Consider the following 54690-nt stretch of genomic DNA (forward strand, 5'->3'; position numbering starts at 1 on the left):
TCCGCGATGGACGGGTTCGCGATGCTGAGCTCCGCGAAAGGAACCTCGCTTTCGACGACCACCGCCCGGTTCATGGGAACGTTCAGAGTTGATTCAGTATTTGTCCGGATGACACGCAGTGTTTCAGCGAATGCTGAGTGCGCCACCGGAGAAATGGCAAGGACGACGCCCAACAGGGCGGCCTTGAGGGGACTGCTCGTGTACATGTGACCTGCCTTTCCGATCACGCCTCAGATGTGGGTCTTGATGCCCGATATTCCCGTCAGCCTGCGTCAAGTCGCGTTTTATTGCAAGAATCAATGATTTCGGAGGGGGGCTTCATGTGGATAAGGCGCAACAATGTGTTGCGCCTTTCAGTCATTTCATCATGTCCACACGACATGCGGTGTCCGAGGTGTCAATTCGTACAAGGAATGGGGACTTCCACCACCTCTCCGCCGCGGCGGGTCCGAATGGTGCAGATTTCGTTTTGCTGAACTTCCGGTGCCACCTGAAGCTCTCCCAGTCCCAGAAGGGACCGCTGATCGACCTCGATGACCTCAGCGACTGTATCATCGCCGCGCCCCATCAGTGAAAGCGACAAGCGTCCGGTGGATTGCGCCTGTGCGAGGGCGGCGACCTGTTGAGGGTCGGCCGACACTGTAACGGTGCGGGCAATCGTCGTGCCGGAGCTTCGGGTCTGCGCGTCTTGGTCGATCGCGATGAGAAGCACGCCGGTCTCGATAAGGCGCGTCACATCTCCGCTACGGTTCACGCGTCCTGTCCAATAGACATCGACCCGGTCGCCGGGGCGCAGAAAGCCGGACACGCCGCTGGCGACATCGACCTTGATCGCAAAGGCGCGTTGTCCCGGCGCCAACCGAGAGGTCAGACCTGCGTCTGCCCCCGGTTCGCTGACCTTGGCCGGCATGAACGCCTCGTGCTTTTCGATCGGGCGCAGAGCCACGCGGGGCAGGGCGCCGTTTGCGTTCAACGGATTGGCCTGGTCGAAATAGGCTTCGGGAAGCGTCTGGCGGGGCCAGGGCAACAGCGCCATATCTTCGGATTTGATGACTTCGCCATGGTCGATCTTGCGTGTTGCGACATAGACCTCATGCACGGGGACCGCGGCCGCCGAGTTGTTGCGGGCCTGGTCAAGTGCGACCTGGTAGCTGCTGATGTAATTTTGCGCCATGTAGACGGCGAACCCGGCCAACGCCAAGCCTGCCAGAAGTACGAGCCCGAAAACGATACGCATTTTGCCTCCTTCCATGCTTCCTACAAGCACCATTCGTGTGCTGGAACATGATACAATTATCCGGGATATAGGAATATTGTGTCGGCCTGTTGGACGCTTTGTGGCGGAAACGTGGATTTTGATCGGATTTGCGCCTGGCGCGGATTTGTCTTGACGAATGCGGCGTAAACCGTTTCAGACCGCCTTTGGCAGTAGGGTCCGGGATTGGAAGCAGGCGTATCGGCAGCCGAAGTTCCAGCAACGCCATCAAGTTCGGTCTGCTGCGTGGAAGGATTGCTCAATATACCTCGATGAATCAAAAATCCCCGCACGAGGCGAGGACTTTATCATTGGTCTGAGGCGGGGTTTGGTACGCCTTACGACCCGTGAATTCTCTTGGCTGTTGACGCCATGATATTTACAAGCTGCGACGCGCCGAATATGTCGGGTCAATCAGGGAAGACCGTAGATGAAAATGCGTTGACCGCATCCCCCGTGCTTCCGGCCACGCCGGTTACGGAGGCGTCGTATGCTGAGGCCCAAGCTGCCATGGCAAGACCGACGACCGCGGCTGTCAAGACGACCCAGTCAACCGTAACGGCACCGCTATCATTCTGCCAGAAGAACTTGATTTTACGCAACATGTCACAGCCTCATTTCTTGGGGTAAGAAGGCGCGGGTAACGCGCCTTCTCTTGTCAATCAAATCTGACGATTATTAGCTGCCGCCATCGCCACCGCCAGTGCCGCCGGAACCGTTCACCCATGTGGAAGCGGTTCCAACTGCGACACCAGTGTCGGCCAGCACGTTGGAGGTGCTCGTCTGGATTGCGCCATAGGCTGCGATTGCCAGGCCCACAACTGCGGCTGTCAGAACAACCCAGTCAACTGTTACGGCGCCGTCTTCGTCCTTGCGGAAGTTCTTGATGAATTTGATCATTGTGATCTCCATAATCTTAGTTTTGCTCACGTTGGCCAAGCTCAGGACTGTAAGCGGAGCGCTCTCTCTTTCGCTCCATCCCGTCTTGGATGACCTGTTATAGTCGTTGGATTGGGGCAGCAGTTTGACGGCATTGGTCCGATTTTGCAGCCGACGAAAAAAGTAAACGGAAAATGCATAAGTAATTGATTTTAAATAAAAATAAAAACAAAAATTTGTTTAAAACAGTTTTCGATCGTTCACTCCGGATGGTGCGCGACACTGGATTGACACCGTATTCGAAACGAAATGGCCTTGCTGCTGCAATTGTGTAATACTCAACGGCAATAAAAAATGGGCATCGAGCAGGAGCCTGCAAATGAAACGGTACTTGATCACGGCTTTTCTGGCCGCGTCGCTGGGCGTCGGCACGGTGTCGGCAGAACCTGCGCCGTTCCCGGACTTTTCGGCCAAGCGTGTGAAGCCACCGTCAGCGGGGGCGAAAAAGCGCATTACCGTCCAGATCGCGCCTCAGCCTGCGCCGACCGTCCCGGCCCCCGCCACACCTGCGGCACAGCCCCGCGCACCGGGTGGGGAGACATTGGCATGGTTCTGGCAAGACGTCTCTCCGTCGATTGACGCGAAAGGCCCCGGTCGGTTGGAGCCTGCCCTGGTGCGATTGTCCAATCCGCCTCCCGGGCAGGGTATCACTGCTCCACGCTTGCAGGACTTGCAGAACATCGCGCAGCGGCACGGGCGGGATATCCTGCTGCACACCGTTGGCACCCGGGTGTCGCCTGCCTTGGCTCTGGCCGTGATCGCTGTGGAGTCGGCGGGGCGTGTAGACGCGCAAAGCTCGGTGGGGGCGCAGGGGCTGATGCAGCTCATGCCCGCAACCGCCGAACGCTTCGGTGTCAGCGACAGCTTCTCTCCCACCCAGAATATCAAGGGCGGTGTCGCGTTCCTCGACTTCCTGATGGAGAAGTTCGACAACGACGTCATACTGGTTCTGGCCGGGTACAATGCCGGGGAAAACGCGGTCGTCAAAAACAGTGGCGTTCCAGACTACGCCGAAACGCGTGCCTATGTGCCCAAGGTATTGCAAGCCTTTCAGACGGCGAAAGGGCTGTGTCTGACGCCGCCCCAGCTTGTTACCGACGGATGTGTGTTCCGTGTTGCCTCACGTTAGGACGGCGCCGGGGTTCATGATACCCTTGGGGTCGAGAGCGGTCTTGATCGCGCGCATCGCGGCCAGCTTGGTCGGATCGCCGTAGCGGGCCAGATCGGCCTTCTTGGCGCGGCCGACGCCGTGTTCGGCGCTGAAGGTGCCGCCGAGATCCGCTGCGATGTCATGCACAAGCCGCTTGATCTCTTTCGTCTCCGTCAAGAAGTCGTCGCGTGACCGTCCTTCGGCCGGGAACACGTTATAGTGCAGGTTGCCGTCGCCCACATGCCCGAAACAGTTGATGCGGAAGTCGCCCACTTGCGCAATCGCCTGACGGGTCCGCGCAATAAAGCTGGGCAGTTCGCCCAGGGGCACCGACACGTCGTGGCTTGAGACCGCGCCGATGCGACGGTTGGCTTCGGGGATGTGCTCGCGCACCGACCAGAATTCGGTGCGCTGGGCTTCGGACTGCGCGATGACGGCGTCGGAGACGATGCCTTCCGCCTCGGCGGACACGAAAAGCGTCTCGAGCGCCTCTTGCGGGTCCAACCCCTTGGGCAGGCCGATATCCATGAGGATCATCCATTCGGGATGGTGGTCGCCGAAAGGTTTACGGATCTCGGGCATTGTCTGTGACAGGAAGTCCAGACCGTTGCGATGCATCAGCTCGAAGGCACTGATGCTTTCGCCAAGCTGCGACTTGGCCAGAGACAAGAGGTCAAGCGCCGCCTCGGCATCGCGGATCACGAACACCGCCGTGCCGATGCTGGCCGGTCGCGGGAACAGCTTGAGAGAGGCTGCGGTGATCACGCCCAACGTGCCTTCGGAGCCGATCATCAGGTTGCGCAGGTCATACCCCGTATTGTCCTTGCGCAACCGCTTGAGACCATTCCAGACCGACCCGTCGGGCATCACCACCTCGAGCCCCAGGCACAGATCGCGCGTGGTGCCGTATCGCAAGACGTTCACGCCGCCTGCATTCGTTCCCAGCAGCCCACCGATACGGGCCGATCCCTCTGACGCCAGAGAGAGCGGAAATAGGCGGTCCACGTCTTCGGCAGCGGACTGAATGTTGGCAAGAATCACGCCTGCATCGGCGATCAGCACGTTTTCCTGCGGATACACCGCGCGGATTTGCGTCATCCGTTCAAGCGACAGGATCAACGGCACCTCCGCATCACCTTCGGGGGCGATCTGGCCAGCGACCAGGCCAGTACCGCCGCCGTAAGGCACGACGCCCACCCTCGCCTCGTTGCAGGCGCGCACCAAGGACGCGACCTCGGACGTATCGCGCGGCCGAGCAACAAAGCCCTTCGCACCCTGATACCGTCCGCGCGGCTCTTCGAGGTAGGATTGGTCTGCGCGGGCGAACGTGTCCGCAGGGAAATGGTGCGACAGGGTGTCGATAAACCCGCTATCGGCAGAATCGCGTGGCATGGAAGGCTCCGAATGCGTTAGTCTTGGGCGTCCCGCAACCATTGGGGGCGCAGAACCACGACCGTAGGACGGGACGGCAGATCGCGCAACGACAACTCGATAAAGGACGTATCGCGACGGTCGATGACAAAGCTGTCCTGCACCTGTTCAAGGAACGAGTCGAGCGCGTAGCCGGAGAACCAGTGCATCGGAATGACCACGCTTGAGCGCAGACGGTCCACGATCCGCACCATCACCTCGCGCGGGAGGGTGTAGCCGCCATCCACCGGCACCATCACCACATCGAGCCGCCCGATTGCTGCGTATTGCTGATCGTTGGGTTCATGGTGCAGGTGCCCGAGATGGCCGATGCACAAGCCCTCGACTTCGAAGATAAAGATCGAATTGCCATTGTCCTCGGTCCCGCCGAAGGTGGAGCGGATGTCGGTCGATACGTTGCGGATGAGCATCTCTCCCACATCGACGTGATGCTCGATCCCTTCGCCGAATGGCCCCCAGCCCGGCAGGACATGGGGAATGGCCGGATCGGGGTTGGCCGTCCAGTGCGTTTCATGCGCGTGGTTCATCGTGACCACATCGGGGATCAGCGTGGTATTCCCCAGAAACCCGGTGAAATCCGTGGCGACGTTCAGACCGCCGGGTGTTTGCAGAAGAAAGGTGGCGTGGGCGACGTAGTTGATCCGAACGCTGTACTCGGGGACCGGGTTGGTCCAGGCGGCTTTCTGGATATAGGCAGCGCCGGGCGTCGCATCGGCGATGGCGAGACAATGACTCGGGCGACGTGTCTCCTGGGCGACTGCGGCCGATCCCATGATGATGACGACACAGGCCATCCAGAACGATTTGAAACGCATAGCGACACCTCCTGACGCGCAAGATAGCGCAGCCCTAGGGGGGGTCTAATCAAATATGCGCGTTGGGTCTTGGTGCGTTCATCCGACGTCGGTGCGGCCACGGCGGTCCAACCGCAATGAGGCGTAAAGCACATGGGTCCGCCAGCGCCCGTCGATCTGAAGGTAGCTTTGAGCGACGCCTTCGTATTTGAACCCGGCTTTTTCCAGCAATCCGCGCGAGGCCTTGTTCTCGGGAAGGCAGGCCGCTTCGATGCGGCTCAGATCAAGCCGGTCGAAGGCGTAATGCACCACGGCGTCAATCGCCTCGCGCATGTAGCCTTGTCGCGCGAAGGGCTCTCCGATCCAGTACCCCAGCGTGCCCGCCTGCGCCGGGCCGCGCCGGATGTTGTCGAGCGTGATGGCACCCAGCAGCATGTCGTCGCTGCGCCGGAGCAGGAACAAGGGCACGGCGGAGCCGTTGCCGATGGCGCGGTTGGCCCAGTAGACTCGGTTGGTGAAGGCCCGTCGCGAGAGGTGATCCTCGGCCCAGCTGGGTTCCCACTTTGCAAGGAAGGTTTCGCTGTCGCGGCGCAGGGCGCTCCACGGGGTGAAATCGCTGTGCATCGGCGGGCGCAGCACCATCCGCTCGGTATCGAGCCGAAGCTTGCGCCGCAGACTGAGCATCAGGCCACGCGTCGTTGGGACAGGGTCGGCAGGTCCGGCGCCGTGTCGACCGGGCCGTAAAGCGCCATCGCCGCCGGGGCCTGTCGGACGAGGTGTTCACCGAAGGCCCGCACGTCCCCGGTGGTGACGCTATCGATGCGGGACACGGTGTCTTCGAGCGATGGCACCTCGCCCCAGATCTGGATCATCCGCGCCAGGCGTTCGGTGCGGGATGACGGGCTTTCCAGCCCCATCAGCAACCCGGCCTTCATCTGGGCGCGCGCGCGTGCGACCTCGGCGGGCGACATATCCTCGGCGGCGCGCCTCATCTCGTCGATGGTGAGATTCGTGAGATCCTTGATCTCTTCGCCGCTGGTCCCGGCGTAGATCGTGGTCATGCCGGTGTCCGAATAAGCCCCGGTCTGGGCAAAGATCGTGTAGCACAGCCCGCGCTTTTCGCGGATTTCCTGGAACAGGCGGCTCGACATGCCGCCACCCAGAGCGACGGAATAGACCTGTGCTGCGTAAAAGCCCGGATCACGGTAGCCGGGGGATTCGAACGCGAGCGCCAGATGTGCCTGTTCAAGGTCCTTGATGTGACGGCTTTCACCCCCCTGGAAGCGGGCCGCGTCTGCGGTCAGGAAGGGGCGGGACACCATGTCGCCGAACAGCGCCTCGGCCTGTTTGACGATTTCGTCGTGATCCACAGCGCCTGCTGCCGACAGGATCATCTGGTCCGGGCCGTAATGTTCGGACACGAAGGTGGCGAGATCGTCCTTGGAAAACGCCGACACGCGGTCGCTTTCGCCCAGTATCGTGCGCCCGATGGGCTGATCCGGGTAGGCGCGTTCCTGAAGCCAGTCGAAGATGATGTCGTCGGGCGTATCGGCAGCCTGACCGATCTCTTGCAGGATCACGTGGCGTTCGACTTCGATTTCCTTGGGATCGAACACCGGGTTGCGCAGGATGTCGGCCACCACGTCAAGCGCGAGGCTCACGTCGTTGCGCAGCACGCGGGCGTAATAGGCCGTCACCTCGCGCGAGGTGTAGGCATTGATATAGCCGCCCACGTCTTCGATGGCCTCGGCGATCTGCAAAGCTGACCGCGTCTCGGTGCCTTTGAACGCCATGTGTTCAAGGAAATGCGCGATGCCGTTCTGTTCGGGCCGTTCGTGCCGGCCACCTGCGGTCACCCAGATGCCGATGGCGGCACTCTCCAGACCGGGCATATGCTCGGTCACGATACGGAACCCGTTGGGAAGTGTGGCAGTCTGGACGGTCAAGAGGCGATCCTGTCTTTGATGAGGGTTTCAAGCTGGTCGAGGTCGTTCGGAACGCGGGTGACACGTTCGTCGCGATCAAAAAGGTCCGCCATGCGCTCGGGCAGGGGCGGGCGGATGCCGCTGGCTTTTTCCACCGCATCGGGGAATTTCGCCGGGTGCGCGGTGGCCAGCGTGATCATCGGCACGTTAGGGTCGCGCTGCGCCTCGGCCACGGCGACGCCGATGGCGGAATGTGGGCACAGCAATTCGCCCATGTGTTTGTGCGCATGTGTGATCATCGCCAGCGTTTCGTCCTCGGATACACGCCCGCTGTCGTAATGATCGCGCAGCACCTGCATCGCGCCCTGGCTGACATGGAAGCCGCCGGCCTTGAGTTCGTCCATCAGTTGCGACACGGCGTTGCCGTCGCGGTTATAGGCGTCGAACAGCGCGCGCTCAAAATTCGAGGAGACCTGGATGTCCATTGACGGGCTAATAGACGGAGTCACGCTGTCGGTGACATAGCCGCCGGTGCTCAGGCAGCGGTGCAGGATGTCGTTCTGGTTCGTCGCCACAACCAGCCGGTCGATGGGAAGGCCCATGCGCTTCGCGATATAGCCCGCGAAGATGTCGCCAAAATTGCCGGTGGGGACGGTGAAGCTGACTTTGAGATCCGGCGCGCCCAGCGACACGGCGGAGGAGAAGTAATAGACCACCTGCGCCAGCACGCGGCCCCAGTTGATCGAATTGACCCCCGCCAGCCGCACCGCGTCGCGGAATTCGAAATGGTTGAACATATCCTTGAGCCGCGCCTGGCAGTCGTCGAAATCGCCATCTAGCGCGAGCGCATGGACATTGCTCTCGGTCGGTGTGGTCATTTGGCGGCGCTGAACCTCGGACACGCGGCCATGGGGGTAGAGGATGAACACATCCACCGCATCCAAACCCCGGAACGCCTCGATCGCGGCGGAACCCGTGTCGCCGGAGGTCGCGCCCACGATGGTCACGCGGTCGCCGCGGCGGGTCAGAGCTTCCTCGAACATCTGTCCGATGAGCTGCATCGCGAAGTCCTTGAACGCGAGCGTCGGGCCGTGGAACAGTTCCAAAAGGAAGTGACCGGAGCCAAGCTGCACCAGCGGCGCGCGGGCGTCGTGGCCGAATGAGCCATAGGACTTGGCGATCAGGTCAGCGAACACCTCGTCCGTGAAGGCGTCGCCGACGAAGGGCCGCATCACGCGGAACGCCACCTCTTCATAGGGCAGGCCGTGCATCGCGCGGATGTCGTCGGCGCTGAGCGTCGGGATCGTTTCGGGGACATAGAGCCCCCCGTCGCGGGCAAGACCCGACAGCATTGTGTCTTCGAAACCAAGCGCCGGGGCTTTGCCGCGGGTCGAGATATACTGCATCAGGCTTCAGCCTTCCTTCGTCTGTCGCAAGCGCCATACCAGCGCGATGGTTCCGATCAACCAGACAACGGCGAGCGAATACCAGGTGATCGCGTATTGCAGGTGATCGTTCGGAATGCCGCTGGTGTCCACGGGCAGGGGTGTCACATTCGGATCGGGGGGCGAGATGTTGCGGGCAATCACCAGCAAGGGTTCGGTGTTCAGGGCCTCAGCCATCGGAGCCACGTCGCGGGCGAACCAGGTGTTGCCTGCGATGTCATTGTCCGGCGTGGCGGAGGTGCGATCATCGGGCCAATGCAGGTTGCCGGCAACCTCCGCCGGACCGCCGTCGCGTTCGTTGTCGCGGTCGGCCACGGGAATGAAGCCCCGGTCCAGCAAGATGCGGCGGCCGTCTTCGGTGACGAAGGGAGAGATCACGCGGTAGCCTGCGCCGACACGCTTTTGCGAGACCAGAACGTACAATTCGTCCGGTTCAACCGTACCGTTCAAGCGTACAGGTTGGTATCGGTCGGTCGCGGGATCACCCGTCGCGGGGAGGGGGGCCGGGTCGCCGCCGATGCGGCTTTCGATCTCGGTCAGGATCCCGCGCTTCCATTCCAGGCGCTGCATCTGCCAGGTGCCCAGCCAGACGAGGATCGCGGTGCCGATCAGACCGGTCAGAAGAGGCAGGGCGATACGGGACAAGGGAGGCTCCTGAGAGTGACAAAGGCGCGCCGATCCGGCGCGCCTTGCTTTATCCTTGTTGGTCGTTCCGGTTCAAGGCGCAACGACCTTTCCAGAGGTCTTACTTACTGACCCCAGACGTAGATGGCGGCAAAGAGGAAGAGCCACACGACGTCAACGAAGTGCCAGTACCAGGCCGCGGCTTCGAAACCGACATGCTTGTCCTGGGTGAAATGCCCGCGCATCAGGCGCATCAGGCAGACGAACAGGAAGATCGTGCCGATGATGACGTGGGCCCCGTGGAAGCCTGTCGCCATGAAGAAGTTGGCGCCGTAGATGTTACCGGCAAAGCCGAAGCCCGCGTGGCTGTATTCATAGGCCTGCAACAGGGTGAAGATGAAGCCCAGCGCGATGGCGATGATCAGGCCCCACTTCATGTCTTCGCGGTTGTCTTCGTGCACCAGCGCGTGGTGTGCCCACGTCGCCGCCGCACCCGAGCAAAGCAGGATCAGCGTGTTGATCAGCGGCAGGTGCCACGGATCGAAGGTCTCGATACCCACGGGCGGCCAGACGCCGTCGATGGCCGGGCTGTCCGGTCCCATCGGGTAGAGCGCGTGTTTGAAGAAGCTCCAGAACCATGCTGCGAAGAACATGACTTCGGACATGATGAAGAGGATGAAGCCGTATTTCAGACCGATCCGCACGACGGGCGTGTGATCGCCGACCTGGCTTTCGGCCACGACATCGGCCCACCAGCCGAACATGACGTAAAGAACGCCGACAAAGCCGATAAGGAACATCCAAGGCCCGTTTCCGTGCATCCACAGCACGGCCCCGAAGAGCATCACGAACCCTGCGACCGCGCCGATGAACGGCCAGACGGAGGGGTTCAGGATGTGATAGTCATGATCTTTTGCGTGCGCCATTTTGGTCCCTCGTGGCTAGGCGTTAGTTCAGAGAACCGCTGTCGGTCTGTTCCGCATCAAGCATCGCCTGCGTTTCTTCGGGCAGATCGATTTCGTGGAACGTATAGGACAGGGTGATGTGTTTTGCGAATTTCGCATCTGCGTCATTGAGAATGTCGGGATCAACAAAGAAACTGACCGGCATCTCGACCCGTTCACCGGGCATCAGGATCTGCTCTTCAAAGCAGAAGCAGGCGATCTTCGAAAAATAGAGGCCCGCGCCGTAGGGCGCGACGTTGTAGCTCGCGGTGCCCGCGATCGGCCGGTCGGTCGGGTTGTAGGCCTCGTAGAAGGCCAGACCCTCTTCGCCCAGGCGCAGTTCGACTTCGAACTGCATGGGTTTGAATTCCCACGGCATACCGCGTTCCAGCGAGGCATCGAAGCGCACCTTGATGGTTCGGTCGATGATCTCGACACTGCTGGCGTCGGCCACGTTGGTGGTGCCGCCAAAGCCGGTCACCCGGCAGAACCAGTCGTAAAGCGGCACGGAGGCCCAGGCCAGCGCGCCCATGAAGACGACGACGGCAACGCCTTGCAGCGCGGTTTTCTTCTTCGGATCAAGCTGTTTCATTCACTCACCGATCGTGTTGCCGGGGTCTCATAGTCCCCGCGCGTGACTTTGACGACCGTCAGGCCGAACACGATGGCGATCAGCCCGACGAGAACAAGGCCGACACCAAGGTTTCGCCCGAAACGGCGCTCGTGAAGTTCGTGTTGTTTGGACAGGCTCATGCCCACACCCCGATCTTGTCCAGTCCCGCTTCGATCAGGATCGCACCGAAATGGGCGAAGAGATAGAGCAGCGACAGTTTGAAGAACTTACGCTCGATCAGGAAGTTGTCCTCTTCCGACATATCCTCGTCGCGGCGCCAGATCTGGTACGCGCCGCGCAGGAACATGGCGTTGAGCACGACCGAGGTGGCGATGTAGATCGGACCGCCGATAGAGGTGAACCCGGCGGCGACGGCCAGCACGGCCAGCAGCACGGTGTAGACCAGAATGTGATTGCGCGTCGCGCGGCGGCCGTGGGTCACGGTCAGCATCGGCACGTCCGCGTTGTCGTAATCCTTGCGCATGAAAAGCGCGAGCGCCCAGAAATGCGGCGGTGTCCACATGAAGGTCAGGCAGAACATCAGCACGGATTCGACGCTGACGCCGCCCGTGGCGGCAGCCCAGCCGATCATCGGGGGGAAGGCACCTGCCGCGCCGCCGATGACGATGTTCTGCGGTGTCCAGCGCTTGAGCCACATCGTGTAGATCACGACGTAAAAGAAGATGGTAAACGCAAGCAGACCCGCTGCAAACCAGTTGGTCGCAAGCCCGAGGAACACGACAGAAAACGCCGAGAGAGCCAGACCGATGGCCAGTGCCTCATCGCCCGTGACCTTGCCCGACGGGATCGGGCGGCGCTGCGTGCGCTTCATCACGGCGTCGATATCGGCATCCCACCACATATTGAGCGCGCCGGACGCCCCACCGCCGATGGCGATGAACAGGATCGCGCAGAAGCCGATGAACGGATGCACCAGTGTCGGTGCGGCCAGCAGACCAACGAAGGCGGTGAACACGACAAGCGTCATCACACGCGGCTTGAGAAGCGCGTAATAGTCGCTGAACTGCGCCTCGTTTTCGGCGCTGCGCATGTGTGTGTTGATGCTTGTATCGGTCACGATTCTGTACCTGCGTTGGGTCAGGTTGGCCTGTCAGTCGGCGCAAACGGAGGTCCGCTTGCGCCGAAGGTGCTTAGTTCGTCAGAACGGTGCGGACGTCGACGTAGTTGCCTTCTTCCTTGGACGCCGCCAGCCACGCGTCATAGGTCGCTTCGCTGACCACCTTGACGGTGATCGGCATATAGGCATGTGCCAGACCGCACAGCTCGGAACACTGGCCGAAGTAGATGCCTTCCTTCTCGGCGGTGAACCACAGCTCGGCCAGACGACCGGGAACCGCGTCCTGCTTCACGCCGAAGGCCGGGATGGTCCAGGAGTGGATGACGTCGCCGCCAGTGACCTGCATCACGACGGTCTTGCCCACGGGCACAACGACTGCGGTGTCGGTCGCCAGGAGGAAGTCCTCTTTCTGGTAGCCCGCCTCGATGAGCTGCTCTTCGACCTCGGGGGTCATGCGGTTGTCGCCGCCTGTGAAGGGCGAGCCGATCATGTAGCCGTCATAGGCGAGGTCTTCGCCCACATATTCATAGCCCCAGTACCACTGGTAGCCGGTGACCTTGATCGTCAGGTCGCCTTCGGGAATTTCCTGCTGCTTGAACAGCACCGGCAGGGAGAACGCACCGATGAACACGAGGATCAGGATCGGACCGACGGTCCATGCGATCTCGATCGGGGTGTTGTGGGTGAAGCTCGATGGTGTCGGATTCGCGCGCTTGTTGTAGCGCACGATGCAATAGGCGAGCAGCGCCGTCACGAAGAGCACGATGGCGGTGATGATGATGAGGATCATCCCGTCGAGCCACTGAAGGTCGCGCGCCAGTTCGGTCGCGGCGGGTTGGAAGCCGGTGCCCCGGTCCACCGGTGTGCCGATGGTCTCCAGCTGTTGCTGGGCAAAGGCGGGTGCTGCGGCGAAGGTGGTGGCCAGACCCAAGAGCAAAGATTTGAGTTGCATGTCTTACCCTGATCGGTTGCGTGTTCTGTCAAAATGCAAAGAAAGGCGATGTCCGGCTTGAGCCGACACAATCCTCCCGTTGTCTTGGGAGCGGTTAAAACCATATTCTGGGCATCAGTTAAAGAAGCTTGCTTGCGGCAAAAACGCGCTTTCTTTGATCTGGATCAAATTTCACCTCTGGGGGTTCCATGGCCGATACGTCATTCCAACCATTCGACACGCATCTTGATCAGGACAGGGCTTTGGCCCTTCTGAAAGAGGCCGTGGCGGGGGCAGATGATGGCGAATTGTTCCTCGAACGGCGCCGGTCCGAGGTTCTGGTGTTCGATGACGGGCGCATCCGCACCGCCAGTTATGACGCGTCCGAGGGATTCGGCCTGCGGGCCGTGCGCGGTGAGGTGGCGGGATACGCCCATTCCACCGACATCTCCGAATCGGCGATCAAGCGGGCCGTCGAAACCGCGCGGCTCGCCGTGGGCGAGGGGGGCGGTACGCTGGCGCACAAGCCTGCGGGGACCAATACGAAGCTTTACACCGATGCCGACCCCATCGCCGGGCACAGCTTTCCGGTCAAGGTCGACACCCTGCGCGAGATCGACGCCTTTGCCCGCGGTCTGGATTCACGGGTGGTGCAGGTGAGCGCGACGATCGCGGCGTCTTTGCAAGAGGTGGCGATCTTGCGCCCCGAGGGCACGCTCGTGTCGGACACCCGCCCGATGACCCGCGTCAATGTCAGCGTGATCGTCGAGGAAAATGGCCGCCGCGAATCGGGAACCGCCGGAGGGGGCGGGCGCGTGATGCTGGACGGTCTACTTGATCCGTCCGACTGGCAGGACAAGGCGCGCGAGGCGCTGCGGATTGCGCTTGTGAACCTCGACGCGGTGCCTGCTCCGGCCGGTGTCATGGACATCGTGCTTGGGCCGGGATGGCCCGGTATCCTGTTGCACGAGGCGGTGGGGCATGGGCTTGAGGGCGATTTCAACCGCAAGGGCAGTTCCGCTTTCGCAGGGCTCATGGGGCAGCAAGTGGCGGCCAAGGGTGTGACGGTGCTCGACGATGGCACCATCCCGGACCGGCGCGGGTCCATCACCGTGGACGACGAAGGCACGCCTTCGGGCAAAAACGTTCTGATCGAGGACGGTAAGTTGGTGGGGTTCATGCAGGACCGCCAGAACGCGCGGCTCATGGGGGTTGCCCCCACCGGAAACGGGCGGCGCGAAAGCTATGCGCATATCCCGATGCCGCGCATGACCAACACTTACATGATGGGCGGGGATGCGGACCCGGGCGATATCGTGGCCGACCTCAAGGACGGGATCTGGGCGGTCGGGTTCGGCGGCGGGCAGGTGGATATCACCAACGGCAAGTTCGTCTTCTCCTGTACCGAGGCGTATCGCGTGAAGGACGGAAAGGTCGGAGCGCCGGTCAAAGGCGCCACCCTGATCGGTGACGGCGCGACGGCGCTGCAACAGATTCGCGCGCTGGGCAACGACATGGCGCTTGATCCGGGGATGGGAAATTGCGGCAAACAGGGGCAATGGGTGCCGGTTGGCGTCGGACAACCCACCGTGATGATCGGCGGATTGACCGTCGGTGGGGCTCAGGCGTAAGAATAAATGCCATACAGTGCAGGGGTTTAGCGGTGCAGAGAGGATATTTTCGCAAAGCCCCTGCACCGATTCACGAGTGATTAACCAGTGAAGGCCTATTCCTGTCTCTGCAAGCGGACGGAGACAGGATGACATTGGAACGCAACTCTTCCACTCACCCCCTACTCCCACCCACCACGGAAGACCAAAGGTTTGACTGGCTTCGTCTCTTGCGCTCTCGCCGGGTCGGGATCAGCACCTTCTATCGCCTGATGGGCGACCACGGAACGGCTGCCGAAGCCCTGGAGCAGCTACCCGAAATCGCGCGTGCCGCTGGTGTCGAAAATTATGAAATCTGCCCGGAAGCCGTCATTCATGCGGAGCTCAAGGCGGCAAAGGCGGCTGGGGCAGAACTGCTCTGTCGGGGCGATGGCCACTATCCGGAAAGCCTGACCGATCTCGAAGATGCGCCGCCGATGCTCTGGGCGATCGGCGATGTGTCGGTTCTGAGCAAACCGCAGATTGCCCTGGTTGGCGCACGAAACGCGTCATCGCTTGGCGGACGCATGGCGCGGGCGCTGGCCACGGAACTGGGGGCGGCGGGCTATGTCATCACCTCGGGCATGGCGCGCGGCGTAGACACGGCCGCACATCTCGCCGCGTTGAAGACCGGGACCGTCGCCGTGCTGGGCGGCGGTGTCGACGTGATCTACCCAGCGGAGAACACGAAACTGGCGGAGGACATCGTCGCCAGTGGCGGCGCGCGGATCAGCGAACAGCCGATGGGCCTTCAACCGCAGGCACGGCATTTCCCGGCGCGCAACCGCATTATCTCGGGCATCGCCAGCGCCGTGATCGTGGTCGAGGCTGCGGCGCGGTCCGGTTCCCTGATCACGGCGCGCACGGCGCTCGATCAGGGGCGCGAGGTTATGGCGGTTCCCGGCCATCCCTTCGATGCGCGCGCCAGCGGATGCAACATGCTCCTGCGCGACGGCGCGCGTCTGGTCAGGAACGCAGAGGATGTCATCGAAGCCCTCGCACCCTTGGCCCACGCAGCGGAAACCACGCCGGAATTGCCATTGGCCCCGGTTGTCGAAGATCGCTCACTGGCCGAAGTCGCGAAGCTGCATCAGAAAATCCTCGACCGTCTCGGCCCATCTCCGCTCGGCGAAGATCAACTCATCCGCGATCTCGGCGCGACCTCGCGGATCGTGTCACCGGCGCTTACCGATCTGGAGCTGGAAGGCCGGATCAGCCGCGAGGCCGGTGGATTGATTTCGCGCATTTCATGATTTTTTTGGGAACCCTTTGTCTTCATTGCGGTTATCATGCAAGGTGGCGGTGTCGACGCAAACGAATTGCTGTGCTCGCCGCCAAAAATGAAACGAAGGGATTTGAATTATGTCCAAGAGAGTTACGCTCGTCGCATGCGGTCTTTCCGCACTGGCACTTGCAGCCTGTTCCAACGAACCTGAGCCCATGGCGCAGACGACAACGCCGATTTATGCCAAGGACGGCACGATCATCGGTCAGAATGTCGTGGTGCCCCAAATGGACAACCGGACGCCGGAGAGCACCGGGATCATTTCGGAAAGCGACAACATGAGCACGGACTTTGACGGCTCGGACGGCGGCTCCTCGAGTGGCGGCTCTTCGGACAGCGACTCCTCGGACGACGACGACGACGACGGCTGACGCGACCAAAGATATTTCGCTTTTACAGAAGCCGCCCTGGAAATGCTCCACGGGCGGCTTTTTACGTCGCGACAGATGCCATGGATGGTCGTCGAGACTTCGAAACCACTGACCCATCGGTGCTTCGCAAGGTCGCGGAGCAACGCCGGACCAACCGCTATCGAATTGACAATTGGTTCTTGCACACCACATGCTGCCCGGCCATATGCAGCCGAACCGCGTCGATGAAGTTCATGTAGGAAGGTGCCTTTTTTATGCCCGTAGTCGTTGTCGAATCCCCGGCGAAAGCCAAGACGATCAACAAGTATCTGGGGTCTGACTACACCGTTCTGGCATCCTACGGGCACGTCCGCGATCTGCCGCCAAAGGACGGATCGGTCGATACCGAAAACGGCTTCGACATGAAATGGGAGGTCGCCGCCGACTCGCGCAAACATGTGGCCGCCATCGCCGAGGCGCTGAAATCCGACGACGCGATCATCCTCGCGACGGACCCCGATCGCGAGGGGGAAGCGATCAGCTGGCATCTGAAAGAGGCACTGACCAAGCGCCGCGCGATCAAGAAGACCACCGACGTCAAACGCGTCACCTTCAATGCCATCACCAAGCAGGCCGTGACCGAAGCTATGGCCAATCCCCGCGACATCGACGCGCCGCTGGTCGAGGCGTATCTCGCCCGCCGCGCGCTCGACTATCTCGTCGGGTTCAATCTGTCGCCGGTGCTCTGGCGCAAACTGCCCGGGGCACGGTCGGCGGGGCGCGTGCAATCGGTCTGCCTGCGTCTCATCGTCGAGCGCGAGATGGAGATCGAAGCCTTCCGCGCGCGGGAATACTGGTCGGTCAAAGCGTTGCTCGCCACGCCGCGCGGCCAGGAATACGAAGCGCGGTTGACCGTTCTGGCGGGCAAGAAGCTCGACCGCTATGATCTCGAGAACGAAACCCAGGCCGAACTGGCGGTTCAGGCGATCACCAGCCGTGACCTGACCGTGCAATCGGTTGAGGCGAAACCCGCCTCGCGCAACCCGTCTGCGCCCTTCATGACCTCCACGCTTCAGCAGGAAGCCAGCCGCAAGTTCGGCATGGGCGCGCGCCAGACGATGAACGCGGCGCAGCGTCTCTACGAGGCCGGGCACATCACCTACATGCGAACCGATGGCATCGACATGGCGCCCGAGGCCGTCGATCAGGCGCGCGCGGCGATCAAGGATCGGTTCGGCAATGAATACGTGCCGAAAAGCCCGCGCATCTACAAGAACAAGGCCAAGAACGCGCAGGAAGCGCATGAATGTATCCGCCCCACGGACATGGCCAAGGATGCCCAAAGCCTCAAGATCAGCGATGCGGACCAGCGCAAGCTGTATGACCTGATCTGGAAGCGCACCTTGGCCTGTCAGATGGAATCGGCGCGCCTTGAACGCACCACGGTCGATGTGGGAAGCGCCGATGGTCAGGTCGTGCTGCGTGCCAATGGCCAGGTTGTGCTTTTCGACGGGTTCCTGCGTGTCTACGAAGAGGGTCGCGATGATGCCGTCGTCGATGACGACGACAAGCGGCTGCCGCAGATCTCCGAAGGCGAAAAGGCCGACAAGCGCAGCATCACGCCCGATCAGCACTTCACCCAACCGCCGCCGCGCTATACCGAGGCGACGCTGGTCAAGAAGATGGAAGAACTGGGCATCGGCCGCCCGTCGACCTATGCCAGCATCATCACCACGATCCAGGATCGTGAATATGTCCGCAAGGAACAGAACCGTCTGATCCCCGAGGACAAGGGCCGGATCGTGACCATCTTCCTGCTCAATTTCTTCAAGCGCTACGTGGAATACGATTTCACAGCCGCGCTCGAGGACGAGCTGGACCACGTGAGCGCGGGCGAGGGCGACTACAAGGAATTGCTCGCCCGGTTCTGGCGCGATTTTTCCGCTGCCATCGCCGAAACCTCGGACCTGCGCATCACCGAGGTGCTGGATGTGCTGGACGACGCGCTTGCGCCCCAGCTTTATCCGCCTCGCGAGGATGGCAGCGATCCGCGCATCTGTCCGAAATGCGGGCAGGGGCGGTTGCACCTCAAGACATCGCGCACCGGCGGCTTTGTGGGCTGCGGCAATTACCCCGAATGCACCTACACCCGTCCCATTGCGGGCGAAGGGGCCGAGGGTGACGAGCGCGTGCTGGGCGAGGATCAGGGCGAGGAGATCTGGCTCAAATCCGGTCGCTTCGGCCCCTACGTGCAGCGCGGCGAAGCGACGCCCGAGAACAAGAAGCCACCGCGCGCCAGTCTGCCCAAGGCCAAGGGCGATTACCTGCCCGGCTGGTCGCCCGACGATATGACTTTGGAAAAGGCGGTCACGCTGCTGACCCTGCCGCGCCCCGTGGGGATGCACCCTGATGGCGGCGAGGTGAAGGCGAACCTTGGCCGCTTCGGCCCCTATATCATGCACCAGCTGCCGGACGAGGCGAAGCCGGTCTACGTCAATCTCAAGGAATTCCAGGACGTCTTCGAGATCGGCATGAACCGAGCTGTCGAACTCTTGGCCGAGAAGCGCGCCAATCCCGGTCGGGGGCGGGGTGCTGCCGCCAAGCCGCTCAAGGAACTGGGCGAACACCCGCAGGACGGCGGCATGATCGCGGTCATGGAAGGCCGCTACGGGCCCTACGTGAAGTGGGAAAAGGTCAACGCGACCCTGCCGAAAGACGTGGAGCCCGACGACGTAACCATGGATATGGCTGTCGCGCTGATCGCGGAGAAGGCGTCAAAAAAGGGCGGCAAGAAAAAAGCTCCTGCCAAAAAGGCGGCGACCAAGAAATCGTCCGCGAAGAAAGCCTCTGCCAAGAAGTGATGTTGCGCGAAAAGCTGCACACATCCGGCTGAAATCATTGTGATTGGTGATGCCCAAGGCCCTTGTGCAAGAAGTGCTCAGAGCACAAAACTGAGCAGGAGGCATCATGAGCATAGACAGATTTTCACGCCGGTTCGTTCTGGGCGGCGCGGCCGCAGCATTGGCCGCACCCGGCTTGCTGAGGGCCCAGGAGGAAGACGCGTTCAACCGCCGGAATATCTCGTCCTTCGCGCAGCAGGATTGGCGGGATCATTTCGAGACCCTCGGCAAGGGCGCCATCGTGTGCGATACCGTTTCACGGGCGCTGCATTACTGGAACGCGGATGGCAGCGACTATCGCGTCTACCCGACCTCGGTGCCCAAGACCGATGAATTGACCCGGCGCGGCTACACCGAGATCGTGCGGAAGAAGGTGGGTCCATCCTGGACGCCGACGGCGTCACAGATGGAGCGGTTCCCGGACTGGAGGCCCGTTGCCGGTGGCGCGCCGGACAATCCGCTTGGCACCCATGCTCTCTATTTCGATTGGCCCGCCTATCTGATCCACGGCACCCACGACACGCGCAAGATCGGCCGCAGATCCTCTGACGGGTGTATTGGGCTCTTCAATGAGAAGGTCGAAGAGCTTTACGCTCTGGTCCCCATCGGCACGCAGGTCCGTCTGGTCTGACCCATCGCGCTGGCGCGGACGTCGCGCCTCGGAAAGTGTCAACTTCGCCGATAATGTGCGAAGTTGACACATCCAAAAGCCCCCGCCGCTGCCGTTGACTTACCCCGCGCGACACGCCAAAACGGCGGGGCGTTGAATACGGGGGAATACCAATGAAAAAGGTCTATGGATCGGCAGCCGAAGCGCTGGATGGCGTTCTGACCGACGGCATGTTGATTGCTGCGGGCGGGTTCGGTCTGAGCGGGATTCCCGAATTGCTGCTCGAGGCGATCCGCGACAGCGGCGTGAAGGATCTGACTTTTGCGTCGAACAACGCGGGGGTCGACGATTTTGGCATCGGCATCCTGTTGCAGACGCGTCAGGTCAAGAAGATGATCAGCTCGTATGTCGGCGAAAACGCCGAATTCATGCGGCAATACCTGTCCGGTGAATTGGAGCTTGAATTCAATCCCCAGGGCACCTTGGCCGAACGGATGCGCGCCGGTGGCGCGGGCATTCCTGGGTTCTACACCAAGACCGGTGTGGGCACCGTGATCGCCGAGGGCAAGGACCACAAGGATTTCGACGGCGAGACCTACATCATGGAAAAGGGCATCTTCGCCGATCTTTCCATCGTGAAGGCGTGGAAAGCCGACACCACCGGCAACGCTGTCTTCCGCAAGACCGCGCGAAACTTCAATCCGCCGGCGGCGATGTGCGGCAAGCTCTGCGTGATGGAGGTCGAAGAGATCGTCGAGCCCGGAGAGCTTGATCCCGATCACATTCACCTGCCGGGCATCTACGTCCACCGCATCATCCAAGGCCAGCACGAAAAGCGCATCGAGCAACGCACCACGCGCCCGCGTCCGGCGGCCTGATCAGGGAAACGATACGCATCACCGTGGAACGATTTGTCGAGAAACCCAAACTGACATCTGTTCTTGACGACAGTCAGGCACTGGCCGGGTTTTCCCGGCTCAGTGTGGCGATGGTGATCACCAATCCGAATTCTGACGACAATCCCATCGTCTACATCAACGACGCCTTCGAACGCACCACCGGCTACCAGAGGTCGCGGGTGGTCGGACGCAATTGCCGCTTTCTTCAGGGGCCGGACACCGATCCGCAGGCGATCCAGATGATCCGCGACGGTCTCGAGGCCGGGGAAGATATCGCCGTCGACATCCTGAACTACCGCGCCACGGGTGAGGCGTTCATGAACCGGCTGCTGATCGCGCCGATCAATGATGGCAGCGGCAGCCCGTTGTATTTTCTGGGGATTCAGAAGGAACTGCGCGACGACGAAAAAGACCGCGCTTCGGAGGCGACGCGTCTGCATCTCGACTTGGTCTGTTCGCGGGTGGGACAGGATCTGGGGCTGATCGTCAGCTCCTTGGTCGGGCCGAATGAAGGGGACAGCCCCGCCACGCCCGAGGACAACAAGCGCCGGCTGCGTATGCTGGATGTGCTGCCACGGCGGCTGGAATGCCTGCAATTCGTTTACGAAGAGATGAAGCTGGCGGACGAACAGTGGAACCGCGACGGCATCGACCTCGGCTCCTTGCTGTCGCGCATCTCGCACACCATCGCCCATAACGAAGGCCGTCCCGGCGTGCGCTTCGTGTCGCTGGTGGAGCCGCTCGAGGTCAATCTGGATACGGCCATCCGCGTGGCCCTGATCACTTTCGAGCTGGTATCGAACGCGTTTCAGCACGCTTTCGACGGGTTGGACCAAGGCTATCTCGAATTGCGCGTCAATCGGCTCGCCGCCGGGGGGCTGCGCATGACCATTTCGGATGATGGCGTGGGCATCCCGCGCAAGATCAACTTCCCCTCGGCCGACTCGGTCGGAGGGCGTTTGGTGGCGTCATTGCTGGACGGGCTCGATGCGACGCTCAACGTGGTGCGCGGCGCGGCGGGGACCGTGGTGATGATCGACGTGCCCGTCGGGTTCACGGATTTCAAAGGATAAAGTCGCAGCTTGCGGCGTATACGGCAAACAAGAGGACAACCACTATGGCATGGGACCGCAACCAGATGGCTGCACGCGCGGCACAGGAGCTGAAGGACGGCATGTATGTCAATCTCGGCATCGGCATCCCGACGCTCGTGTCGAATTACATTCCCGAAGGCGTGACCGTGACGCTGCAATCCGAAAACGGCATGCTGGGCATGGGCCCGTTCCCCTATGAGGGCGAGGAAGACCCCGATCTGATCAACGCGGGCAAGCAGACGATCACCGAACTGCCGCACACGTCGTATTTCGACAGCGCGACGTCCTTCGGCATGATCCGCGGCGGCAAGATCGCCATGGCGATCCTTGGCGCGATGGAGGTGGACGAGAAGGGCGATCTGGCGAACTGGATGATCCCGGGCAAGCTGGTCAAGGGCATGGGCGGAGCGATGGACCTCGTCGCGGGTGTCGGCCGCGTGATCGTCGTGATGGATCACACCAACAAGCACGGCGACAGCAAGCTTTTGAAGGAATGCACCCTGCCGCTGACCGGCGCGGGCGTGGTGGACCGGATCATCACCAATCTGGGGGTTCTGGATGTCGTCGAGGGCGGGCTGAAGATCGTGGAGACCGCTGACGGCGTGACCGAAGACGAGCTGCGCGCGGCGACCGAGGCGACCATCGTCTGAGGCGGGGCCGAATTTCGTAAAAAATTCGGGTGCAATCCTTCGCAGGATTGCGTCCCTTGGCCGGATGTTCAGCGCGGTGTCCGGCGAAGCGCTTGGGGGTTCCACCCCCAAACCCCCGGCATATTTAGAAAAAGAAGAAGCGTCAGAGACCTTCGAAATCGCAAAGCGCGTGCACATCCATGCCCATCGCCTCGAGCTTTTTGCGACCGCCGAGGTCGGGCAGGTCGATGATGAAGGCGCAGCCGATCACTTCGCCGCCCAGCCGTTCGATCAGCTTCAGCCCGGCCTCTGCCGTGCCGCCGGTGGCCAACAGGTCGTCCACCAGAAGCACCTTTTCGCCCGGCTGGATCGCGTCATCGTGGATTTCGACCACCGCTTCGCCGTATTCCAGCGTGTATTCTTCGGAGATTACGGCACCGGGCAGCTTGCCCTTCTTGCGCACCGGCACGAAGCCCACCGACAGCTGATGCGCGATGGCGCCGCCGAGGATAAAGCCCCGCGCCTCGAGCCCCACCACCTTGTCGAAGCGGACACCCGCGTAGGGGTGCAGCAACTGGTCGATGGCCATGCGGAACCCGCGCGCGTCGGCGAAGAGCGTGGTCACATCGCGGAACATGATCCCTTCGTGCGGGAAATCGACGATGGTGCGGATGTAGTCTTTGACGGTTTTGGTCGGGGTCATGATGTCCTCAGGTGGTGCGGCGGGCCATGGCGGTCAGCGCGCCCATGGCAATGAGCGTGGCGCCGCCGGCGCGGGTCAGCCAGGTGATGACGCTCTCGCGCCCGATCCAGCCGCGCAGGCGGTCGGCGGCCAGCGCGTAGGCAAACGCGTTGAACGCGGCGAGTGCCACGAAGGTGGCGACCAGGATCGCGAATTGCGGCAGAAGCGGTGCCGAAGGGGTGATGAACTGCGGCACGAAGGCGATGAAGAACGCGATGGATTTCGGGTTCAGCGCCGTCACGATGGCGGCATGGGAGAACACCGCGCGAGGCTGCACATCACGGTCGGTCACGGGCAGCGCGGCGCTGGGGGCGGCGCGCAACAGCTTGAGGCCCAACCAGACGAGGTAGACCGCGCCGATCCATTTCAGCACGGTAAAGAGCGTGGCCGACGCCAGCACCAGCGCGCCCAGACCAGCCAGCGACAGGCTCATCGCGATGAAATCGCCCAGGGCGACACCGCTCGCCGACGCGATGGCGACCCGCTTGCCCTGGCTCAGCGCGTAGGACAGCACAAGCAGAACGGTGGGGCCGGGGATCAGCAGAAGGGCGGTGGAGGCGGCGACGAAGGTCAGCCAGAGGTCGAGCGTCATGGTGTGTTATCCTATCGCGGCGTTCGGCCCAGAAAGCACGCGACCGGCGACGGCGTCCAGCTTTTTGATCATCTCGGGATCGCGCGCCTCGGGCGATGTGATGAGCGCGTGTTCCAGCGCCCGGTCGCAGCCTTGCGGGCAGAGGGCGCGGTCGGTTCCCAGAAGCGCGGGGAGCGCCTTGATCATCCGGCGCGCCGCGTCGGCATTTCTGGTCAGGACGCGGATGATGTCGGAGACTTCCACAGCGTCGTGGCCGGGATGCCAGCAATCATAGTCGGTCACCATCGCGACGCTGGCGTAACACAGCTCCGCCTCGCGGGCGAGTTTCGCTTCGGGCATGTTGGTCATGCCGATCACATCGCAGCCCCACTGGTCGCGGTAGAGATATGACTCGGCCTGGGTCGAAAATTGCGGGCCTTCCATCGCGAGATAGGTGCCGCCGTGGTGCACCGTCACGCCTGCATCGCGCGCCGCCTCAGCACAGAGCGTGCCAAGCCCGCCACAGACTGGGTGCGCCATCGACACATGGGCGACGCAGCCCGTTCCGAAAAAGCTTTTCTCACGGGCAAAGGTGCGGTCGATGAACTGATCCACGATGACGAAATCGCCGGGGGCCATCTCTTCGCGGAAAGACCCGCAGGCGCTGACGCTGATGGCATCCGTCACCCCCAGCCGTTTGAGCGCGTCGATATTGGCGCGGTAGGGCACGTCCGAGGGGCTGTGGATATGGCCGCGACCGTGGCGGGGCAGGAAGACGACCTCCAGACCGTCCAGCGTGCCGCAGAACAAGTCGTCCGAGGGCGCGCCCCACGGTGTGTCAACGCTCTGCCAGTGCGCGTCTTGCAACCCGTCGACGGCATAAAGTCCCGATCCGCCGATTACGCCCAGTTTGCGAGATGCCATCGCTGTCTCCGTCCCTGTTCCATCGCACTCTCGCAGCGGTGAGGCCCTGCATCAAGCGAAGCTAGCTCTGGCGCGGCAAGAACGCCTCGACCGCGGCGGTGGCGATCACCAGGGTGGACCCGCTGTCGGGGTTGGTGACGTTCAACCCGCCTTCCACTGCCGTGACCGTGGCGCGTCCACGCGGAAGGCCCTTGGCCAGCTCGGCGCAATCGACCTTGTCGGGTTCTGCGACGCCCACCGTCACCTGTACGCGCATCGCGTCATGGGGCAGGCCAGTGGCGTCGAACAGCGGGATCGACGAATGCCGGATCGCGTCCTCGATCGCGCGGGCGGCGGCCTTGGTGTAATCCATGCCGTACTGGTCGTTGCCCATGCCCATTTCGATGATGAAGCGTTGATCGGTCATGCCGCGCCCTCCAGATCGAGCGCGACCGAGATCGCGACATTGGCGATGACGGTTGGTTTGCCGCCATCGCCGCGCGGCACGTCGAGTCCGCCTTTGCGTGCAATCACAGTGACTTGGCCGTAGGGGAAGATCGCGGCGATGGCATCGGTATCTACCGCATCGGGGGTCTGCACGCCGACCTCGACCGTGATCTGCATGTCGGATTTATCCTTGCCGTAAAGTTCTGCCAGGTTGATCGAATTGTGCCACAGCGCATCCTTGACGGCGCGCGAGGCGGCTTCGGTATAGTCCTGCCTGCGCAGCGATGTGCCCATGCCGAATTCGGTGAGAAGTCGTTTGACGGCCATGTGGTGTTTACCTTTTGTTAAAGGACCGGATCGGACCCAATGTTTCGCGCGCGAAACAATTCGAACCGGTTGTGCCTTTGGCACACAAACCATCTGGGGGATGGTTTGAGGTGAGAATGGGCGGAGCCCTGGGTGTGCAAGACGTGACCTATTCCTCGCCGGGGCGCTTGAGGCTGAATTTCTCGCGCACCACGGTGTAGTCGCGGTAGCCCATGCGGCTGAGCGGATTGAAGCTGAGCACGTCGAACTGCCCGTCCTTGATGCAGTCGTCGCGCATGTGCACGCCGGTGACTTCGCCGAAGACGGCGAAATTGGCCTCGCCGGGGAGCTGCAAGATCTGGGTGAGCTTGCATTCCAATGTCGCGGGCGCGTTGGCTACGCGGGGGCAGTCGATGGTTTCGCATTCCGCCTTGTCGATCCCCGCATGCGCGAATTCGTCCACGTCGCGGTCCCAGGCTCCTGATGTCAGATTCATCGCGTCGCGCATGGCGTATTCGACGATGTTCACCGCGAAAACGCCTGTGTCCCTGATCTGGGCCACCGAATCCTTCGTGTCGCCGCGGTCGCGCTTGGCCGAGGTCGAGGCGAACATCACCTGTGGCGGCACATAGGCCACTGCGTTGAAGAACGAATAGGGCGCGAGGTTGTCCTGCCCGTCACTGCCGCGTGTCGAGATCCAGCCGATGGGGCGGGGGGTGACGATGGCGTTGAACGGGTTGTGTGGCAGGCCGTGGCCGTCTTCCGGGCGGTAGAACATCTGGGGAAAGCTCCCTGTTTGCCGATTGTTAGCTTGCGTGATAGGCCGTTTCGCAGCGGAATGCACGGGGGTGTGCCGCGCGTCAACGAAGAGCGGTGTCATGTTCACCCTGAGCCCTGAAACCAAAGAGGATTGGTGGGAGGTCGAAGCCCTTTACGACCTCTGTTTCGCGCCGGGGCGCACCGCCTTGTCGTCCTACCGGTTGCGCGAGGACATTTCTCCGGTTGCGTCCTTGTCGCGGGTCGCACGAGATGGTGAGGGCATCCTGGGTGGAGCGATCCGGTATTGGCCCGTCAGGGTGTCGGGGCAGCGGGTTCTGTTGCTTGGTCCGGTGGCCGTGCACCCCACGGCGCAGGGCGAAGGGCTGGGTGGTGCGCTCATTCGGGACAGCCTCGACCAAGCGCAGCACGAAGGCTGGGCGCGGGTGCTGCTGGTCGGCGACGCGCCCTATTATCGGCGTTTCGGATTCACCAGACTGAACGGGGTCGAAATGCCGCCGCCGACCAACCCCGACCGGGTACTGGGGCTCGAGCTCGAGCCGGGTGCTTGGGATGGCGTGACCGGGCTGGTGGAACGCGACGCTTGAACCGTACGGCAAACATCCCAAATTGTACGGTATGACCGGAACCGATCTTGTCCCTCTGGACACCCAGACCGCCATCGCCCTTCTTGCCCGTCGCCACAAGGCCGCCGGAGGGGTGGGGTTGCAAGTGCTCAACATGATCGGAGGGCGGGCCGAGAACCTGCTCGAACGGTTGCCGGACCCGGTGAAGATGGGTCTCGAAGGCGCGACCGAGCGGGCTCTGCGGGTTGCCTTGCAAGCTGCGAAACAATCGCGTGGCGTGGTGCCGGACCAGAAGGGCTGGCTCAACACCGCCCTCACGACAGCAATGGGCGCCGTCGGCGGAGCGGGCGGATTGCCCACGGCGCTGGCCGAGCTTCCGGTGACGACGACGGTTCTGCTGCGCGCCATTCAGGGCATCGCGGCGGAGTATGAGTTCGACCCGAACGACCCCGACGTGCTGGCCGACTGCTTGACCGTCTTTGCCAGCGCCGGGCCGCTGGCGGATGATGACGGGGCCAACATGGCATTCCTGACAACGCGGGTGACGCTGACGGGAACGGCGGTGCATGGGATCGTGAAATCGGTGGCGCCAAGGCTGGCGACGGTGCTGGGCCAGAAGCTGGCCGCTCAGACCGTTCCGATCCTGGGGGCGGCAGCGGGTGCGGCGACGAATTACGCCTATACCAGCTACTACCAGGAAATGGCGCACGTGCATTTCGGGCTGCGTCGTCTGGCGATCGACAGCGGCCTGTCCGAGACTCTGCTGGTCGCGGAATTGCGCCGCGCGGTGAAAACCGTCTGAAAATCGCGTTAATCGCGCACCCGCTTCACCATATCTTAACGTTAATGGCTCAAATTGGGCCTGTTCCCGGATGAATTCGGGGGCATGAGCGGACGGGGCGCTTTGGGCCACTTCATGATCCGGCACCGGACCAGAACGCATCCGTCCGCCCGCAAACGCATCAACAGCACGCAGGTCGGAAAACCCGACTTCGACTGGCCAGAACGGCTGGGGCGTGCTGTTGACGTGCGGGCCGCCGCGACCGAATGGCGTTGAACCGATGGGAGCCACTATGCACAGTTCTTGGCGATAGAGCGGCGTGTATGCGCTTTGCCGGACGAGCGGTCAGGACGTATCCGAGATCAACAGGGATGCGATAAGACTGGATTTGTCGTTTTCGCGAACGAAGAAATGGCGATGGCTTCGAAATGCTGTTGCACTTCACGACAGTCGCTTCGCAGTTCGATGTGACATCTGCCAGTGTCCTGACGATGGCGGGCGGTGGAAAAATCAAATGCAGTGGCGGCCAATGGCATGCCTGTCACCGATCTCGATCAACATGGCATGGCTGTCGCGTTTTTCGACAATTTCGCTGGGTCCTAAGATGACAAGCTCGAGCAACTAGTCAATCGCGGTCCCGCCCTGAATTTCGGCGCTTTTCTTACGGGCGCAAGGAACGTGGGGGACGGTTCGTGGCCGTTCCGCCTTGCTGGTGCCATGATGCGCTGATACCTAAAGGCTCGGGTTTCTTTCGGGCCATATTTCATGCGCGTAGCCATCGCAACTGGCGAATATCACCTTGGCGGCGAGACGTTCATCAACCGCCACATCGAGCATCTGTTCGGTGGCAATACGGTTGTGGTGTGTGGCCGGTTCCGCGGCGATAATCCCTATGGCAAGCCGTATTTCGTGCGGCGCGACGGGCTGTCCGGGCGGGATATTGTGTTGGCGCCCTGGTGGCTCTTGCGCAACCGGGTACAGCACGGCACGTCGCGGCTTCCGTTCGGTGAGGCCAAGGACGCGTTGGTCAAGTTCCTGCGCGATGAACGGGTCGACGTCATTCTGGCCGAGTTCGGAACGCAGGCGCTTGCTCTGGCTCCGCTGGCCAATGCGCTGGATATCCCGATCTTTACCTACTTTCGCGGCACCGATGCGTCAAAGGCGATCCGGACCGAGCGGATGCGGGCGGCCTATCGCAAGATGATGCCGCGCCTGGCGGGGGTGTTTTCCGTGTCGCGGTTCCTCTTGGAAAACCTCGACAAGCACGGGATTTCGCATCCCAACAGCACCGTGATCCCGTCCGGTGTCGATATCCGGCGGTTTGCGCCACAGGCCAAGGTGCCGCTCAGCTTTCTGGCCGTCGGGCGGTTCGTGGAGAAGAAAGCGCCGATGACGACGTTGCGGGCGTTCGCCAAGGCGACACGCGACGTGCCGGAGGCCCGGTTGGATTTCATCGGCGATGGTCCCTTGATGGAGCCGACGCGGACGCTTGCCGAAGAGTTGGGCGTCGCGAAAAAGCTGCGCTTTCACGGCGCACAGCCGCATCACACGGTGCGTGACCGGTTGATGAGCACGCAGTTCTTCCTTCAGCACTCGGTCACGGCGCGGGACGGCAATACCGAAGGCTTGCCCACCGCCATCCAGGAGGCGATGGCCTGCGGGTGTATCACGGTGTCCACGCGTCACGCCGGAATTCCCGAAGCCATCGACGAGGGGGAGACCGGGTTCCTGGTGGACGAGCATGACGAGGCAGGCTTTGCCGAAGCGATCGCGACCGCGATCGCGGTGCCGAACCCGATGGAAATGTCGATGCGCGCGCGGAAGGTCGCGGAAGAACGGTTCGACAATCACATCCTGCTGAAAATCCTTGAACGGCATATCCAAGGCACGCTGACCATTCCGCCGGGCAGCTACTATATCTCGAAAACGCGCAAGACGGCCTGAGCCGACTGGAGCTCACGTGCTTTTATACCGATTCCTGATGACCATCCTGGCCGCGAAGGAGATCGCGTCGCGCGTCCTTGCGCGGGACTGGGCTGCTGTGAAGGCGCGGTTGGGAGCGGTGGCGGCACCCGAGGTGCGGGACCGGATTTGGCTGCATGCGGCATCGAACGGAGAACTGACATCGGCGCGGCCGGTCATCGAGCGGTTGATCGCCGAGGGGCGGCATCTGTTGATCACGGTGAACACGGACAGCGCGCTGGCGCTTGGTGAGGGCTGGGGGCTCGCGCACACGCAGGTGCGTCTTGCGCCGATGGATCTTGTCGGTCCGACGCGACGGATGATCCGGAATTGGGGCATTGGGGCGCATATCACACTCGAATCCGATCTGTGGCCTCAGCGCGTGTTGCTGACGCTGGGACCAGTTGTCGTGCTTGGCGGGCGTTTGACGGAACGGTCTGCTAAAGGCTGGGCGCGGTTCGATACACTGGTGCCCCGGGTGCTGGGCCGGGTGCGGTATCTTTCCGCCCAGGACAGCGGGTCGGCGGAGCGGTTCGTGCAGTTGGGGCTGGATCCCGACGCGCTTGGCCCGGTGGTTGATCTGAAAGCGCTTTATATCGCGCCGGAGGCGGAACCGGATGCAGGACTGCGTCGGGTGTTTCAGCGTGAGAACACGTGGCTTGCGGCATCGACCCATGACGGGGATGAGGAGGGCGTTCTGGCGGCGCACAGGTTGGCCCTGTCGCAGCGTCCGTCGCTGAAACTGATCCTTGCGCCGCGACATCCAGGGCGGGCTGATGCCATTGTCGACCTCATCGCGGCGGCCGGTCTGACCTGTGCGCGTCGCAGTCTGGGCGAAGATCCCGCCGATGCGCAGGTCTATCTCGTGGACACGTTGGGCGAGATGCATCTGTGGTACGCCCTTTCGGGGGTCACATTCGTTGCCGGGTCTTGGAGTGATCGTGGGGGCCACACGCCTTATGAACCGGCGGCGTTCGGGTGCGCGATTGTCCACGGCCCGGATACCGCGAATTTCCGGGCCGCCTATGATCGTCTTGCTGCGAACGATGCGGCGCGCTGTGTGGCGAATGGGGACGCGCTTGCAGAAGCCTTGATCGCGTTTGCTCCGGCTGAGCGGCAGGCCGGGATGGGGGCCGCGGCGCAACGCGCGCTGCGACAGGAGACCGATCTTGACGGGTTGATGCGGGAGGTTGCCCGCGTGCTGGATGCTTGATGTCCCACCGAAAGAGATTATTTTTCAACAAGAACATGATAACACCCACAGATCTTCCATCACGGGCCACATGATGATTCAGTTCACGCTGAAATGCACAAACGACCATCAGTTCGACAGCTGGTTCCAGTCGGGATCGGCGTTCGACAAGCTGTTGGCTGCCGGCATGGTCACTTGTTCGGTGTGTGGATCGCCCGAAGTGAGCAAGGCGATGATGGCGCCACGGGTCAGCAAGGCGGAGAAGGGTGAAGAGGGACCAAAGGCCCCGAAATTGTCGGCGCCGGCCAGTCCGGCGGAACAGGCATTGGCCGAGCTGAAGAAATACGTCGAAAAGAACTCGGATTACGTCGGCACGAATTTCGCGACCGAAGCGCGGGCGATCCATTCCGGCGATGCGCCGCAGCGTCCGATCTGGGGTGAGACGCGCGGCGACGAAGCAAAAAAGCTGGTCGAGGACGGTGTGCCGATCGCCCCATTGCCCTTCACCCCAACGCGAAAGTCGAATTGATGACCATACTGATCACCGGTGCCAATCGTGGAATTGGCGCGGCCCTTTTGACGGCGGCAAAGGATCGGGGTGACACGGCTTTTGGAACCACGCGAAGCACGGATCACGCCGAGTTGCTGCCGCTCGACGTGCGCGACCCCGAAAGCTGTGCCGCGTTGGCGGAGCGACTGAGCGACACGCCCATCGATCTTCTGGTGTGCAACGCGGGCATTTACCTTGAGAAAGGCATGCAGGCCGACAGTTTGACAGACACGCAAATGTGGGCCGACACGTTTGCGACAAATGTCACGGGAGTGTACCTGACCGCGATGGCGTTCCTGTCGCATCTGAAACGCAGCGACGCGCCGAAGATCGCCATCATCTCGTCGCAGATGGGATCGAGCGAACGTGCGGGTGGGCAGAGCTATATCTACCGGGCGTCAAAGGCGGCGGCGCTGAACCTCGGGCGCAACCTTGCCGTTGATCTCAAACCGCAGGGCATTCCCGTGGGTATCTATCACCCCGGTTGGGTGCGGACGGATATGGGGACAAGCGCGGCCAGCATCGGCACCGAGGAGTCGGCGGCCGGACTGTTGCACCGGTTCGACGCGCTGTCTCTGGACAGCACGGGCTGTTTCGAGACGTGGAACGGCGACGCGATGCCGTTTTGACGGTCACGACCCCAGAGGATTTTCCGAAAGCCTTTGCCGACGCTTGGCACAGCCGCGAGGGTGCGCGCATCGGGTCGCTCTTTGCCGAAGACGCAGATTTCGTGAACGTCACCGGATTGTGGTGGCGGGACCGCGCGGCGATTTCCAAAGCGCATGACTATGCGCTGACCTCGTTCTTCTCGAACACACGCCTCACGCCCGGTGTCACCACTGTGCGCCAGCTTGGCCCGGATCATGCCGTTGTGCATTGCCGATTTCGTCTGTCGGGCCAGACGGCCCCCGATGGCACCGTCGCCGGAGATCGGCAGACCATCCTGATCTTCGTGTTGCGCCGGACCCAGATCGGCTGGCAGGCGGTGGCGGCGCAGAACACCGATGTGATTCCCGGGAAGGAAACGCATCTGAACGCGGGCACCTTCAACGCTGTTGACTATCGGGACACGTAAAGGCATCGCAACACGCACCGCTCTTGCGCGGCACCGCTCCCCAACGTAAAGGACCGCTGAGTCTGACCCGGGAGGCCTTATGCCCGTTCTCGTGATGAAATTCGGCGGAACATCCGTTGCCACGCTTGATCGGATCAAGCGCGCGGCGAAACGCGTGGGTGTCGAGGTGTCCAAGGGCTATGACGTCATCGTCATCGTGTCGGCCATGTCGGGCGAGACGAACAAGCTGGTGGGCTTTGTCGAGGAAACCTCGCCGCTGTTCGATGCGCGCGAATACGATGCGGTGGTCTCGTCGGGTGAGAACGTGACCGCTGGCCTGATGGCGTTGACGTTGCAGGAAATGGACATCCCGGCGCGCAGCTGGCAGGGCTGGCAGGTGCCGGTCAAGACCACTTCGGCGCATTCGGCGGCGCGGATTGAGGATATTCCCCCAGACAACATCACGCGCAAGTTCGGCGAAGGCATGAAGGTGGCCGTCGTCGCGGGCTTTCAAGGGATCAGCCCGGAGGGCCGGATCACCACGCTGGGCCGCGGTGGGTCGGACACGACCGCTGTCGCCTTTGCGGCGGCCTTCAAGGCGGAGCGTTGTGATATCTACACAGATGTCGATGGCGTCTACACCACCGACCCGCGCATCTGCGACAAGGCCCGCAAGCTGGACCGGATCGCGTTCGAGGAAATGCTGGAACTCGCGTCCTTGGGCGCGAAAGTGTTGCAAACCCGGTCAGTGGAACTGGCCATGCGATACAAGGTGAAGCTGCGCGTGCTCAGCAGTTTCGAGGAACAATCGGACGACGCAGGGACATTGGTCTGCGACGAGGAGGACATCATGGAAAGCAATGTGGTCGCAGGCGTCGCCTATTCGCGCGACGAAGCCAAGATGACGCTGGTGTCGGTCGCCGACCGCCCCGGGATCGCCGCGGCGATCTTCACGCCGCTGTCGGAGGCGGGCGTGAACGTGGACATGATCGTGCAGAACATCTCGGAGGAGGGGCGCACCGACATGACCTTCTCGTGCCCGACCAATCAGGTCCAGCGCGCGGAAAAGGCGATGGTCGACGCGAAAGAGCGCGGTGACATCAATTTCCACGACATCGTGGCCGACACCGCCGTGGCCAAGGTGTCCGTCGTCGGGATCGGGATGCGAAGCCATACAGGCGTTGCCGCAAAGATGTTCCAGGTGCTCTCCAAAGAGGGGATCAACATCAAGGTCATCACAACCTCCGAGATCAAGATTTCCGTACTAATCGACCGGAAATACATGGAACTTGCCGTTCAGGCGCTGCATGATGCGTTTGAATTGGAAAAGGCTGCCTGACCGCGACACCATCGCTGTCGTGACTGGCGGCACGCGAGGGGCAGAGTATGGTTGAGCGCGCGGAAAGCGAAAGCCGCAAGCTGCTGGGACGGCTGCGCGATACGATGGCCAGCGAGGCCGCGGGTCAGGAACGGCTGGACCAGATCACCCATCTGACCGCCGATTCCATGGGCACGGAAGTGTGCTCTATCTACCTGTTCCGCGACGATGAAACGCTCGAACTCTGCGCGACGCAGGGCCTCAATCCCGAATCCGTGCACCAGACGCGGATGAAGCTGGGCGAGGGCCTCGTGGGTCGCGTTGCGCGGACCGGCAAGGTGATCAACGCCGCCGATGCGCCGTCCTCCAAGGGCTTCCGGTACATGCCGGAAACCGGGGAAGAGATTTATTCCAGCTTTCTTGGTGTTCCGATCCAGCGTCTTGGCGAAAAGCTGGGCGTTCTTGTCGTGCAGTCCAAAGAGGCCCGCGAATTCAGCGCGGACGAGGTCTATGCGCTCGAGGTCGTGGCGATGGTGCTGGCGGAAATGACCGAGCTTGGCGCCTTCGTCGGCGAGGGCGCGGCACTGCGGGCGCGTCACACTCAGCCGGTTCTGATCCGTGGGATCACCGGGCAGGAAGGCAGCGCGGAGGGCTACGTCTGGCTGCACGAGCCGCGCGTCGTCGTCACCAACCTCGTTGGCGACAACCCGGATGTCGAGCGCCAGCGCCTCACCGACGCGGTGGAGAACCTGCGCGTCAGCGTCGATCAGCTTTTGGCGGGCGCCTCCGGCGAGACCGGCGATTCCGAGCAGGTTCAGGTGCTCGAAGCGTACCGGATGTTTGCCAACTCCAAGGGATGGCTGCGCCGGATGGAAGAAAACATCGGTCGCGGCCTGAGTGCGGAAGCCGCCGTCGAGAAAGAGCAATCCGATGTCCGCGCGCGCATGATGCAGGCCACCGACTCCTACCTGCGCGAGCGTTTGCAGGATCTGGATGACCTGTCCAACCGCCTGCTGCGGATCCTGACCGGGCAGGGGAACAGCACGGGTGCGGACCTGCCGGAGAACCCAATCCTCGTGGCCCGCAACATCGGTCCCGGAGAGCTTCTGGAATACGGGCGCCAATTGCGCGGTATCGTGCTCGAGGAGGGATCGGTCGGCAGCCATGCCGCCATCGTCGCGCGGGCGCTGGCCATTCCGCTGGTGATCAATGCCAAACGCATCCAGATCGAGGCGCTGAACGGCGATCACGTGATGGTGGACGGCGACCAGGGGATCGTCCATTTGCGGCCCGACGATACCGTCGTCAATGCCTTCCGCGACAAGATGGCGATGCAGGCCAAGGCGCAGGAACGCTACGCGTCGATCCGCGACAAACCGGCGGTGACGCTGTGCGGCAAGACCATTCGCCTTGACATGAACGCCGGTCTGATGGCGGATCTGCCGTCGCTGGAAAGCTCTGGCGCCGAAGGGGTGGGCCTTTTCCGGACCGAGCTGCAATTCCTTGTCCGAAGCAAAATGCCCAGACGCAACGAACTGGCCGCGCTCTACGCCCGTGTGCTCGATGCCGCCCAAGGCAAGCGCGTTGTGTTTCGCACGCTCGATATCGGGTCGGACAAGGTGCTGCCCTACATGAAGGCCGAGGACGAACCGAACCCCGCGCTGGGCTGGCGGGCGATCCGCGTGGGCCTCGACAAGCCGGGTGTGATGCGGATGCAGTTGCAAGCCCTTCTGCGCGCCGCAAACGGGCGTGCGCTGTCGATCATGTTCCCGTTCGTTGCCCAATACGAAGAATATACCGCCGCCCGCGCCGAGGTGGACAAGGCGCTGGCGCGCGAAAGGAAACTGGGTCACGCGATTCCGGAATCGCTCGAAATCGGCGCGATGTTGGAAACCCCGTCGCTCGCTTTTGCGTGCAACAAATTTTACCAGGAGGTCGAATTCCTCTCGATCGGGGGCAATGATCTCAAGCAGTTCTTCTTTGCCGCCGACCGCGAAAACGAACGGGTGCGGCGCCGGTATGACACGCTGAATGTCAGCTTCCTGACGTTTCTGGAAAACATCGTCGACCGCTGCGCGACCACCGACACACGCCTGTCCTTCTGCGGCGAAGACGCGGGCCGCCCGGTCGAAGCGCTTTGCCTTGCCGCCATCGGTTTGCATTCCCTGTCGATGCGCCCGGCGTCCGTCGGCCCTGTGAAACACCTTCTCCGCCGCTGCAATCTGGATGACGTGCGCCAGGTCATCCACGACGCGCGCGATGCGGGCGAACAATCGGTGCGCCCTGCGGTGATGGAATATCTGCGCGGTCTCAACTGACGCGCAGCTTTGGCAGCTTGCCGGTATCTGATGGGAGATGGTGCTGCTGGAGAGAATTGAACTCTCGACCTCTCCCTTACCAAGGGAGTGCTCTACCTCTGAGCTACAGCAGCGCCGGGTGCCGGTGTCGGCGTGGCGGGTGATTAGACGCAAACGGAAATCGGTGCAAGCGCAATCTGGACCCTTTTTTGCCTCTGGGATAGGAAGACGCCATGACGCATAAATCCTCATCCGGCAAAACGGCGGCGACATCGCGGGAAGACAGGCTCAAGGCCGCGCTGAAGGCGAATATGGCCAAGCGCAAGGCACAGGCGCGGGCGCGGTCGGCGGGACCTTCGGATGAGACAAAACAGAACAAAAACACGAGCGAGGGCAGTTAGTACCAATGGACCAGATTATCGTAACGGGAAACGGCCCGCTGAACGGGCAGATTCCCATAGCCGGTGCCAAGAACGCCTGCCTGACGCTGATGCCCGCGACCCTGCTGAGCGATGAGCCGCTGACGCTGACCAATGCGCCGCGGCTGAGCGACATCCGCACCATGACGACGCTGTTGCAATCGCTGGGCGCAGAGGTGCAGGCCTTGCAGGACGGGCAGGTGCTGGCGATGTCGAGCCATGACCTGACTTCGACGAGGGCGGACTACGACATCGTGCGCAAGATGCGGGCGTCGATCCTTGTTCTTGGGCCGCTCTTGGCGCGGTTCGGCCATGCCGAGGTGTCCTTGCCCGGCGGCTGCGCCATCGGGGCGCGCCCGGTGGATTTGCATCTCAAGGCGTTTGAGGCGATGGGCGCGGAACTGGATCTGCGGGACGGATACGTTCATGCCAAGGCCCCATCGGGCGGGCTGAAAGGCGGGATCGTGGACTTCCCGTTCGTGTCCGTCGGCGCGACCGAAAACGCGCTGATGGCGGCGACACTTGCCAAGGGCACGACGGTTTTGAAAAACGCCGCGCGCGAGCCCGAGATCGTCGATCTGGCGCGGTGCCTTCAGAAGATGGGCGCGCAGATCGAGGGCGAAGGTACGTCCGAGATCACCGTTCAAGGCGTCGACCAGCTTGGTGGTGCAACCCACCGCGTCGTCACTGACCGGATCGAACTGGGCACCTACATGCTGGCTCCGGCGATCTGCGGCGGGGAGGTGGAATGCCTCGGCGGCACCATCGACCTGCTCGCGGCGTTTTGCGAAAAGCTGGATGCGGCCGGGATTTCGGTCGAGGAAACGCCGAACGGTCTCAAGGTCGCGCGCAAGAATGGGCGGCTGTCGGCGGTCGATGTCACCACGGAGCCGTTCCCCGGCTTTCCGACGGATTTGCAGGCGCAGATGATGGCGCTCTTGTGTACCGCGTCGGGCACCAGCGTTCTGGAAGAACAGATCTTCGAAAACCGTTTCATGCACGCGCCCGAACTGATCCGGATGGGGGCCAAGATCGACGTGCATGGCGGAACGGCGAAGGTCACGGGCGTCGATCACCTCAAGGGGGCCCCGGTCATGGCAACGGATTTGCGGGCGTCAGTATCGCTCATTCTTGCGGGGCTTGCGGCCGAGGGCGAGACCATCGTCAGCCGGGTTTATCACCTTGACCGGGGCTACGAGCATGTCGTGCGCAAACTGTCCGGGGTCGGGGCCAAGATCGAGCGGGTATCGGGACAGTGACACAGGACGCCACATTCGAAGATGGCGCGGCCAAGCCGCTTCGGCTGGTCGCGATGGATGCCGAGGATTTGCAGGTCCTGTCGGCGCTCTGCCAGGACGCGGTGTTTCCGTCGACGGAAATGCAATGGCAACGCGGCAGAAAGCGGTTCGGCATCCTGCTCAACCGGATTCGGTGGGAGGACATCCCCCTCGCCGAACGCGGCGGGCGCAAACCCGAACGGGTGCAGTCCGTTCTGGCCGTGGAAAACGTGGTGCGGGTGGCAAGCCAGGGCGTGCCGCGGGGCGATGCAGACACAATCCTTTCCGTGCTGTCGGTCAGTTTCGAAGATAGCGAGGCCGGTCGCGGCGTCGTGCTGCTGACGCTGGCCGGAGATGGGGCGATCCGCCTGGAAGTCGAAGAGCTTGAGGTTGCGCTGCGCGATGTGACCAAGCCCTACGCCGCCGTGTCTGGCAAGGTGCCGGATCATCCGGAATGACCGTTCGGCGGCTGACGCCGAAGGACTTGTCCGCGTTTCGCGCGCTTTGGGCCGACGGGTTGATGCGGGTGCCGACCGCGTTTCTGTTCAGCGCCGAAGAGGTCCGCGCGATCCCGAACAAGGATGTCGAGCGCGGGCTCGAGGTCAATCTGACGCTCGGTGCCTATGACGATGCCCAGCGTTTGGTGGGCTTCGTCTCGACGCGGCGAGGTGCGCCGAAACGCATGCGGCACATGGCGGACATAGGGCCGCTTTACGTCCATCCCGACGCGCAGGGCCAAGGCTTTGGCCGCGCCTTGATGGATGCGCTGCTGGACCATCTGACAGAGGCGGGTGTGCAGCAGGTGGAGCTTTGCGTCGACGTGGAGAACACCGGCGCACAGGCGTTGTACCGGGCGATGGGATTTCATGTCTTCGGGCGCAGGCCCCGGTCGGTTCTGATCGACGGGGCAGGGCGGGACGATTACCTGATGATCAAGGCGCTGGACGGGTCCGACCTGACGCGCGGCGCTTGAGGGTTCGGCCTCTGCGGTCTAAGTACCCCGCAAAGCTGACCCGGAGGGCTTGATGCCACAGTTCCTGTCCACGACCGATGCCGATTTCGACGCCCGTTTCACGGCGATCTTGAACGCCAAGCGCGAGGACAGCCCGGATGTGGATGACATCGTCGCGGGGATCATTGCGGATGTGCGCAAGCGCGGCGATGCGGCGGTTCTGGAGTTGACGGCAAAGTTCGACCGATTGGAGCTTGCGGCGGAGCAGTTGCGCGTGTCCGAGGCCGAGATCGACGCCGAGATTGCCAAGGTCCCCGAGGCGGAGCGGATCGCATTGGAATTGGCGGCAGAGCGCATCCGGGCCTATCATGAACGGCAATTGCCGACCGATGAGATGTGGACCGACGCACAGGGCGCGACGCTGGGCTGGCGCTGGACGCCGGTATCGGCCGCAGGGCTTTATGTACCGGGTGGGCTGGCAAGCTATCCGTCCTCGGTGCTGATGAACGCGGTGCCTGCCAAAGTGGCGGGGGTGAAACGGCTTGCCGTGACCGTGCCGACGCCTGACGGGGTCATCAACCCGCTGGTCTTGATGGCGTGCCGGATCGCGGGCGTGGACGAGGTCTACCGCATCGGCGGCGCGCAGGCGATTGCGGCGCTGGCCTATGGAACGGAGTCCATCGCGCCGGTGGACAAGATCACTGGACCGGGCAACGCCTTCGTGGCGGCGGCCAAGCGCCGGGTCTTCGGCAAGGTTGGGATCGACATGATCGCGGGGCCGTCTGAGATCCTCGTGATCGCGGACGGGGACAACGACCCGGACTGGATCGCGCTTGATCTGATGAGCCAGGCGGAACACGACGAAAGCGCGCAATCACTTCTTATCACCACGGATGCCGCGTTTGGCCGTGCCGTGGCAGAGGCCGTCGAGAAACGGTTGGAAACGCTCGAACGCCGCACCATTGCCGGGGCCAGTTGGCGTGACTTCGGCGCGGTGATCACCGTGCGCGATCTCGACGAGGCGGCAACGCTCTGTGACCGGATCGCGCCGGAACATCTTGAGCTGTGCGTCGATGATCCCGACGCATTGTCCGCCAATATCACCCATGCGGGGGCGATCTTCCTTGGGCAATGGACGCCCGAGGCGATTGGCGATTATGTCGGCGGGCCGAACCACGTTTTGCCCACGGCGCGGTCTGCGCGGTTTTCCTCCGGGTTATCAGTGCTCGATTTCGTCAAGCGGACAACTCTGGCCAAGATGTCGCCCGAGGCGTTGCGCGCCATCGGACCTGCGGCGGAAACGCTGGCGCGGTCTGAATCGCTCGAGGCGCACGGGTTGTCCGTCACCGCGCGGCTGCGCAAGCTCAACGGCTGATCTTTCCCACCGCGCGCAGATGCGGTAGCGATTGGCGGACCATTCAAGAGGTGCGCAATGATCCCGGTTCAGGGTTTTGAAGGCCGTCAGGTGGCGGTGTTGGGTTTGGGCCGGTCGGGCCTGTCTGCGGCGCGGGCGTTGCGGGAAGGCGGGGCGGGCGCGATCTGCTGGGACGACAACCCAAAGGCGCGCGATGCCGCAGAGGCCGAAGGCTTCGAGACCCGCGACCTCACACGCGACGGGGCGTTCGATGATGTGGCGACGTTGATCGTCAGCCCCGGGATCCCGCATCTTTACCCGGCGCCGAACCCTGTCATCGCCAAGGCCTGGGCCGCTGGCGTGCCGGTGGACAACGATATCGGTCTGTTCTTCCGGTCGTTGGCGACCGGAGGGTGGGATCATTTCGACACGACGCCCCGCGTGATTGCCGTGACGGGATCGAACGGCAAATCCACCACGTCGGCGCTGATCCATCATATCCTTTCCGAATCGGGCCGCGACAGTCAGCTGGCGGGCAATATCGGGCGTGGGGTTCTGGACATCGACCCGCCGGGCGATGGCGACGTGGTGGTGTTGGAACTGTCGAGCTATCAGACCGACCTTGCCCGCGCGCTGACGCCGGATGTCGCGGTGTTCACCAACCTCTCGCCGGATCATCTGGACCGGCACGCTGGATTGGGCGGATATTTCGCTGCGAAACGGAGGCTTTTCGCCGAAGGTGGGCCCGATCGGGCGGTGATCGGCGTGGACGAGAACGAAGGGCGCTACATCGCCAACCAGCTGTCCGAAGGGCCGGGGGATGATCGCGTGATCCAGGTGTCGTCCGGGCAAAAGCTGACCGGGCCGGGATGGCTTGTCTATGCGCGCAAGGGGTTCTTGACCGAATGGCGCAAGGGCAAGCAGGTGGCGTCGATCGATCTGCGCGGCATCAAGGGGCTTCCGGGCGCGCACAACCACCAGAACGCCTGCGCCGCATACGCGGCCGCGCGCGCGCTGGGCGTGGCCCCGCGCCAGATCGAAGCGGCGATGAAGTCTTTTGCCGGGTTGCCGCATCGCAGCCAGATCATCGCTGAGAACAACGGCGTGACTTTCGTCAATGACAGCAAGGCGACGAACGTGGATTCCGCGCTGAAGGCGTTGCAGGCTTTTCAGAATATCCGCTGGATCTGTGGCGGGTTGCAAAAGGACGGCGGGCTCGATGGGCTGGTGCCGGGTTTCGCGCATGTGCGCAAAGCCTATGTCATCGGGCGCGAGGCCGACGGGTTTGCGGTGCAACTGGCCGACATCGAAGCCGAAGCCTGTGGCGCGATGGAGGTCGCTGTCGCCCGCGCAGCCGCCGAGGCCGAACCGGGTGACGTCGTGTTGCTGGCGCCCGCAGCGGCGAGCTTTGACCAGTACGACAATTTTGAAAAGCGCGGTGAGGATTTCGTGGAGCGTGTCAATGCGCTGCTTGGAGGCTAACCCGCAGGCGCCATGCGCCCACGGGTCAAGTGTCTGGTTTACTTGAGTTTCTGCGCGACATTGTCGGCGAAGGCATCAATCATCGCTCGGTACACTTCGGCGCTGGCGATGGTCATGCTGGCAAGGTCCACATCGGGCGAAGCGGCCGAGATGGCCTGACCTGCGGTGACAGACAGCTCGTATTCTTCGTTGTTCAGCACTCCGGGCACGCGGATTTCAACAATGCCCGAGAGAGTGGAGTCTTCCAGCGCATAGGCGTTTTCGAAAGCCGACGCCAACGCGACCTCGTTGATATCGACAACCACTTCGGACCCGTTTTCGCCCAATTGGGACGCGACGCGTTCTGCGATGGCGGTTTCGAGGTCGGTGCCGAGCGATGTCCAGACCTGGGCCGCCTCACTGTTCTCGATGGCGGGAAGATCGACAGAGACGTCAATCTCGCTGACAGTCTGGGCGGCGAAGCCGACAGTTGCGAGTGCCGAAAAGGCGATGCCGGTAGCAAGCTGCTTGAACATGATGGTCTCCATGTGTTGTTGCAGCCGATAAACATCGGCCTCATGGAAACTGTTCCCGCGCCCTGTCAAAAGACCGGCAGTTTATTGCCGAACCGGACCTTTGCGTAGCTCGGCCATCAGCCCCTCTTGGACGGCATCGGGATGGATGACGCCCAATTGCGCGGGCACCTTCGGCAGGTCGAGGATATGTGCGATGGCAAAGCGGTGCATCCCGCCGCCGTCGCGTAGGGGCGTTCCGTCGCGCGCGATATGGACAAGGATACCGCCATGTTCGCCGCGTGTCTGGTTGACCGACCCGTGCGGCCGCAGGCGCCGCGTGCGCTTGGCTTCGTCGTAAATCCGGTCAAGCCGCTCGTACCGCGCGATGAGTTCCTCTCGCGTGTGGCAGCCGTCGATGCGACCGTGCTCTTTGATCCTATCGAGCATCCACGCGAAAAGCTCGGTTTCCTGCCAGGGAACGCCCTCTTCGAAATGTTGCCGAATGCTGTTGAGCTTGAGGTGGCTGCCGAACGGCGTGGTCGACCGGTCCCAGTCGCCAGGGGCGACCATGCCGGAGTGACGCCTGCGAAAGCGCGGCGCTCCGTTTTCGGGGTCGGGTTTGTACCAGTCCGTCACGTCGCGCGCGCGGATCCAGATGAGCTCGTCGCTCTGCGGCGCGTCGGGGCCGTAGCGCAGCCGATTGGCGAGATCGCGGGCCGCCTTGACCGGAACGCCCGCGCGGATCGCGTCGCGCAAAGCGATCATGATCGCGCATCCCGGTATTGCGCCAAGGATCCTGTCTCCAAGGCGGCGGGATGGACGACGCCTAGCTGTGCAGGGATGCGGGTCAGCCCTAGCGCGCGGGCGATGCCGAGGCGATGGTTGCCGATCGCTCCGAAGATCGGATCGCCGTTGCGGTCGATATGGACGAACACCCCTTCCGGCAGGCGCGGCGTGCCGAATTTACGGATGGAGTGGTCCTGAAAGCCGTGGTCGCGGATGTTGTCGTAAAGCTGATCGATGGCTGCATAGCGCGCTTCGACGTCTTCCAGCGTCCGACAACTGTCGAACGTCCCGCGCTCTGCAATCATGTCCTGCATCCGTGCAAAGACGCCGGTATCCTCCCACGGAACGCCATCGCGGAAATGAGCGAGGCAGGCGGCGATCTTCCACGACTGATCTGTGGGTTCGGTCTTCTGATCCCAATCGCCATCGAGCACCAATCCGGAGTGGCGGCGCTTGAAATCGGGGGTCACGTCCGGATTGCGAATGTAGGTGCGATTCAATTCCTGTGGGTCGACCCAGATACGTTCCTTTGCCCGCGGAGCATCGATCCCGCGGGCAAACCGGTTCACCGTGTCACGCAGTGGCCCGCGCAACAGAGCGTGCGATTTTTTGGGGGACTGGGTGGCTGGTGGCATGGTCAAAGCATGTAACAGTTTTTCGAAACTTCAAGACCGTTCGCGGATGGCACGGCCCGCGGCGACACCGGAGCTCCACGCCCATTGAAAGTTGTAGCCCCCCAGCCAGCCGGTCACGTCCACCGCTTCCCCGATCATGTAGAGGCCAGGCACGTCGCGTGACATCATGGTTTTGCTGTCGATCCGGTCGGTCGAGATGCCGCCAAGCGTCACTTCGGCGGTGCGATAGCCCTCGCTACCCGTGGGCGTCAACGTCCAGTGGCGCAGGTGATGCGTGATCTCGTCGATGCGTTTGTCCGACAGATCGCCGACATTGCCGGTCAGGCGCAGGTCAGCCGAAAGATGATCCACAAGACGTTCCGGCAGGATTTCTGCCAATGCCGTGGTCACGTTGCGCTTGCCCTGGGTCTGCCGCGCGGTTTTGAGCGTGCCGGGCAGATCATGGTCGGGCAGCAGGTTCACATGGATCGCGTCGCCCTCCGTCCAGTAGCTCGAGATCTGGAGGACCGCCGGGCCGCTTAACCCGCGATGGGTGAAGAGCAGCGCCTCTTCGAAAGCGGTGCCGTTGGCCTCGGCCACCACCGGGGTGGCGACACCGGAAAGGGGCGCGAAGCGTTGGTCCGAGAAGGTCAGTGGCACGAGGGCAGGGCGGGTGTCTGTGACCGTATGCCCGAACCGCCGGGCGATGTCGTAGGCAAGCCCGGTAGCCCCCATCTTGGGGATCGATTTGCCCCCGGTCGCCAGCACCAGATTGCGGGCGGTGACGGTCTGACGCTTGCCTTCGCGCTCGAGCTGCGCGGTGAAGAGCGTTCCGTCATGGGTCAGGTCGGCCAGTGACGTTTGCAGCCAAAGCTGCGCCCCCGCTGTCGATAGCTCTGCCCGGAGCATCTCGACGATCTGGGTCGCCTTGTCATCGCAGAAGAGCTGCCCCAGCGTTTTTTCGTGCCACGCGATCTTGTGACGATCCACGAGGTCTAGAAAATCCCACTGTGTATACCGGCTAAGCGCGGATTTGTGGAAATGCGGGTTCTGTCCGAGGAACCGCGCCGGATCGGTGTGCAGATTGGTGAAGTTACAGCGACCGCCACCCGAGATGCGAATTTTTTCGCCCGGGGCCTTGGCATGGTCGATCACAAGCGTCGAAGGCCCGGCCTGTGCCGCGCACATCATGCCGGCCGCGCCGGCGCCAAGGATCAGTGTCTCGACCTGCATGGCGGGCATCCATCACTAAACGGCGCGACACGCAAGAGCGCGAGGACGAATCATTCCTCTGGATCGGGCGAATCATATGGGTTAGAGTGCCGTCAGAGACCCGGGCAAACACGGGCGATTGAGGCAGTAATAGCGGTGAAACCATGACAGAAATGGTCTATGGCGCGGCACCCACGCGCGCAGGCGAACCTGTGTTGCCGAAATGGTGGCGCACGGTCGACAGATGGTCATTGTCCTGCATCCTGATCCTTTTTGGCATCGGTATCCTGTTGGGGCTGGCAGCCTCGCCGCCCTTGGCCGAACGCAACGGGTTTGCGCCCTTCCACTACGTGCAAAGGCAGGCGGTGTTCGGAGGGCTGGCGCTTTGCGTGATGATCTTCGTCTCCATGCTTGGCCCGATTGTCGTGCGGCGATTGGCGGTTCTGGGGTTCATCGCTGCCTTTGTCGCGCTGAGCATGCTGCCCTTTTTCGGCACGGATTTCGGCAAGGGCGCGGTGCGGTGGTATTCGCTGGGCTTCGCCTCGATCCAGCCGTCCGAATTTCTCAAACCGACCTTCGTGATCGTTGCCGCGTGGCTTCTTGCCGCCAGTCAGGAGCTCGGCGGCCCGCCGGGCAAGTCACTGTCGTTCGCCTTGACCATCAGCATCGTTCTGATGCTCGCCCTACAGCCTGATTTCGGCCAGGCGTGCCTCGTGCTGTTCGGTTGGGGCGTGATGTATTTCGTGGCCGGAGCGCCGATGCTCCTGCTCATGATCATGGCGGGGTTGGTCGTCTTGGCAGGCACGGTCGCCTACCAGAATTCCGAACACTTTGCGCGCCGCATCGACGGCTTTCTCAGCCCCGAAGTCGATCCGACCACGCAGTTGGGCTACGCGACCAACGCCATCCGCGAGGGGGGCTTTCTGGGTGTCGGCGTCGGTGAAGGCCAGGTGAAATGGTCGCTCCCGGATGCGCATACCGATTTCATCATCGCCGTCGCCGCCGAGGAATACGGGCTCGTTCTCGTCCTCATCATCATCGCGCTCTACACGACCATCGTCGTGCGCTCGCTCATGCGGCTGATCCGCGAACGCGATCCGTTCATCCGACTGGCCGGAACCGGATTGGCCTGCATGTTCGGCGTTCAGGCGATGATCAACATGGGCGTGGCGGTGCGTCTGCTGCCCGCCAAGGGCATGACGCTGCCCTTCGTGAGCTACGGCGGATCGTCCCTGATTGCAGGCGGGATCGCTGTGGGCATGCTGCTGGCCTTCACCCGCAGCCGTCCGCAGGGCGAAATCGGCGATATCTTGCGAGGCCGGTTGCGCTAGGGCCATCATCTGGGGCATTCGCATCCCGGTTTGTTGACAAACGGGGTCGGGACAGGTCTCTGTCCTGCAATCGTTGGGTGGGGCGACAATGCGGAAACCATACTTGATCATCGCAGCGGGTGGGACCGGCGGACATATGTTCCCCGCGCAGGCCCTGGCCGAGGTGATGTTGCGCCGTGGCTGGCGGGTCAAGCTGTCCACGGATGCACGCGGCGCCCGCTACACCGGCGGCTTTCCCCATTCGACCGAGATCGAGCAGGTGGCCAGCGCGACCTTCGCGCGCGGCGGGGTGCTGACGAAGGCACTGGTGCCGTTCCGGGTGCTTGGCGGCGTGATCTCGATGTCCATGAGGATGATGCGCGACAGACCGGACGTGGTGGTCGGCTTCGGCGGCTACCCCTCGATCCCTGCGCTGGGTGCGGCATGGCTGCTCAAGCGGCCCCGGATGATCCATGAACAGAACGGCGTGCTTGGCCGGGTTAACGCGATCTTTGCCAAGCGGGTGGATCAGGTGGCCTGCGGCACTTGGCCGACGGACTTGCCCGAAGGTGTGAACGCGGTGCATGTCGGCAATCCCGTACGGTTGGCCATCAAGGAGCGCGCCGGGGCGGCCTATATCTCGCCGGGCGATTACCCGATGTCGATCCTCGTGATCGGCGGCAGCCAGGGCGCACGCATCCTGTCGGACGTCGTGCCTCCGGCCATCGCGTCCTTACCGCTCGAGACCCTTCAGCATCTGCGCGTCAGCCATCAGGCCCGCGACGAAGACGGCGAACGGGTCGCGGCCTATTACGCGGAACATGGCGTCACGGCCGATGTGCAGCCCTTCTTCAACGACGTGTCGACCCGCATGAGCGAAGCGCAGCTTGTCATCTCGCGCTCTGGCGCGTCGAGTGTAGCGGATATTTCCGTCATCGGGCGGCCGTCGATCCTGATCCCATACGCCGCTGCCACGGGCGATCATCAGAGCGCCAACGCGCGTGGACTGGTCGAGGCGGGGGCGGCGATCCGCATTCCCGAAAGCAAGCTGAACGTTGACAGCCTCGCCGAGCAAATCCTGGCGGTTTTGCAAAATCCCGATGCGGCTTTGCAAATGTCGCTGGCGGCTCTGCGGCAGGCCAAACCCGAAGCTGCACAAGACCTTGCCGCGCTCGTGGAGACGCTGGCCGGACACATATCTCAAGACCCGGAAGGACCGACCGAATGAACGCCGCCACCAAACTCCCTGTCGATATCGGGGCCATTCATTTCGTGGGCATCGGTGGCATTGGCATGTCCGGCATTGCGGAGGTGCTGGTGAACCTTGGCTATACGGTGCAGGGGTCGGACCTGAAGGCGTCGAAGATCACGAACCGCCTCGCCGATCTGGGCGCGCGCATTTTCGAAGGTCAGCGGGCGGAAAACCTCGACGGGGCAGAAGTTGTCGTTGTCTCGACCGCGATCAAGCCGGGCAATCCCGAACTGGACGAAGCCCGAAAGCGTGGCCTGCCAGTGGTGCGGCGTGCGGATATGCTGGCCGAGCTGATGCGGCTCAAGTCAAACATCGCGATTGCCGGGACGCATGGCAAGACGACCACCACGACCATGATGGCCGAATTGATGGTGGCGGGCGGGTTCGACCCGACTGTCATCAACGGCGGCATCATCCACGCCTATGGCTCGAATGCCCGGATGGGGCAGGGCGAATGGATGGTGGTGGAGGCGGATGAGTCTGACGGATCGTTCAACCGGCTTCCCGCAACCATCGGCGTCGTCACCAATATCGACCCGGAGCATATGGAGCACTGGGGCGATTTCGACCGGCTGCGGCAGGGGTTTCAGGATTTCGTCTCGAATATTCCCTTCTACGGGCTGGCGGTGTGCTGCACCGACCATGAAGAGGTGCAGCGCCTCGTGGGCAAAGTCACCGACCGCCGTGTGGTGACCTATGGTTTTAATGCGCAAGCCGATGTGCGGGCGGTGAACCTGCGTTACGAAAAGGGCGTGGCGCATTTCGACATCGCCTTGCAGGCCGAAGGTGATGTGATCGAGGGCTGCACCTTGCCGATGCCCGGCGATCACAACGTGTCCAACGCGCTCTCCGCCGTCGCTGTGGCACGGCATCTGGGCATGAAGAAATCCGAGATCCGCGAAGCTCTTGCGGCCTTCGGTGGTGTGAATCGCCGTTTCACCAAGGTGGGCGAATGGAACGGGGTGACGATCATCGACGATTACGGCCACCATCCCGTTGAGATCGCGGCGGTGCTCAAAGCCGCACGTCAGGCCTCGGACGGTCGGGTGATCGCGGTGCACCAGCCGCATCGCTATACGCGCCTGGCCAGCCTCTTCGACGATTTCTGCGCCTGTTTCAACGAAGCGGATGTGGTCGCCATCGCCGAGGTCTTCTCGGCCGGCGAGGACCCGATTGAAGGCGCATCGCGCGATGATCTGGTCGCGGGCCTGATCCGCCACGGACATCGCCACGCGCGGGCTATTCTGAACGAGGACGATCTGGAACGGCTGGTCCGCGAACAGGCGCGTCCGGGGGACATCGTGGTCTGCCTCGGTGCCGGGACGATCAGCGCTTGGGCCAACGGGTTGCCGGAGCGGTTGGCGCAGTAGCGCAACGCCGGGACGAGGATGCGGTGACGCATCCTCGGTTTTCGGTTGACCGAGAACCCCGGCACGCAGCTTCTTGGGGTTCCTTTGCGGTGAAAGGGGGCTATCTCTGCGCCGAAACCGGTGACGAAGGAGCAGGACAGTGGAGCTGAACGCGGATTTTTCCAAACGGGTGCTGGTGCATTCCGCGCAAGAGCGGTGGGTGGCGTCGCCGATGGCCGGTGTGGATCGCCGCATGCTTGACCGCATCGGGGACGAGGTTGCCCGTGCGACCTCCATCGTACGCTATGCGCCCGGCAGTCATTTCTCTGCCCATACCCACACAGGCGGGGAAGAGTTCATCGTGCTGGACGGTGTTTTTCAGGACGAACACGGCGATTACCCGGCGGGGACGTATGTGCGCAATCCGCCGACCTCGTCGCACACGCCGGGGGCCGAGGCGGGCTGCACGATCTTTGTGAAGCTTTGGCAGTTCGATCTGGATGATCGCACGCAATTCCGCAAGGACATGGCGGCAGAGCTTGGGCCCGCGCGACACGGCGTGGCGCGCGCCGAATTGCACCGCGATCCGCGCGAGGTCGTGTCATACCTCGTGGTAGAGCCGGACACGGCGATGGAAGAGACCGCACCCGGAGGCATCGAGATCCTGGTGATCGACGGCAGCCTCAGTGAAGGCGGGGATATCTTGCACACCGGATCCTGGCTCAGGTTGCCGGATGGTATGCCCTTGCACGCCAAGGCTGGTCCGGACGGCGCGAAAGTCTGGATGAAGACCGGGCATCTGGGCTTCGCCGCCGCGCCTACCGTTTGATCCGCATGACCGCCGCTGTTGCAATTGTCGGTGGAGGACTGACCGGCCTCGCTCTGGCGCGGTATTTGCATGACGCGGGCGTGCCGTTCCGACTGTTTGAGGCGCGGTCCCGGTTGGGCGGGCGGATCAAGACAGAACATCTGGGCGCGGACGGGTTCGATCTTGGCCCTTCGTGGTTCTGGCCCGGGCAGCCGCGCATGGCGGCATTGATCCGGGACCTGGGTCTGGAGGTGTTCGAACAATACGCCGCCGGCGCCTTGTTGTACGAGACCGAGCAAGGCGAAGTGATCCGCGACCGGGGGTTTTCGTCGATGCAAGGCTCCTTGAGGGTGCGGGGCGGCATGGGGGCCATCGCCTCCGGGCTTGGGGACGGGCTGCCGGACATGAGCGTCGAGACCGCACGAACGCTGGTGTCGGTATCGGACGACGGAACGCTGGGTTTTGCGGATGGGCGCACGGTTGCGGCGGACAAGATCGTGCTTGCTATGCCACCCCGGATTGTCAGGCAAGTGACCTTTGCGCCCGCGCTTACCCCAGAGGTGGACACGGCGCTCGCCGCGATACCTACGTGGATGGCGGGACACGCGAAGTTCGTGGCCGTGTACGACCAGCCCTTTTGGCGTGCTGATGGTCTGTCCGGTGACGCGATGAGCCGACGGGGACCGATGGTCGAAATTCATGACGCCAGCACCGACACCAAAGGCGCTTTGTTCGGGTTTCTTGGTGTGCCAGCGGCCTTACGCCGAGGTCAAAGCGCGGCGGTAATGCAGGCGTGCGTGTCGCAATTGGAGTTGTTGTTCGGCCCGAAAGCCGGGTCCCCTGTGGAGGTGTTCTACACCGACTGGGCCGAGGATCCGTACACAGCGGCGGCGCTGGATCAGGACCCGCTGACGCATCACCCGGCTTACGGACTGCCCGCGGCGTTGAAAGCCCCGATGGGAGCGCGCGTTTACGTGGCCTCGACCGAATTGGCCCTGGAGATGGGCGGATTTCTCGAGGGCGCGCTCGCCGCTGCCGAGGATGCCGCCCATTGGGTTCTCGCCACGTCCTAGCCAACATTTCACGGGATCGTCCCCGCACGGTCCAGATTTCGCCCCGAAGTTGCGGTTAACAGACCGCCAAGTTTGAATTTCGGGTAGCGGGGCGCCGATTGATGCTTCTTTGGCTCTGTATCTTTTGGGTCTTTGCTTCGGCTCTCGTGGCCATGCTGCCGATGCGCTGGCAATACGTTCCGGGCGTCGCGTTGCTTCTGGCCGCGCCAGTGCTGATCTTTCTGATCTCGCGGGCTTTGGGCGCATGGGTGGCGATTGCGGCTCTCGCCGCGTTCGTGTCGATGTATCGAAACCCGTTGCGCTATTTCTGGAAGCGCCTGACCGGGCAAAAGGTGGAGATCCCCCGATGATGAGCTATTCCCTGAGCGCCGCCTGCTGCTGGATCATACTGGCTGCCATCCTCGCGGCGATCCCATCGAACGACAATCATTGGCGGCGCGCGTATCTCCTGATGCTGCTCGGCGCGCCGATCCTGGTGTGGGTCTACGTGCAGGACGGTGTCTTCTGGGGATTGGCGTTCACCGTCGCGGCGGCGAGCGTTTTCCGCTGGCCGTTGCGATACCTGTTGGCCTGGGTCATCCGCCAGGTGACGCGCCGCGCCGAATGAGGCTTTACGCGCGACGGCCCTTTGGGCAAAACGCGCGACATGAATACGCTTCCTGATGTCCGGGGCAATCTGACGCCCGACAAACCGCTTTCCGATCTGACCTGGCTGCGTGTAGGCGGGCCTGCCGATTGGTTGTTTCAGCCAGCGGACCTTGAGGATTTGCAGGCCTTCCTCCGCGATTTGCCCGCGGATGTGCCGGTCTTCCCGATGGGTGTGGGGTCGAACCTGATCGTCCGCGACGGCGGATTGCGGGCGGTGGTGATCCGCATGGGGCGGGGGTTCAACGGCATTTCGATCGACGGCACGCGCGTGACGGCGGGGGCGGCAGCGCTCGATGCGCATGTCGCGCGCAAGGCGGCGGATGCGGGTGTGGACCTGACATTTCTGCGGACCATCCCCGGCGCGATCGGCGGTGCGGTGTGCATGAATGCGGGCTGCTACGGATCTTACGTGGCCGATCATCTCGTCGAAGTTCGCGCCGTGCTGCGCTCCGGCGAGTTGGTGACGCTTCCAGTCGCCGATCTCGGGCTTGCCTATCGGTCGAGCGTCCTGCCCGAAGGCGCGGTCGTGGTCAATGCGGTTTTCGAAGGGGCCAAGGGCGATCCCGCGTCCCTGCACGCCCGGATGGAAGACCAATTGGCCAAGCGCGATGCGACCCAGCCGACCAAGGACCGCACCGCAGGCAGCACGTTCCGCAACCCGGCGGGGTTCTCTTCGACCGGGACTGCGGACGATGTGCATGACCTCAAGGCGTGGAAGGTGATCGACAACGCCGGCCTGCGCGGCGCGACCCGGGGCGGGGCGCAGATGTCGCCGAAACATCCGAACTTCCTTGTGAACACCGGTGGCGCCACGGCGGCGGACCTCGAAGGATTGGGCGAAGAGGTGAGAAAAAAGGTTTTCTTGCACTCTGGAATAGAGTTACAATGGGAAATCAAACGCGTCGGTGAGCCGTTGGGTGATACGACGCGACCGGACGAGGGATGAACCCTCGCAGGTGAAGGCGGTGCGCCGGGCAGGTTGCACACTATAACAAGGGGCTTGGCCCCGGGCAGAAATGGGGGAAAACCCCCATGATTTGAGGCGATTTTGGGTATGTCGAGCAGGGCAAACCCGAAAGTGGCAGTGTTGATGGGTGGCCCCTCGGCCGAACGCGAGGTGTCTCTGTCGTCTGGGCGCGAATGCGCGGCCGCTTTGCGGGGTGAAGGGTACGAGGTTCACGAGGTCGATGCGGGCCGTGATCTTGCATCCGTGCTCACCACTCTTTCCCCTGACGTGTGTTTCAATGCCCTGCATGGTCGCTGGGGCGAGGACGGCTGTGTTCAGGGTGTGCTGGAATGGCTGCGTATCCCGTACACGCATTCCGGTGTTCTGGCCTCGGCGCTGGCGATGGACAAGGAGCGCACCAAGGACGTGTATCGTCGCCACAATCTGCCTGTCGTGGACAGCGTTCTGGCCGCGCGCGACGACGTTTGCAGCCGCCATGTCATGACGCCGCCCTATGTGGTCAAGCCGTTCAACGAAGGCTCCTCGGTAGGCGTGTACCTCGTGCACGACGACGCCAATGGCCCGCCACAGCTTTCCGATGATATGCCAGAGACCGTGATGGTCGAAGCCTTTGCGCCGGGCCGTGAACTGACGACGACCGTCGTCGGAGACCGGGCGCTTTGCGTGACCGATATTCTGACCGATGGCTGGTACGACTACGACGCGAAATACAAACCGGGCGGATCGCGGCACGTGCTGCCCGCGGACGTACCCGACGAAATCACGTCCGCTTGCCTGGACTACGCCGTGCGCGCGCACAAGGCGCTGGGATGTCGGGGCGTGACGCGCACCGATTTCCGCTGGGACGCGGCGAAGGGGCTCGATGGGCTCATTCTTCTTGAAACCAACACACAACCCGGCATGACGCCCACCTCGCTCACGCCAGAGCAGGCGGCGCATACGGGTATGAGCTTTGGTGCGCTGTGTCGCTGGATGGTGGAGGATGCGTCATGTCACAGATGAGCGCGCGCCCCGATCCTGCGCCGTCGCGGTTGAAGTACCGGATGGAGCGGCTCATGCTGACGCCGCTCTTCCGCTTTCTGCTGCGGTTCGGCTTGCCCTGTCTCTTGACGTTTGGGGCCGCGAGCTGGTGGCTGTCGGTAGACCAAAACCGAATGAAGATCATCGACACCTACGCCGATCTGCGCGCCCAGGTGGAAAGCCGCCCGGAATTCATGGTCAACATGATGGCAGTGGACGGCGCGAGTGACCTGGTGGCCGAGGGCATTCGCCAGATGCTGCCGTTGGATTTCCCGATCAGCTCGTTCGATCTTGATCTCGAAGCGATGCGCGAAACCGTCGTGTCGCTGGACCCGGTGAAATCGGCGCGACTTTACGTGCGGCAGGGCAACGTCTTGCAGGTCGACGTGGTGGAACGCATCCCGGTGGTGCTCTGGCGCAATGACCGGGGGTTGCAGCTTTTGGACGACGAGGGCGTGCTGGTCGGACCGGCTTTCGTTCGCTCGGACTGGCCGGAATTGCCGCTGATCGTGGGCGATGGTGCCAACACCCACGTCGACGAGGCGCTGGAACTCGTTGCTGCGGCAGAGCCGCTCTCCACGCGGTTGCGTGGCCTAGTGCGTATGGGTGAACGCCGCTGGGACGTGGTGCTGGACCGGGGTCAGCGCATCCTGCTGCCCGAGACCGAAGCCGTGCAGGCGCTTGAACGCGTGATCGCGATGGACCAGGCGGTCGACATGCTGGAACGCGATCTCGTGGCGGTCGATTTGCGACTGCCGAACCGACCAACACTCAGAATGACAGATGGAGCGGTGCAGGAATTGCTCCGCATCCGGGCGATCGAGGCAGGGGAACCAGTGGAATGATCGAGCTTTACGAGTCTCAACGGGCGATGCGCAACATGCGCAGGGCGGCGATGCAGCGAGGGGTGATTGCCATTCTCGACATCGGCAGTTCCAAGATCGCCTGTCTTGTGCTGCGGTTTGACGGAACGGACCGGGGTATCGAGAGCGACTCCATCGGCTCTTTGGCGGGACAGTCGGGATTCCGCGTCATCGGCGCGGCGACCACACGGTCACGCGGTGTGCGCTTCGGCGAAATCGACTCCATGGGCGAAACCGAGCGGGCGATCCGCACGGCGGTGCAGGCGGCGCAGAAGATGGCGCAGATCCGGGTAGATCACGTGATCGCCAGCTTTGCCGGCGCCGATCCCCGCAGCTACGGGCTTGCGGGCAAGGTCGAAGTGGCCGGCACGACGGTGGACGAACAGGACGTGGCCCGCGTGCTGTCGGCCTGTGACGTGCCTGATTTCGGACATGGCCGCGAAGTACTGCACGCGCAGCCGGTGAATTTCGCTTTGGACCATCGCAGCGGGTTGATCGACCCGCGCGGGCAGATCGGTCAGGAACTGGCGACGGACATGCACATGCTGACGGTGGACGCGATGGCGATCCAGAATCTTGCGCATTGCATGAAGCGCTGTGACCTCGAATTGGCGGGGATCGCAAGCTCGGCTTATGTGTCGGGTGTCTCGGCTCTGGTCGAGGACGAACAGGAACTGGGCGCCGCGTGCATCGACATGGGCGGCGGCTCGACCGGGCTGTCGATCTTCATGAAGAAGCACATGATCTACGCCGATGCGGTGCGCATGGGTGGCGATCACGTGACCAGCGATATCTCGAT

General features: G+C 62.7%; 61 protein-coding genes and 1 tRNA gene (2 of these 62 only partly in view). 36 read left to right on the plus strand and 26 right to left on the minus strand.

The genetic code is table 11. The features are described 5' to 3' along the window. The 4 genes from Q1B16_RS03665 to Q1B16_RS03680 all read right to left on the minus strand — a co-directional run. A protein-coding gene (locus Q1B16_RS03665) for a type II and III secretion system protein family protein (protein ID WP_299784862.1) crosses the window boundary here: on the minus strand, positions 1–206 show its 5' portion. Its footprint begins 1216 nt before the window's first position; 206 of the gene's 1422 nt are visible here — the first part of the coding sequence; its start codon is at positions 204–206; the stop codon falls past the left edge of the window. Between the two features lie 191 nt (positions 207–397). Next, positions 398–1237, minus strand: coding sequence for a Flp pilus assembly protein CpaB (gene cpaB / locus Q1B16_RS03670; protein WP_299784863.1), 840 nt, complete (start codon positions 1235–1237; stop codon positions 398–400). Between the two features lie 428 nt (positions 1238–1665). Beyond that, positions 1666–1860, minus strand: coding sequence for a hypothetical protein (locus Q1B16_RS03675; protein ID WP_299784864.1), 195 nt, complete (start codon positions 1858–1860; stop codon positions 1666–1668). A 73-nt stretch (positions 1861–1933) separates the two neighbouring features. Beyond that, a complete protein-coding gene (locus Q1B16_RS03680) occupies positions 1934–2155 on the minus strand; it encodes a hypothetical protein (RefSeq protein WP_299784865.1) in 222 nt (73 codons plus the stop codon). A 358-nt stretch (positions 2156–2513) separates the two neighbouring features. Here Q1B16_RS03680 and Q1B16_RS03685 point away from each other — a divergent pair, with 358 nt between their 5' ends. After that, positions 2514–3323, plus strand: coding sequence for a lytic transglycosylase domain-containing protein (locus Q1B16_RS03685; RefSeq protein WP_299784866.1), 810 nt, complete (start codon positions 2514–2516; stop codon positions 3321–3323). Here Q1B16_RS03685 and Q1B16_RS03690 read toward each other — a convergent pair. The 11 genes from Q1B16_RS03690 to coxB form a co-directional block, all read right to left on the minus strand. Further along, positions 3315–4736 carry an FAD-binding oxidoreductase gene (locus Q1B16_RS03690; protein ID WP_299784867.1) on the minus strand — a complete coding sequence of 474 codons (1422 nt, stop codon included), beginning with the start codon at positions 4734–4736 and terminating at the stop codon, positions 3315–3317. The two genes, Q1B16_RS03685 and Q1B16_RS03690, sit on opposite strands and share 9 nt — an antisense overlap. Positions 4737–4753: 17 nt before the next feature. Then, positions 4754–5590 carry an MBL fold metallo-hydrolase gene (locus Q1B16_RS03695; protein ID WP_299784868.1) on the minus strand — a complete coding sequence of 279 codons (837 nt, stop codon included), beginning with the start codon at positions 5588–5590 and terminating at the stop codon, positions 4754–4756. A gap of 78 nt (positions 5591–5668) precedes the next feature. Beyond that, positions 5669–6253 carry a GNAT family protein gene (locus tag Q1B16_RS03700; protein WP_299784869.1) on the minus strand — a complete coding sequence of 195 codons (585 nt, stop codon included), beginning with the start codon at positions 6251–6253 and terminating at the stop codon, positions 5669–5671. After that, positions 6253–7515 carry a pitrilysin family protein gene (locus Q1B16_RS03705; protein ID WP_299784870.1) on the minus strand — a complete coding sequence of 421 codons (1263 nt, stop codon included), beginning with the start codon at positions 7513–7515 and terminating at the stop codon, positions 6253–6255. The genes Q1B16_RS03700 and Q1B16_RS03705 overlap by 1 nt, the downstream gene beginning before the upstream one ends. Next, entirely contained in the window at positions 7512–8900 is a 1389-nt protein-coding gene (gene thrC / locus Q1B16_RS03710; protein ID WP_299784871.1) for a threonine synthase, read from the minus strand. Before thrC ends, Q1B16_RS03705 begins: the two co-directional genes overlap by 4 nt. A 6-nt stretch (positions 8901–8906) precedes the next feature. Continuing rightward, entirely contained in the window at positions 8907–9584 is a 678-nt protein-coding gene (locus Q1B16_RS03715; RefSeq protein WP_299784872.1) for an SURF1 family protein, read from the minus strand. Positions 9585–9688: 104 nt separating this feature from the next. After that, positions 9689–10489: a cytochrome c oxidase subunit 3 gene (locus Q1B16_RS03720; protein ID WP_299784873.1), complete on the minus strand. Its 801-nt coding sequence runs from the start codon at positions 10487–10489 to the stop codon at positions 9689–9691. A 22-nt stretch (positions 10490–10511) separates the two neighbouring features. Then, positions 10512–11099: a cytochrome c oxidase assembly protein gene (locus Q1B16_RS03725; protein ID WP_299784874.1), complete on the minus strand. Its 588-nt coding sequence runs from the start codon at positions 11097–11099 to the stop codon at positions 10512–10514. Beyond that, entirely contained in the window at positions 11096–11260 is a 165-nt protein-coding gene (locus Q1B16_RS03730; protein WP_299784875.1) for a hypothetical protein, read from the minus strand. The genes Q1B16_RS03725 and Q1B16_RS03730 overlap by 4 nt, the downstream gene beginning before the upstream one ends. After that, entirely contained in the window at positions 11257–12198 is a 942-nt protein-coding gene (gene cyoE, locus Q1B16_RS03735) for a heme o synthase (RefSeq protein WP_299784876.1), read from the minus strand. Before cyoE ends, Q1B16_RS03730 begins: the two co-directional genes overlap by 4 nt. A gap of 73 nt (positions 12199–12271) precedes the next feature. Next, positions 12272–13150, minus strand: a complete 879-nt coding sequence (gene coxB, locus Q1B16_RS03740; protein WP_299784877.1) for a cytochrome c oxidase subunit II — start codon at positions 13148–13150, stop codon at positions 12272–12274. 188 nt (positions 13151–13338) lie between these two features. Between coxB and tldD the strand changes: the two genes are divergently transcribed. The 8 genes from tldD to Q1B16_RS03780 all read left to right on the plus strand — a co-directional run bounded on the left by tldD (position 13339) and on the right by Q1B16_RS03780 (position 22566). Beyond that, complete coding sequence (gene tldD, locus Q1B16_RS03745) at positions 13339–14760, plus strand: metalloprotease TldD (protein WP_299784878.1); 1422 nt, start codon at positions 13339–13341, stop codon at positions 14758–14760. A 128-nt stretch (positions 14761–14888) separates the two neighbouring features. Further along, the gene (gene dprA / locus Q1B16_RS03750) at positions 14889–16031 is read left to right on the plus strand and encodes a DNA-processing protein DprA (protein ID WP_299784879.1); all 1143 of its coding nucleotides are present in this window, start codon (positions 14889–14891) and stop codon (positions 16029–16031) included. Between the two features lie 109 nt (positions 16032–16140). Then, entirely contained in the window at positions 16141–16434 is a 294-nt protein-coding gene (locus tag Q1B16_RS03755; protein ID WP_299784880.1) for a hypothetical protein, read from the plus strand. Between the two features lie 254 nt (positions 16435–16688). Next, positions 16689–19274, plus strand: coding sequence for a type I DNA topoisomerase (gene topA, locus Q1B16_RS03760; RefSeq protein ID WP_299784881.1), 2586 nt, complete (start codon positions 16689–16691; stop codon positions 19272–19274). A gap of 106 nt (positions 19275–19380) precedes the next feature. Continuing rightward, a complete protein-coding gene (locus tag Q1B16_RS03765) occupies positions 19381–19944 on the plus strand; it encodes a L,D-transpeptidase (RefSeq protein ID WP_299784882.1) in 564 nt (187 codons plus the stop codon). A gap of 152 nt (positions 19945–20096) precedes the next feature. Further along, entirely contained in the window at positions 20097–20801 is a 705-nt protein-coding gene (locus tag Q1B16_RS03770; protein ID WP_299784883.1) for a CoA transferase subunit A, read from the plus strand. Between the two features lie 23 nt (positions 20802–20824). Beyond that, positions 20825–21895 carry a PAS domain-containing protein gene (locus tag Q1B16_RS03775; RefSeq protein ID WP_299784884.1) on the plus strand — a complete coding sequence of 357 codons (1071 nt, stop codon included), beginning with the start codon at positions 20825–20827 and terminating at the stop codon, positions 21893–21895. A gap of 44 nt (positions 21896–21939) precedes the next feature. Then, on the plus strand, positions 21940–22566 hold the full coding sequence (locus tag Q1B16_RS03780; RefSeq protein WP_299784885.1) for a CoA transferase subunit B: 627 nt from the start codon (positions 21940–21942) through the stop codon (positions 22564–22566). 142 nt (positions 22567–22708) lie between these two features. On the opposite strand, the gene Q1B16_RS03785 is transcribed toward Q1B16_RS03780, so the two are convergent. The 6 genes from Q1B16_RS03785 to Q1B16_RS03810 form a co-directional block, all read right to left on the minus strand. Beyond that, positions 22709–23248: an adenine phosphoribosyltransferase gene (locus Q1B16_RS03785; RefSeq protein WP_299784886.1), complete on the minus strand. Its 540-nt coding sequence runs from the start codon at positions 23246–23248 to the stop codon at positions 22709–22711. Positions 23249–23255: 7 nt separating this feature from the next. Beyond that, positions 23256–23879, minus strand: coding sequence for a LysE family transporter (locus Q1B16_RS03790; RefSeq protein ID WP_299784887.1), 624 nt, complete (start codon positions 23877–23879; stop codon positions 23256–23258). Positions 23880–23885: 6 nt separating this feature from the next. Continuing rightward, positions 23886–24782 (minus strand): S-methyl-5'-thioadenosine phosphorylase, encoded by an 897-nt coding sequence (locus tag Q1B16_RS03795; protein WP_299784888.1) that lies wholly within the window; start codon positions 24780–24782, stop codon positions 23886–23888. 61 nt (positions 24783–24843) lie between these two features. Further along, on the minus strand, positions 24844–25188 hold the full coding sequence (locus tag Q1B16_RS03800; RefSeq protein ID WP_299784889.1) for a Lin0512 family protein: 345 nt from the start codon (positions 25186–25188) through the stop codon (positions 24844–24846). Then, positions 25185–25535 (minus strand): Lin0512 family protein, encoded by a 351-nt coding sequence (locus tag Q1B16_RS03805; protein ID WP_299784890.1) that lies wholly within the window; start codon positions 25533–25535, stop codon positions 25185–25187. Before Q1B16_RS03805 ends, Q1B16_RS03800 begins: the two co-directional genes overlap by 4 nt. Before the next feature lie 148 nt (positions 25536–25683). Next, on the minus strand, positions 25684–26292 hold the full coding sequence (locus Q1B16_RS03810; protein WP_299784891.1) for a flavin reductase family protein: 609 nt from the start codon (positions 26290–26292) through the stop codon (positions 25684–25686). Between the two features lie 100 nt (positions 26293–26392). Between Q1B16_RS03810 and Q1B16_RS03815 the strand changes: the two genes are divergently transcribed. The 10 genes from Q1B16_RS03815 to ptsP all read left to right on the plus strand — a co-directional run bounded on the left by Q1B16_RS03815 (position 26393) and on the right by ptsP (position 36032). Continuing rightward, entirely contained in the window at positions 26393–26878 is a 486-nt protein-coding gene (locus Q1B16_RS03815) for an N-acetyltransferase (RefSeq protein WP_299784892.1), read from the plus strand. Between the two features lie 31 nt (positions 26879–26909). Continuing rightward, a complete protein-coding gene (locus Q1B16_RS03820) occupies positions 26910–27659 on the plus strand; it encodes an EcsC family protein (protein ID WP_299784893.1) in 750 nt (249 codons plus the stop codon). Positions 27660–27743: 84 nt separating this feature from the next. Continuing rightward, complete coding sequence (locus Q1B16_RS03825) at positions 27744–27914, plus strand: hypothetical protein (protein ID WP_299784894.1); 171 nt, start codon at positions 27744–27746, stop codon at positions 27912–27914. A gap of 489 nt (positions 27915–28403) precedes the next feature. After that, positions 28404–29582, plus strand: a complete 1179-nt coding sequence (locus Q1B16_RS03830; protein WP_299784895.1) for a glycosyltransferase — start codon at positions 28404–28406, stop codon at positions 29580–29582. A 16-nt stretch (positions 29583–29598) separates the two neighbouring features. Then, a complete protein-coding gene (locus tag Q1B16_RS03835; protein WP_299784896.1) occupies positions 29599–30813 on the plus strand; it encodes a glycosyltransferase N-terminal domain-containing protein in 1215 nt (404 codons plus the stop codon). Between the two features lie 73 nt (positions 30814–30886). Continuing rightward, positions 30887–31321 (plus strand): DUF1178 family protein, encoded by a 435-nt coding sequence (locus Q1B16_RS03840; RefSeq protein ID WP_299785980.1) that lies wholly within the window; start codon positions 30887–30889, stop codon positions 31319–31321. Then, positions 31321–31971: an SDR family oxidoreductase gene (locus tag Q1B16_RS03845; RefSeq protein ID WP_299784897.1), complete on the plus strand. Its 651-nt coding sequence runs from the start codon at positions 31321–31323 to the stop codon at positions 31969–31971. Before Q1B16_RS03840 ends, Q1B16_RS03845 begins: the two co-directional genes overlap by 1 nt. Then, positions 31968–32417: an SgcJ/EcaC family oxidoreductase gene (locus Q1B16_RS03850; RefSeq protein WP_299784898.1), complete on the plus strand. Its 450-nt coding sequence runs from the start codon at positions 31968–31970 to the stop codon at positions 32415–32417. Before Q1B16_RS03845 ends, Q1B16_RS03850 begins: the two co-directional genes overlap by 4 nt. Positions 32418–32496: 79 nt before the next feature. Beyond that, the gene (locus tag Q1B16_RS03855) at positions 32497–33735 is read left to right on the plus strand and encodes an aspartate kinase (RefSeq protein ID WP_299784899.1); all 1239 of its coding nucleotides are present in this window, start codon (positions 32497–32499) and stop codon (positions 33733–33735) included. Positions 33736–33782: 47 nt separating this feature from the next. Then, positions 33783–36032, plus strand: a complete 2250-nt coding sequence (gene ptsP, locus Q1B16_RS03860; RefSeq protein WP_299784900.1) for a phosphoenolpyruvate--protein phosphotransferase — start codon at positions 33783–33785, stop codon at positions 36030–36032. Positions 36033–36070: 38 nt separating this feature from the next. On the opposite strand, the gene Q1B16_RS03865 is transcribed toward ptsP, so the two are convergent. Further along, a tRNA-Thr gene (locus tag Q1B16_RS03865) sits at positions 36071–36145 on the minus strand. A gap of 99 nt (positions 36146–36244) precedes the next feature. Here Q1B16_RS03865 and Q1B16_RS03870 point away from each other — a divergent pair. Genes Q1B16_RS03870 through murD form a run of 6 tightly spaced genes read left to right on the plus strand, consistent with a single transcriptional unit; the run spans position 36245 to position 41495 of the window. Then, complete coding sequence (locus tag Q1B16_RS03870; RefSeq protein WP_299784901.1) at positions 36245–36412, plus strand: hypothetical protein; 168 nt, start codon at positions 36245–36247, stop codon at positions 36410–36412. Between the two features lie 5 nt (positions 36413–36417). Continuing rightward, a complete protein-coding gene (gene murA, locus Q1B16_RS03875) occupies positions 36418–37689 on the plus strand; it encodes a UDP-N-acetylglucosamine 1-carboxyvinyltransferase (RefSeq protein ID WP_299784902.1) in 1272 nt (423 codons plus the stop codon). Then, positions 37686–38165 carry a DUF2948 family protein gene (locus Q1B16_RS03880; RefSeq protein ID WP_299784903.1) on the plus strand — a complete coding sequence of 160 codons (480 nt, stop codon included), beginning with the start codon at positions 37686–37688 and terminating at the stop codon, positions 38163–38165. The genes murA and Q1B16_RS03880 overlap by 4 nt, the downstream gene beginning before the upstream one ends. Then, on the plus strand, positions 38162–38680 hold the full coding sequence (locus tag Q1B16_RS03885) for an N-acetyltransferase (protein WP_299784904.1): 519 nt from the start codon (positions 38162–38164) through the stop codon (positions 38678–38680). Before Q1B16_RS03880 ends, Q1B16_RS03885 begins: the two co-directional genes overlap by 4 nt. A gap of 52 nt (positions 38681–38732) precedes the next feature. Further along, positions 38733–40034, plus strand: coding sequence for a histidinol dehydrogenase (hisD, locus tag Q1B16_RS03890; RefSeq protein ID WP_299784905.1), 1302 nt, complete (start codon positions 38733–38735; stop codon positions 40032–40034). Between the two features lie 57 nt (positions 40035–40091). Continuing rightward, positions 40092–41495, plus strand: coding sequence for a UDP-N-acetylmuramoyl-L-alanine--D-glutamate ligase (murD, locus tag Q1B16_RS03895; RefSeq protein ID WP_299784906.1), 1404 nt, complete (start codon positions 40092–40094; stop codon positions 41493–41495). A gap of 38 nt (positions 41496–41533) precedes the next feature. On the opposite strand, the gene Q1B16_RS03900 is transcribed toward murD, so the two are convergent. The 4 genes from Q1B16_RS03900 to Q1B16_RS03915 form a co-directional block, all read right to left on the minus strand. After that, entirely contained in the window at positions 41534–42010 is a 477-nt protein-coding gene (locus tag Q1B16_RS03900; protein ID WP_299784907.1) for a hypothetical protein, read from the minus strand. Positions 42011–42091: 81 nt separating this feature from the next. Further along, entirely contained in the window at positions 42092–42754 is a 663-nt protein-coding gene (locus Q1B16_RS03905) for a hypothetical protein (RefSeq protein ID WP_299784908.1), read from the minus strand. Beyond that, on the minus strand, positions 42751–43410 hold the full coding sequence (locus Q1B16_RS03910) for a hypothetical protein (protein ID WP_299784909.1): 660 nt from the start codon (positions 43408–43410) through the stop codon (positions 42751–42753). The genes Q1B16_RS03905 and Q1B16_RS03910 overlap by 4 nt, the downstream gene beginning before the upstream one ends. Positions 43411–43440: 30 nt before the next feature. Further along, positions 43441–44622: an NAD(P)/FAD-dependent oxidoreductase gene (locus tag Q1B16_RS03915; RefSeq protein WP_299784910.1), complete on the minus strand. Its 1182-nt coding sequence runs from the start codon at positions 44620–44622 to the stop codon at positions 43441–43443. A 143-nt stretch (positions 44623–44765) separates the two neighbouring features. Between Q1B16_RS03915 and ftsW the strand changes: the two genes are divergently transcribed. From ftsW to ftsA, 11 genes are all read left to right on the plus strand, one after another. Next, positions 44766–45932 carry a putative lipid II flippase FtsW gene (gene ftsW / locus Q1B16_RS03920; RefSeq protein WP_299784911.1) on the plus strand — a complete coding sequence of 389 codons (1167 nt, stop codon included), beginning with the start codon at positions 44766–44768 and terminating at the stop codon, positions 45930–45932. An 88-nt stretch (positions 45933–46020) separates the two neighbouring features. Continuing rightward, a complete protein-coding gene (locus tag Q1B16_RS03925; protein WP_299784912.1) occupies positions 46021–47139 on the plus strand; it encodes a UDP-N-acetylglucosamine--N-acetylmuramyl-(pentapeptide) pyrophosphoryl-undecaprenol N-acetylglucosamine transferase in 1119 nt (372 codons plus the stop codon). Then, complete coding sequence (murC, locus tag Q1B16_RS03930; protein ID WP_299784913.1) at positions 47136–48533, plus strand: UDP-N-acetylmuramate--L-alanine ligase; 1398 nt, start codon at positions 47136–47138, stop codon at positions 48531–48533. The genes Q1B16_RS03925 and murC overlap by 4 nt, the downstream gene beginning before the upstream one ends. A gap of 139 nt (positions 48534–48672) precedes the next feature. Further along, entirely contained in the window at positions 48673–49341 is a 669-nt protein-coding gene (locus Q1B16_RS03935) for a cupin domain-containing protein (protein ID WP_299784914.1), read from the plus strand. A gap of 5 nt (positions 49342–49346) precedes the next feature. Beyond that, a complete protein-coding gene (locus tag Q1B16_RS03940) occupies positions 49347–50393 on the plus strand; it encodes an FAD-dependent oxidoreductase (RefSeq protein ID WP_299784915.1) in 1047 nt (348 codons plus the stop codon). A gap of 101 nt (positions 50394–50494) precedes the next feature. Beyond that, positions 50495–50743, plus strand: coding sequence for a DUF2484 family protein (locus tag Q1B16_RS03945; protein ID WP_299784916.1), 249 nt, complete (start codon positions 50495–50497; stop codon positions 50741–50743). Continuing rightward, entirely contained in the window at positions 50740–51000 is a 261-nt protein-coding gene (locus tag Q1B16_RS03950) for a DUF2484 family protein (RefSeq protein ID WP_366140132.1), read from the plus strand. Before Q1B16_RS03945 ends, Q1B16_RS03950 begins: the two co-directional genes overlap by 4 nt. Positions 51001–51039: 39 nt before the next feature. After that, a complete protein-coding gene (murB, locus tag Q1B16_RS03955; RefSeq protein ID WP_299784917.1) occupies positions 51040–51987 on the plus strand; it encodes a UDP-N-acetylmuramate dehydrogenase in 948 nt (315 codons plus the stop codon). 102 nt (positions 51988–52089) lie between these two features. Further along, entirely contained in the window at positions 52090–53010 is a 921-nt protein-coding gene (locus Q1B16_RS03960; RefSeq protein ID WP_299784918.1) for a D-alanine--D-alanine ligase, read from the plus strand. Beyond that, the gene (locus Q1B16_RS03965; protein ID WP_299784919.1) at positions 52998–53873 is read left to right on the plus strand and encodes a cell division protein FtsQ/DivIB; all 876 of its coding nucleotides are present in this window, start codon (positions 52998–53000) and stop codon (positions 53871–53873) included. The genes Q1B16_RS03960 and Q1B16_RS03965 overlap by 13 nt, the downstream gene beginning before the upstream one ends. Then, positions 53870–54690: the 5' portion of a cell division protein FtsA gene (ftsA, locus tag Q1B16_RS03970; RefSeq protein ID WP_299784920.1), read on the plus strand. The gene runs 514 nt beyond the window's last position; only the first 821 of its 1335 coding nucleotides appear in the window; its start codon is at positions 53870–53872; its stop codon lies beyond the right edge, outside the window. The genes Q1B16_RS03965 and ftsA overlap by 4 nt, the downstream gene beginning before the upstream one ends.

The sequence above is a fragment of the uncultured Marivita sp. genome (assembly GCF_947488135.1).
GTDB lineage: Bacteria > Pseudomonadota > Alphaproteobacteria > Rhodobacterales > Rhodobacteraceae > Marivita.

What these genes read in the sequence shown, in the direction of transcription:
- Q1B16_RS03825 (WP_299784894.1), top strand. Translation starts at nt 27,744, where the DNA reads ATGAGCGGACGGGGCGCTTTGGGCCACTTCATGATCCGGCACCGGACC.
- Q1B16_RS03675 (WP_299784864.1), bottom strand. Translation starts at nt 1,860, where the DNA reads ATGTTGCGTAAAATCAAGTTCTTCTGGCAGAATGATAGCGGTGCCGTT.
- Q1B16_RS03790 (WP_299784887.1), bottom strand. Translation starts at nt 23,879, where the DNA reads ATGACGCTCGACCTCTGGCTGACCTTCGTCGCCGCCTCCACCGCCCTT.
- Q1B16_RS03940 (WP_299784915.1), top strand. Translation starts at nt 49,347, where the DNA reads ATGACCGCCGCTGTTGCAATTGTCGGTGGAGGACTGACCGGCCTCGCT.
- topA (WP_299784881.1), top strand. Translation starts at nt 16,689, where the DNA reads ATGCCCGTAGTCGTTGTCGAATCCCCGGCGAAAGCCAAGACGATCAAC.
- murA (WP_299784902.1), top strand. Translation starts at nt 36,418, where the DNA reads ATGGACCAGATTATCGTAACGGGAAACGGCCCGCTGAACGGGCAGATT.
- Q1B16_RS03925 (WP_299784912.1), top strand. Translation starts at nt 46,021, where the DNA reads ATGCGGAAACCATACTTGATCATCGCAGCGGGTGGGACCGGCGGACAT.
- Q1B16_RS03900 (WP_299784907.1), bottom strand. Translation starts at nt 42,010, where the DNA reads ATGTTCAAGCAGCTTGCTACCGGCATCGCCTTTTCGGCACTCGCAACT.
- coxB (WP_299784877.1), bottom strand. Translation starts at nt 13,150, where the DNA reads ATGCAACTCAAATCTTTGCTCTTGGGTCTGGCCACCACCTTCGCCGCA.
- cpaB (WP_299784863.1), bottom strand. Translation starts at nt 1,237, where the DNA reads ATGCGTATCGTTTTCGGGCTCGTACTTCTGGCAGGCTTGGCGTTGGCC.
- Q1B16_RS03950 (WP_366140132.1), top strand. Translation starts at nt 50,740, where the DNA reads ATGATGAGCTATTCCCTGAGCGCCGCCTGCTGCTGGATCATACTGGCT.
- Q1B16_RS03720 (WP_299784873.1), bottom strand. Translation starts at nt 10,489, where the DNA reads ATGGCGCACGCAAAAGATCATGACTATCACATCCTGAACCCCTCCGTC.
- Q1B16_RS03765 (WP_299784882.1), top strand. Translation starts at nt 19,381, where the DNA reads ATGAGCATAGACAGATTTTCACGCCGGTTCGTTCTGGGCGGCGCGGCC.
- Q1B16_RS03680 (WP_299784865.1), bottom strand. Translation starts at nt 2,155, where the DNA reads ATGATCAAATTCATCAAGAACTTCCGCAAGGACGAAGACGGCGCCGTA.
- Q1B16_RS03905 (WP_299784908.1), bottom strand. Translation starts at nt 42,754, where the DNA reads ATGATCGCTTTGCGCGACGCGATCCGCGCGGGCGTTCCGGTCAAGGCG.
- Q1B16_RS03770 (WP_299784883.1), top strand. Translation starts at nt 20,097, where the DNA reads ATGAAAAAGGTCTATGGATCGGCAGCCGAAGCGCTGGATGGCGTTCTG.
- murC (WP_299784913.1), top strand. Translation starts at nt 47,136, where the DNA reads ATGAACGCCGCCACCAAACTCCCTGTCGATATCGGGGCCATTCATTTC.
- dprA (WP_299784879.1), top strand. Translation starts at nt 14,889, where the DNA reads ATGACATTGGAACGCAACTCTTCCACTCACCCCCTACTCCCACCCACC.
- Q1B16_RS03805 (WP_299784890.1), bottom strand. Translation starts at nt 25,535, where the DNA reads ATGGCCGTCAAACGACTTCTCACCGAATTCGGCATGGGCACATCGCTG.
- Q1B16_RS03725 (WP_299784874.1), bottom strand. Translation starts at nt 11,099, where the DNA reads ATGAAACAGCTTGATCCGAAGAAGAAAACCGCGCTGCAAGGCGTTGCC.
- Q1B16_RS03845 (WP_299784897.1), top strand. Translation starts at nt 31,321, where the DNA reads ATGACCATACTGATCACCGGTGCCAATCGTGGAATTGGCGCGGCCCTT.
- Q1B16_RS03820 (WP_299784893.1), top strand. Translation starts at nt 26,910, where the DNA reads ATGACCGGAACCGATCTTGTCCCTCTGGACACCCAGACCGCCATCGCC.
- Q1B16_RS03730 (WP_299784875.1), bottom strand. Translation starts at nt 11,260, where the DNA reads ATGAGCCTGTCCAAACAACACGAACTTCACGAGCGCCGTTTCGGGCGA.
- Q1B16_RS03785 (WP_299784886.1), bottom strand. Translation starts at nt 23,248, where the DNA reads ATGACCCCGACCAAAACCGTCAAAGACTACATCCGCACCATCGTCGAT.
- Q1B16_RS03700 (WP_299784869.1), bottom strand. Translation starts at nt 6,253, where the DNA reads ATGCTCAGTCTGCGGCGCAAGCTTCGGCTCGATACCGAGCGGATGGTG.
- Q1B16_RS03685 (WP_299784866.1), top strand. Translation starts at nt 2,514, where the DNA reads ATGAAACGGTACTTGATCACGGCTTTTCTGGCCGCGTCGCTGGGCGTC.
- Q1B16_RS03800 (WP_299784889.1), bottom strand. Translation starts at nt 25,188, where the DNA reads ATGACCGATCAACGCTTCATCATCGAAATGGGCATGGGCAACGACCAG.
- murD (WP_299784906.1), top strand. Translation starts at nt 40,092, where the DNA reads ATGATCCCGGTTCAGGGTTTTGAAGGCCGTCAGGTGGCGGTGTTGGGT.
- Q1B16_RS03840 (WP_299785980.1), top strand. Translation starts at nt 30,887, where the DNA reads ATGATTCAGTTCACGCTGAAATGCACAAACGACCATCAGTTCGACAGC.
- Q1B16_RS03815 (WP_299784892.1), top strand. Translation starts at nt 26,393, where the DNA reads ATGTTCACCCTGAGCCCTGAAACCAAAGAGGATTGGTGGGAGGTCGAA.
- tldD (WP_299784878.1), top strand. Translation starts at nt 13,339, where the DNA reads ATGGCCGATACGTCATTCCAACCATTCGACACGCATCTTGATCAGGAC.
- Q1B16_RS03855 (WP_299784899.1), top strand. Translation starts at nt 32,497, where the DNA reads ATGCCCGTTCTCGTGATGAAATTCGGCGGAACATCCGTTGCCACGCTT.
- Q1B16_RS03945 (WP_299784916.1), top strand. Translation starts at nt 50,495, where the DNA reads ATGCTTCTTTGGCTCTGTATCTTTTGGGTCTTTGCTTCGGCTCTCGTG.
- Q1B16_RS03695 (WP_299784868.1), bottom strand. Translation starts at nt 5,590, where the DNA reads ATGCGTTTCAAATCGTTCTGGATGGCCTGTGTCGTCATCATCATGGGA.
- Q1B16_RS03780 (WP_299784885.1), top strand. Translation starts at nt 21,940, where the DNA reads ATGGCATGGGACCGCAACCAGATGGCTGCACGCGCGGCACAGGAGCTG.
- Q1B16_RS03965 (WP_299784919.1), top strand. Translation starts at nt 52,998, where the DNA reads ATGTCACAGATGAGCGCGCGCCCCGATCCTGCGCCGTCGCGGTTGAAG.
- thrC (WP_299784871.1), bottom strand. Translation starts at nt 8,900, where the DNA reads ATGCAGTATATCTCGACCCGCGGCAAAGCCCCGGCGCTTGGTTTCGAA.
- hisD (WP_299784905.1), top strand. Translation starts at nt 38,733, where the DNA reads ATGCCACAGTTCCTGTCCACGACCGATGCCGATTTCGACGCCCGTTTC.
- Q1B16_RS03810 (WP_299784891.1), bottom strand. Translation starts at nt 26,292, where the DNA reads ATGTTCTACCGCCCGGAAGACGGCCACGGCCTGCCACACAACCCGTTC.
- Q1B16_RS03870 (WP_299784901.1), top strand. Translation starts at nt 36,245, where the DNA reads ATGACGCATAAATCCTCATCCGGCAAAACGGCGGCGACATCGCGGGAA.
- Q1B16_RS03915 (WP_299784910.1), bottom strand. Translation starts at nt 44,622, where the DNA reads ATGCAGGTCGAGACACTGATCCTTGGCGCCGGCGCGGCCGGCATGATG.
- Q1B16_RS03755 (WP_299784880.1), top strand. Translation starts at nt 16,141, where the DNA reads ATGTCCAAGAGAGTTACGCTCGTCGCATGCGGTCTTTCCGCACTGGCA.
- Q1B16_RS03795 (WP_299784888.1), bottom strand. Translation starts at nt 24,782, where the DNA reads ATGGCATCTCGCAAACTGGGCGTAATCGGCGGATCGGGACTTTATGCC.
- ptsP (WP_299784900.1), top strand. Translation starts at nt 33,783, where the DNA reads ATGGTTGAGCGCGCGGAAAGCGAAAGCCGCAAGCTGCTGGGACGGCTG.
- murB (WP_299784917.1), top strand. Translation starts at nt 51,040, where the DNA reads ATGAATACGCTTCCTGATGTCCGGGGCAATCTGACGCCCGACAAACCG.
- Q1B16_RS03690 (WP_299784867.1), bottom strand. Translation starts at nt 4,736, where the DNA reads ATGCCACGCGATTCTGCCGATAGCGGGTTTATCGACACCCTGTCGCAC.
- Q1B16_RS03885 (WP_299784904.1), top strand. Translation starts at nt 38,162, where the DNA reads ATGACCGTTCGGCGGCTGACGCCGAAGGACTTGTCCGCGTTTCGCGCG.
- ftsW (WP_299784911.1), top strand. Translation starts at nt 44,766, where the DNA reads ATGACAGAAATGGTCTATGGCGCGGCACCCACGCGCGCAGGCGAACCT.
- Q1B16_RS03910 (WP_299784909.1), bottom strand. Translation starts at nt 43,410, where the DNA reads ATGCCACCAGCCACCCAGTCCCCCAAAAAATCGCACGCTCTGTTGCGC.
- Q1B16_RS03830 (WP_299784895.1), top strand. Translation starts at nt 28,404, where the DNA reads ATGCGCGTAGCCATCGCAACTGGCGAATATCACCTTGGCGGCGAGACG.